This is a genomic window from Sporosarcina soli (assembly GCF_042655805.1).
GTDB classification, from domain to species: Bacteria; Bacillota; Bacilli; order Bacillales_A; family Planococcaceae; genus Sporosarcina; species Sporosarcina soli.
In genome coordinates, this window is sequence record NZ_JBHSNO010000007.1 from 288357 (window position 1) to 338731 (window position 50375).

The window sequence follows — 50375 nt, forward strand, 5'->3', positions numbered from 1 at the left end:
ACTGACCAAATCGATTACTTGACTGCGGATATCGAGGATAACTACGTTGTTGCGCAAGCGAATGCGTTGCTCGCAGAAGACGGTTCTTTCATTAACGAAGAAGTTGTCGGTCGTTTCCAAGGGGACAACACGGTATTTAAACGTGAACAGATTGACTATATGGACGTTTCACCTAAGCAAGTTGTTTCTGCCGCTACGGCTTGTATCCCGTTCCTTGAGAACGATGACTCGAACCGTGCGCTCATGGGAGCGAACATGCAACGGCAAGCCGTACCTCTTCTAAACCCGGAAGCGCCGTTTGTCGGTACGGGTATGGAGCACGTTTCTGCTCGTGACTCAGGAGCTGCTGTGCTTGCAAAGTTTGACGGGATCGTCGAACACGTCGAGGCGAAAGAAATCCGCGTTCGCCGTATTGAAACAATTGACGGTAAAGAAGTGAAAGGTGATCTTACGATTTACCGCCTAGAAAACTTCATCCGTTCGAACCAGGGGACATGTTATAACCAGCGCCCGATCGTTCGCGTTGGAGATCGTGTGAAGCCGCTTGATATTCTGGCGGATGGCCCTTCCATGGAGCAGGGAGAACTTGCACTTGGCCGTAACGTCTTGATGGCATTCATGACATGGGATGGTTATAACTATGAGGATGCCATCATCATGAGCGAACGTCTCGTGAAAGATGATGTATTCACTTCGGTTCATATCGAGGAATACGAATCTGAAGCACGGGATACGAAACTTGGACCTGAAGAGATTACACGCGACATTCCAAACGTTGGTGAAGATGCGCTTCGTAACCTTGACGACCGCGGAATCATCCGGATCGGGGCTGAGGTACGCGATGGCGATATCCTTGTTGGGAAAGTGACGCCAAAAGGTGTAACGGAACTGACGGCTGAAGAAAGGCTACTACATGCAATCTTCGGCGAAAAAGCACGGGAAGTCCGCGATACATCACTTCGTGTGCCACATGGTGCAGGTGGTATCGTTCTGGATGTTAAAGTGTTCAATCGCGAAGATGGCGATGAATTGCCACCAGGCGTAAACCAATTGGTCCGTGCCTATATCGTTCAAAAGCGTAAAATCTCCGTTGGGGATAAAATGGCCGGACGTCATGGTAACAAAGGGGTTATCTCCCGCATCTTGCCTGAGGCGGATATGCCGTATCTTCCGGACGGCACACCAATCGACTTGATGCTTAACCCGCTCGGTGTACCATCTCGTATGAACATCGGACAGGTTCTTGAAATGCACCTCGGTATGGCTGCGCGCAGTCTCGGCGTCCATATGGCGTCTCCTGTTTTTGACGGAGCGAACGAAGAGGATGTCTGGGAGACGATGGAAGAAGCTGGCATGGACCGCGATGGGAAGACAGTCCTATACGATGGCCGTTCCGGTGAAGCGTTTGACAACCGGGTATCTGTCGGTGTCATGTATTTGATCAAGCTCGCGCATATGGTCGATGATAAACTCCATGCCCGTTCGACAGGACCATACTCACTCGTTACGCAACAGCCACTCGGCGGTAAAGCCCAGTTCGGTGGACAGCGTTTTGGAGAGATGGAAGTGTGGGCGCTCGAGGCATATGGTGCCGCTTATACACTACAAGAAATCTTGACCGTGAAGTCGGATGACGTTGTCGGACGCGTGAAGACCTATGAAGCGATCGTCAAAGGGGATAGCGTACCTCAACCAGGCGTACCAGAATCGTTCAAAGTTCTTATTAAAGAGCTTCAGAGCCTTGGTCTGGATGTGAAGATGCTATCGCAAGATCTAGAAGAAATCGAACTTCGCGATCTTGATGAAGATGACGATATGCAGCCAACGGACGCGTTGAACTTGATTAAAGAAGATCAACCTGTTTGATAAAGTGATTGATAAAGTAATCGGGTGAGGGGGAAGTCGCACGCTCCCCCTCTTTATGCCCTCAATGTGCGTTTGCTCGGAAAAGCCAACTGCAGCGATAAGACTAAAGGGAGGTAGGCTCCTTGATAGATGTAAACAACTTTGAGTATATGAAAATCGGCCTTGCTTCACCGGATAAGATCCGTTCTTGGTCCTATGGTGAAGTGAAAAAGCCTGAAACAATCAACTATCGTACATTGAAGCCTGAGAAAGATGGCCTGTTTTGTGAACGTATTTTCGGGCCTACAAAAGATTGGGAATGTCATTGTGGAAAATATAAACGTGTGCGTTACAAAGGTGTCGTTTGTGACCGTTGTGGTGTAGAAGTGACGCGTCAAAAAGTACGCCGTGAACGCATGGGGCATATTGAACTTGCGGCACCTGTCACGCATATTTGGTATTTTAAAGGAATCCCGAGCCGAATGGGTCTTATCTTGGATATGACGCCACGTGCTTTGGAAGAAATCATCTATTTCGCATCCTATGTTGTCGTTGATCCGGCGGATACGCCGCTTGAAAGAAAGCAATTGCTTTCTGAAAGAGAGTACCGCATTTACAGAGAGAAATACGGTAATAAGTTCCAAGCACTAATGGGTGCTGAGGCAATCGAACGCCTTCTCATGGGGATCGACCTCGACAAGGAAATGGAGTTTTTGAAAGAAGAATTGAAGACTGTCCAAGGACAACGCCGTACACGTGCAATCAGACGTCTGGAAGTTGTTGAGTCATTCCGTAACTCTGGTAACAAACCGGAATGGATGGTATTGGAAGTATTACCGGTTATCCCACCGGAACTACGTCCGATGGTCCAACTTGATGGTGGACGCTTCGCTACTTCCGACTTGAATGACCTATATCGTCGTGTCATTAACCGGAACAACAGGCTGAAACGCTTACTTGATCTTGGAGCACCTGGCATCATCGTTCAGAATGAGAAGCGGATGTTGCAAGAAGCGGTGGACGCGCTTGTTGATAACGGCCGTCGCGGTCGTCCAGTAACAGGACCAGGTAACCGTCCGTTGAAATCCCTTTCCCATATGTTGAAAGGGAAGCAGGGACGTTTCCGTCAGAACTTGCTAGGGAAACGGGTTGACTATTCAGGTCGTTCTGTTATCGTCGTTGGGCCGAACTTGAAAATGTACCAATGCGGATTGCCGAAAGAGATGGCTATCGAACTATTTAAGCCGTTTGTGATGAAGGAACTTGTCGAACGTGGACTCGCTCATAATATTAAGAGTGCGAAGCGTAAGATCGAGCGTCTTCATTCAGAAGTGTGGGATGTGCTTGAAGAAGTAATCAAGGAGCATCCGGTCTTATTGAACCGGGCACCAACGCTTCACCGTCTAGGTATCCAAGCATTTGAACCGATTCTTGTAGAAGGTCGCGCTATCACGCTTCACCCACTTGTGTGTACAGCGTATAACGCCGACTTTGACGGTGACCAAATGGCTGTCCACGTTCCATTGTCAGCGGAAGCGCAAGCGGAAGCAAGACTACTGATGTTGGCGGCACAAAATATCTTGAACCCGAAAGATGGAAAACCAGTTGTTACACCGTCTCAAGACATGGTATTAGGAAACTATTACCTGACATTGGAACGGAAAGGGGCGACTGGAGAAGGGGCTGTATTCAGTAATGCGGATGAGGCGATCGTCGCTTATCAAAACGGACATGTCCATCTTCATTCACGGATCGCTATCCGGGCAGCATCACTGAATAATCCGACATTCACGGAAAAACAAAATAGCCAATTGCTATTGACGACCGTAGGGAAAATCATTTTCAACGAGATTCTGCCTGAGTCGTTCCCATACATTAACGAACCGACCAATTCCAACTTGGAAATTGAAACGCCTGATAAGTATTTCATCTCAGGGACTGCAAATGTGAAAGAGCATTTAGAGAATATGGAACTTGTTCAACCGTTCAAAAAGAAAATCCTCGGGAACATCATCGCGGAAATCTTTAAACGTTTCCACATTACCGAAACGTCCAAGATGCTTGACCGCATGAAAAACCTTGGATTCAAGTACTCTACACGGGCGGGGATTACAATCGGTATTTCCGATATCGTCGTTCTTCCGAACAAAGATGAAATCTTGCAAGAAGCACAAGGTAAAGTGGATAAAGTCATGCAGCAATTCCGTCGTGGTCTTATTACGGAGGAAGAGCGCTATGACCGCGTCATCTCTTACTGGAGCCATGCGAAGGATGTCATTCAGGATAAACTGATGGACTCCCTCGATAACTCGAACCCTATCTACATGATGAGTGACTCCGGTGCCCGGGGTAACGCATCGAACTTCACGCAGCTTGCGGGTATGCGTGGTCTGATGGCCAACCCGGCTGGTCGGATTATCGAACTTCCGATCAAATCATCATTCCGTGAAGGGCTAACCGTTCTCGAGTACTTCATCTCGACACACGGTGCGCGTAAAGGACTTGCGGATACGGCTCTGAAAACGGCCGACTCCGGTTACTTGACACGTCGACTTGTCGACGTAGCGCAAGATGTCATCGTCCGTGAAGATGATTGTGGAACGGATCGCGGCTTGGAAGTTGGCGCATTGACAGAAGGTACGGAAATCATCGAAGGTTTGGATGAACGTATCGAAGGACGCCATACGAAGAAAACGATCTATCACCCTGAAACAGGCGAGAAGATCCTTGAAAAAGATGCGCTCATTACTGCGGATGTCGCTCGTACGATCCTAGACGCAGGCATCGAAAAAGTCACAATCCGTTCAGCGTTCACATGTAATACCAAACACGGCGTATGTAAAAAATGTTACGGCATTAACTTGGCGACAGGTGAAAAAGTTGAAGTCGGAGAAGCGGTCGGTATTATCGCTGCTCAGTCAATCGGTGAGCCTGGAACACAGCTTACAATGCGTACATTCCATACAGGTGGAGTTGCTGGAGACGATATTACACAAGGTCTTCCGCGTATCCAGGAGATTTTCGAGGCACGGAATCCGAAAGGGCAAGCCGTCATTTCGGAAATCAAAGGTGAAATCATCGAAATCGATGAAATCCGCGAAGGTCAGAAAGAAATCACAATCCAAGGTAAAGTGGAAACACGCAAATACTTGGCGCCATACAATGCCCGTCTGAAAGTTCAAGTCGGAGACGAAATCGACCGAGGCGATGTCATTACAGAAGGTTCTATCGACCCGAAAGAATTGATCATCGTAAAAGACGTGGCAACTGTTCAAGAGTATCTCTTGAAAGAAGTTCAAAAAGTATACCGTATGCAAGGGGTTGAAATCGGCGATAAGCACGTTGAAGTAATGGTTCGCCAAATGCTTCGCAAAGTGCGTATCATCGAGGCAGGAGACACGGATCTCTTACCGGGCTCACTGCTCGACATCCATCAATTTGCGGATGCGAACGCAGAAGTGTTGAAAGTCGGAAAACTTCCGGCAACTTGCCGCCCTGTCATCCTCGGTATTACAAAAGCATCACTCGAAACGGAATCCTTCCTATCGGCGGCGTCATTCCAAGAGACGACTCGCGTCTTGACGGATGCAGCCATCAAAGGAAAAACCGACGAGCTTCTCGGCTTGAAAGAAAATGTCATTATCGGGAAACTTGTACCAGCTGGAACAGGTATGCAACGATACCGTCATATTCAGATGGATCAAACCGACGAAGAAGAGGCATTGAGAAAAGTAACAGCAGAGTAAATTTTAATTCAGGGGAACAAAAAAAGTTCCCCTGTCTATCTAATATCTGTTGACAGCTTTTTTAATAAGTGATAATATACAAAAGGTTGATAGTTGAATGTCTGTACTTTGGAGGATATGCCCATATGTCTTATGATAAAGTCGAGCAGGCAAAAAAGACAATCATCGGTACAAAGCAGACAGTGAAAGCGATCCGTGCAGGGATAGTGACGGAAGTCATCATCGCACAGGATGCGGAAGAAAAGGTTATCGCTCCAGTTCTGGAGGAAGCCGAAATTCATGGCATCCAAGTGACGCATGTCGAGTCAAGAGAAAAGCTTGGACATGCATGCGGCATTCAAGTCGGTGCAGCTGTGGTTGCGATTACTGGATAACAGTTTTTGTGTGGAAAACACAAAGACTTTGTTTTTACCCAAAAATGAACCACCTGGATGTGTGGTCTTACAAAAAAGTTATGTGAGAGGAGGAAAACCGATGCCTACAATTAACCAATTGGTCCGCAAACCACGTAAACCAAACGTGACAGGATCAAAATCTCCAGCGCTCGGGAAAAGCTATAACAGCTTCAAAAAGTCAATGACAAACGTGAATTCACCACAAAAACGGGGTGTTTGTACACGTGTTGGTACAATGACACCGAAGAAGCCGAACTCGGCACTTCGTAAATACGCACGTGTTCGTTTGACGAACTCTATGGAAGTAAACGCATATATTCCTGGTGAAGGCCACAACCTTCAAGAGCACAGCGTCGTTCTAATCCGCGGCGGCCGTGTAAAAGACTTACCGGGTGTTCGTTACCATATCGTACGTGGAGCGCTTGACACAGCTGGCGTTCAAGGTCGTATGCAAAGCCGTTCACAATACGGTGCGAAAAGACCGAAAGAAAAGAAATAAGAAGTACACTCATTTGAGTGATCAACGTTTTAAAAATCAAAGAGATTATGATAAAGGTTATGCGAGTATATACTGCTTGATAACCTTGAAAGGAGGAAAACAACATGCCTCGTAAAGGTCCTGTTGCAAAACGTGACGTACTTCCGGATCCGATTTACAATTCGAAGCTCGTTTCACGTCTCATCAACAAAATGATGGTTGATGGCAAAAAAGGTACATCCCAAAAAATCCTCTATGGTGCGTTCGAACTTGTTAAAGAACGTTCTGGAAAGGATCCAATTGAAGTATTCGAAGCTGCACTTAACAATGTAATGCCTGTACTTGAAGTACGTGCTCGCCGTGTTGGTGGAGCGAACTACCAAGTGCCGGTTGAAGTACGCCCTGAACGTCGTACGACGCTTGGTCTGCGTTACCTTGTGAACTACTCTCGCTCACGCGGTGAGAAAACAATGGAAGAACGTCTTGCGAATGAAATTCTAGACGCTTCTAACAACACAGGTGCTTCTGTTAAGAAACGCGAAGAAATGCACAAGATGGCAGAAGCGAACAAAGCATTCGCTCACTATCGTTGGTAAGATTGGACAGCTCGTTACAACTCTAATCCGAATCGGAAGGAGATATACAAAATGGCTAGAGAGTTCTCCTTAGAGAATACTCGTAATATCGGTATCATGGCTCACATCGACGCTGGTAAGACAACGACGACCGAGCGGATTCTTTATTACACAGGTAAAATTCACAAACTTGGTGAAACGCACGAAGGTGCATCGCAAATGGACTGGATGGAGCAGGAGCAAGAACGTGGAATCACAATCACATCTGCTGCGACAACAGCTCAATGGAAAGGCCACCGTGTTAACATCATCGATACTCCAGGACACGTAGACTTCACTGTTGAAGTTGAACGTTCCCTGCGTGTACTTGATGGTGCTGTAACGGTACTTGACGCACAATCGGGCGTTGAGCCGCAAACAGAAACAGTTTGGCGTCAAGCAACAACTTATGGCGTTCCACGTCTTGTTTTCATTAATAAAATGGACAAAACAGGAGCGGACTTCCTCTATTCAGTAGGAACACTTCATGACCGTCTACAAGCGAACGCACACCCGATCCAATTACCAATTGGTGCCGAGGATGAGTTTGAAGCAATCATCGACTTAGTTGAGATGAAAGCGACATTCTACGGTGACGACACAGGTATGAACGTAGAAGTACGTGATATCCCTGAAGAGCACGTTGCGAGAGCTGAAGAATACCGTGAGAAATTGATCGAAGCGATTGTCGACTTTGACGAAGACCTTATGGAAAAATACCTTGGCGGCGAAGAACTGACGATCCAAGAAATCAAAACGGCAATCCGTAAAGCTACGCTTGCTGTTGAATTCTACCCGGTCGTTTGTGGTACGGCGTTCAAGAACAAAGGTGTCCAATTGGTCCTAGACGCAGTTGTTGACTACCTTCCATCACCAGTTGACATTCCTCCTATGAAAGGGACGAATCCTGAAACTGATGAGGAAGTTGAACGTCACGCAGACGACAACGCGCCATTCTCGGCACTTGCATTCAAAGTCATGACAGACCCTTATGTAGGTAAATTGACGTTCTTCCGTGTGTATTCAGGTACACTTCAATCCGGTTCTTACGTCAAAAACTCTTCTAAAGGCAAACGTGAGCGTGTAGGTCGTATCCTGCAAATGCACGCGGATTCCCGTGAAGAGATCAGTGAAGTTCACTCAGGAGATATCGCTGCGGCGGTAGGTCTTAAAGATACAGGTACGGGCGACACACTCTGTGACGACAAAGCACCTGTTATCCTAGAGTCTATGGAATTCCCTGAGCCGGTTATTTCTCTATCTGTTGAGCCGAAAACAAAAGCCGACCAAGATAAAATGGGTATGGCTCTTGCGAAGCTTCAAGAAGAGGATCCAACATTCCGTGCACATACGGACCAAGAGACAGGCGAAGTTATCATCGCCGGTATGGGAGAGCTTCACCTTGATGTCCTTGTAGACCGTATGAGACGTGAATTCAAAGTTGAAGCAAACGTTGGTGCTCCACAAGTATCTTACCGTGAAACATTCCGTCAAGCTGCCGAAGTTGAAGGGAAATTTGTCCGTCAATCCGGTGGTCGCGGTCAGTTTGGTCACGTTTGGATCGAATTCTCTCCGAACGAAGAAGGAAAAGGATTCGAATTTGAAAACGCGATCGTCGGTGGTGTCGTACCACGTGAATACGTACCAGCTGTTGAAGCGGGTATCCGTGATTCACTAGATAACGGTGTACTTGCTGGCTATCCATTAATTGACATTAAAGCTCGTCTATTCGATGGTTCATACCACGATGTTGACTCCAATGAGATGGCGTTCAAAATCGCTGCTTCTATGGCGCTGAAAAACGCAGTATCAAAAGTTAACCCGGTCATTCTTGAACCGATAATGAAAGTCGAAGTTATCATTCCAGAAGAATACTTAGGTGACGTCATGGGTGATATCACTTCTCGCCGCGGACGCGTGGAGGGAATGGACGCCCGTGGTAACGCACAAGTCGTTCGTGCAATGGTACCTTTAGCAGAGATGTTCGGTTATGCGACGTCCCTACGTTCAAGCACACAAGGACGCGGTGTCTTCTCAATGGTGTTCGATCACTATGAAGAAGTGCCGAAGTCAATCTCTGAAGATATTATCAAGAAAAATAAAGGCGAATAATTGACTTCGACCTTGTTTCCAGTATAAATTACTTGTAAGATATGGGTAGTTGGAGGGTCTTCCTCCAGCACCTATAGCTATAAAAACTAAAAAACTTTTATATTCCGAGGAGGATTTCTAAAATGGGTAAAGAAAAATTCGATCGCTCCAAAACGCATGCTAACATTGGAACAATTGGTCACGTTGACCATGGTAAAACAACTCTTACAGCTGCAATTGCAACAGTTCTATCTAAAAAACTAGGCGGGGAAGCACGTTCTTACGCTGACGTTGATAACGCACCTGAAGAAAAAGAGCGTGGTATCACAATCAACACGTCTCACATCGAGTACGAAACTGAAACTCGTCACTATGCACACGTTGACTGCCCAGGTCACGCTGACTACGTTAAAAACATGATCACTGGTGCTGCTCAAATGGACGGCGGAATCCTAGTTGTTTCTGCAGCTGACGGCCCAATGCCACAAACTCGTGAGCACATCCTTCTTTCACGTCAAGTTGGTGTTCCTTACCTAGTAGTCTTCATGAACAAATGTGACATGGTTGACGACGAAGAACTTCTTGAACTAGTAGAAATGGAAATCCGTGACCTTCTTTCTGAGTACGATTTCCCTGGCGATGACATTCCTGTTATCAAAGGTTCTGCTCTTAAAGCACTTGAAGGTGAGCCAGAATGGGAAGAGAAAGTCGTTGAGCTTATGGCTGCAGTTGACGAGTACATCCCAACACCACCACGTGACACTGAAAAACCATTCATGATGCCAGTTGAGGACGTATTCTCAATCACTGGTCGTGGTACAGTTGCTACTGGACGTGTAGAGCGTGGAGTAGTTAAAGTAGGGGACGTTGTTGACATCATCGGTATCGTTGAAGAAGCAAAATCTACAACTGTTACAGGCGTAGAAATGTTCCGTAAACTTCTTGACTATGCAGAAGCTGGGGACAACATCGGTGCACTACTTCGTGGTGTAGCACGTGAAGACATCCAACGTGGACAAGTACTTGCGAAACCAGGTACAATCGTTCCACACACTAAATTTACATCTGAAGTTTATGTTCTTTCAAAAGAAGAGGGTGGACGTCATACTCCATTCTTCTCTAACTATCGTCCACAGTTCTACTTCCGTACAACGGACGTAACTGGCGTTATCGAACTTCCAGAAGGCGTAGAAATGGTTATGCCTGGAGATAACATCGAAATGACAGTAGAATTGATTGCTCCAATCGCTCTTGAAGAAGGTACGAAGTTCTCTATCCGTGAGGGTGGACGTACTGTAGGCGCTGGCGTTGTAGCTACAATCCAAGCTTAATTTTAAACCTTTAAAATCCCGTCCTTAGCGACGGGATTTTTTGTGTACACAGGAACATGTTGAAACTCACTAAGCTGCTCCATCGCGTTAAATCATGTATCAACAGGCATTCTGTATTTTTGTTCTTGCTTTAAAAGAAGGACATGAACACTGTGTTGAGCGTGTAGTCTTTCAGGAAAAGGGTAATCTATAGTTGACAGAGGAAATCGCCTCTGTTAAGTTAGCAATTGCGCTTTCTTTGTTTAGCGTATTGAAGTGAATGTTTTTAGGAGGACTACGAATTGAATGCAGTTGTAATTGCAGTAGTAGTGATGTTGATTTTAAGTTTAGCGCGCGTCAATGTTGTCTTGGCGCTTGTAGCAGGAGCGATCGTAGGAGGCCTTACAGGGGGCTTGTCGTTGAATGAGACCATTGTGTCATTCACGGGGGGACTTGGGGAAGGCGCCACGATTGCAATCAGCTATGCGCTACTAGGTGGTTTTGCTGTGGCAATCTCTAAAACAGGTATTCCGCAGTTGCTTGTTTCGGCAATGGTGAGATTTGTGCAGAAAGAGGGAGGCAGTGACCGTGCTGCACTTGGGAAAGTATTGCTCGTTTTCATCCTACTATTGATGGCTGCGTTTTCCCAAAACCTCATTCCGATTCATATTGCGTTCATCCCGCTACTTGTCCCGCCTATTTTACATATTTTAAACCTATTAAAAGTAGATCGACGCTTAATCGCGTCGGTATTGACGTTCGGCTTGACAGCACCGTATATTTTGCTGCCTTTTGGTTATGGGTTCATCTTCCATGAAATATTGGCGAAGCAAATGAACTTAGCAGGTCTGGCGATCGATATGGCGGACATTCCAAAAGCGATGGCATTCCCTGTCTTCGGGATGCTGGTCGGTCTTCTGGTCGCTATTTTCTTCAGCTATCGTAAACCGAGGGATTATGCAGACAGGTCGATCGGAGTTACAGAGGAAGTGATCGTAGTCCACAAACGGACGATTTTCTTTACCATTACAGCGCTTATTGGAACACTAGTGGTGCAGATTCCGACACAATCGATGATTGCAGGTGCCGTGACGGGCATCTTTATCCTCTATATTACAGGTGCATTAAAGTGGAAAGAAGCAGATGGGCTTATTAACGATGGCATGCGCATGATGGCATTTGTCGGCTTTGTTATGATCGCGGCGAATGGCTTTGCAGCAGTATTGCAGGATACAGGACACATTCTCACGCTTGTGGAGGCATCAAGCTCTGCACTAGGCGACCATAAAGGGATGGCGGCCTTTGCGATGTTATTTATAGGACTGATCGTCACCATGGGCATCGGATCATCATTTGCGACGATTCCGATCATCGCATCCATCTTCGTGCCGCTTAGCATGGCTTTCGGATTTAGCACAATGGCCATCATTGCACTTATGGGAACAGCCGCTGCATTAGGAGATGCTGGGTCTCCTGCGTCAGATTCGACACTCGGTCCTACAGCCGGGCTGAATGCGGATGGACAGCATAATCATATATGGGATAGTTGCGTCCCGACGTTTCTTCATTTTAACGTTCCGTTACTTGTTTTCGGATGGCTGGCAGTCATGTTCTTTAATTAAAAAAGAGTTCGGACTATTAGCCTAGGTGTTGCATTACAAGTCAAATCAAACTATAATAAAAAAACCGAGAAAAGAATTTCGCCATAACACTTGCGGGATTCTTTTTCTTTGTGTATAATGTTGAATGTTGGTCTTTGACTGCGATGAAGCGAGAGGTTGCCGACACACCCGGCCGCTTTGCCATGGCATGTGTGTGGGAAATTTTCGTGGAGAATGTCTATCACAAAATAGGCGAAAAGGAGGGAAAATAATGGCAAAACAAAAGATTCGTATTCGTTTGAAAGCATATGATCACAGAATTTTGGATCAGTCGGCTGAAAAAATCGTAGAAACAGCAAAACGTTCGGGTGCAAGTGTATCGGGTCCGATACCTCTTCCAACTGAAAGATCTGTATACACGATTCTTCGTGCGGTACATAAGTACAAAGATTCGCGCGAGCAGTTCGAAATGCGTACGCACAAACGTCTGATCGACATCGTTAACCCGACACCACAAACTGTCGATGCGTTGATGAAACTCGATCTACCATCCGGCGTAGACATCGAAATCAAACTCTAATTGATACAAAAATAAAAAACAAAACAATTCAGGAGGTGTGACAAATGACCAAAGGAATCTTAGGAAGAAAAGTCGGTATGACGCAAATCTTTGCTGAAAACGGCGATCTTATCCCCGTGACTGTGATTGAAGCTGCTCCAAACGTTGTTCTTCAAAAGAAGACAGCTGAAACAGACGGCTACACATCAATCCAGCTCGGATTTGAAGATAAACGAGAGAAGCTTGCAAACAAACCTGAAAAAGGCCACGTTGCAAAAGCTGAAACAGCACCTAAGCGCTTCATTCGCGAATTCCGCGAGTTGGACGTTAATGGGTACGAAGTTGGTCAGGAAGTCAAAGTCGATACATTCGTAGAAGGCGATATTGTCGATATTACAGGAACAACAAAAGGTAAAGGATTCCAAGGTGTTATTAAACGCCACGGTTTCTCACGCGGGCCTATGAGCCACGGTTCACGTTTCCACCGCGCACCAGGTTCTATCGGATCTGTTGACGGACAACGCGTATTCAAAGGGAAAAAACTCCCTGGTCGCACAGGCGGCAAAAAAGTAACGATTCAAAATCTAGAAATCGTACGAGTTGACGCTGAGCGCAACTTGCTACTAGTAAAAGGTAATGTTCCAGGAGCTCGCAAATCACTTCTTCAAGTGAAAAGTGCAATCAAAGGGAACTGAACACTAAAGGAAGGAGGAAACAAGAATGCCTAAAGTATCCGTACTAAATCAAACTGGCTCATCAGTCGGTGAAATTGAATTGAATGAAGCGATCTTCGGAATTGAGCCGAACGAAGCTGTTCTATTCGAAGCGTTGGTCCAACAGCGTGCATCATTACGCCAAGGTAACCACAAAGTTAAAACTCGCGCAGAAGTCGCTGGCGGCGGACGCAAACCATGGCGTCAAAAAGGAACTGGTCGTGCTCGTCAAGGGTCAATCCGTTCACCACAATGGCGTGGAGGCGGTACCGTATTCGGACCAACTCCAAGAAGCTACAGCTACAAATTGCCGAAGAAAGTCCGCAGATTGGCTCTTCTATCAGCTCTTTCTACGAAAGTTCGTGATGAAGAGATCATCGTAGTAGAAGGACTTACTTTCGATGCACCAAAAACAAAAGAATTCGTAAAAGTATTATCAAACCTTTCGGTTGACAAGAAAGCTTTGATCGTTACTGCAGACCTAGATGAAACGGTGGCATTGTCCGCACGTAACATCCCAGGTGTGAGCGTCGTTACAGCGAATGGCATCAATGTTCTTGACATTGTTGCACATGACAAACTTGTCATTACGAAAGCAGCAGTTGAAAAAGTAGAGGAGGTGCTTGGTTAATGGAAGCACGTGATATTCTAAAACGTCCGGTCATTACCGAGCGTTCTTCTGAACAAATGGAACTTAGAAAATACACATTCGAAGTCGATACGCGCGCAAACAAAACACATGTGAAGCAAGCTATCGAAGAAATCTTCGATGTGAAAGTCGAAAAAGTCAACGTACAGAACTACAAAGGTAAGTTCAAACGTATGGGTAAACACGCAGGCTACACAAACAAACGCCGCAAAGCGATTGTTACATTGACTGCTGACTCAAAAGACATCGAACTATTCGAAATCTAATCATAGATAGTCAACTAAACGAAGGAGGGAACACCAATGGCGATTAAGAAATACAAACCTACCTCCAACGGACGTCGTAACATGACTTCTTCGGACTTCTCCGAGATCACAACGGACAAACCGGAAAAATCATTGCTTACACCGCTCAAACGGAAAGGCGGCCGTAACAACACTGGTAGGACTACTGTTCGTCACCAAGGTGGAGGCCACAAACGCCAATACCGTGTCATCGATTTCCAACGCCGGAAAGATGGCATTCCAGGACGCGTTGCTACGATCGAATACGATCCGAACCGTTCTGCAAACATTGCACTTATCAACTACGTAGATGGAGAGAAACGTTACATCCTTGCTCCGAAAGGTTTGGAAGTGGGCATGACAGTGATGTCTGGTCCAGATGCAGACATCAGAGTAGGTAACACTCTACCATTAGAAAACATTCCAATGGGTTCAACAATCCATAATATTGAATTGAAACCAGGAAAAGGCGGCCAGTTGGTACGTTCTGCAGGTACATCTGCACAACTACTTGGTCGTGAAGACAAATACGTCATCGTACGTCTTCAATCTGGCGAAGTTCGCATGATTCTTGCAACATGCCGCGCGACAATCGGTCAAGTCGGTAATGAACAGCACGAATTGATCAACATCGGTAAAGCAGGACGTTCACGTTGGTTGGGTAAACGCCCTACAGTACGTGGTTCTGTCATGAACCCTAACGATCACCCACACGGTGGTGGTGAAGGACGTACAGGTATCGGTATGAAATCACCAGTTACGCCTTGGGGTAAACCGACACTCGGTCTCAAAACACGCAAGAAGAGCAACAAATCTAGCAAGTTTATTATTCGTAGCCGTAAAAAATAATGTGAGTGGACTGCGGTTCAATGACTGGACCGTAGTACAAACACGGAGGGAGGTTCCGACATGGGCCGCAGCTTGAAAAAAGGACCTTTTGTAGATGATCACCTTATGAATAAGGTTGAAGCACAAAAGGATTCTCAGAAGAAACAGGTAATCAAAACTTGGTCACGCCGTTCAACAATCTTCCCGTCATTTATCGGATTGACGATTGCTGTTTACGACGGACGCAAACACGTACCTGTCTATGTGACTGAAGATATGGTAGGTCACAAACTAGGTGAATTCGCACCGACGCGCACATACAAAGGTCATGGCGCTGACGATAAGAAAACAAGACGCTAATTGAGAGGAGGTTATTCTGATGCAACAAGCAAAAGCTACTGCCCGCACAGTCCGTATTGCTCCTCGCAAAGTCCGTTTGGTCGTTGATCTTATCCGGGGCAAGAAAATCGGTGAAGCTGTCGCGATTCTACGCCTGACGCCAAAAGCGGCATCTCCGGTTGTAGAAAAACTATTGAATTCAGCGATTGCAAATGCTGAACACAACTATGAAATGAACATCGAAAACCTAGTCGTAAACGAAGTGTTCGTTGACGAAGGTCCGACAATGAAACGTTTCCGTCCACGTGCACAAGGACGTGCAAGTGCAATCAACAAACGCACAAGCCACATCACGATCGTGGTATCAGAAAAGAAGGAGGGATAATTCGTGGGTCAAAAAGTACATCCTAACGGTTTGCGGGTTGGTATCATCCGCGACTGGGAGTCAAAATGGTATGCTGAAAAAGACTATGCGACTCTTTTACATGAGGACTTAAAAATCCGTGATTTCATCGAAAAACGTCTTGTAGATGCTTCTGTTTCTAAAGTAGAAATTGAACGTGCTGCAAAGCGTGTCAATATCACTATTCACACTGCGAAGCCAGGTATGGTTATCGGTAAAGGTGGTTCCGAGGTCGAAGTACTTCGTAAACAACTGAACGATATCACAGGCAAGCGTGTACACATCAACATCATCGAAATCAAGCGTGCAGATCTTGACGCGAAACTAGTCGCAGAATCTATCGCACGTCAACTAGAAAGCCGTGTATCATTCCGTCGTGCACAGAAACAAGCGATTCAACGTACAATTCGTTCTGGCGCGAAAGGGATCAAAACACAAGTATCCGGACGTCTTGGCGGTGCAGACATCGCTCGTGCGGAACATTACAGTGAAGGAACTGTCCCTCTCCATACATTGCGTGCAGACATCGACTATGCACACGCTGAAGCCGACACAACTTATGGTAAGCTTGGCGTCAAAGTATGGATTTATCGTGGAGAAGTCCTTCCAGTGAAGAAGAAGAACTCTGAGGAAGGAGGCAACTAATTATGTTAATGCCTAAACGCGTTAAACATCGCCGTGTATTCCGTGGTAAAATGCGTGGAACTACAAAAGGCGGAGCAACTGTTCAGTTCGGTGAATTCGGTCTACAAGCTACTGAATCTTCATGGATCACGAATCGTCAAATCGAATCTGCACGTATCGCTATGACACGTTACATGAAACGTGGCGGTAAAGTATGGATCAACATTTTCCCGCACAAACCATATACGAAAAAGCCTCTTGAAGTCCGGATGGGTTCCGGTAAAGGTGCTGTAGAAGGCTGGGTAGCTGTCGTTAAACCTGGTAGAGTCATGTTTGAAATCGCAGGTGTGTCAGAAGAAGTTGCACGTGAAGCACTTCGCCTCGCATCTCACAAACTTCCCCTCAAGAGCAAGTTTGTAAAACGTGAAGAAATTGGTGGTGAATCTAATGAAAGCTAAAGAAATCCGTGACTTAACAACTGCAGAGATTGAGCAAAAAGTGAAATCACTGAAAGAAGAGCTTTTCAACCTTCGCTTCCAATTAGCGACAGGACAATTAGAAAACACTGCACGCATCCGTGAAGTTCGTAAATCGATTGCGCGCATGAAAACTGTTATACGTCAAAGAGAAATCAGTGCAAATAACTGATGAAGGAGGTTGCAGCCATGACTGAGCGTAACCAGCGCAAAGTGTATACAGGCCGTGTCGTATCCGACAAAATGGATAAAACGATCACTGTATTGGTAGAAACACATAAGAAGCACGGTTTATATGGTAAACGTGTAAAATATTCTAAAAAATACAAGGCCCACGATGAACTGAATGAAGCGAAAATCGGTGATGTTGTCCGTATCATGGAAACTCGTCCATTGTCGGCAACAAAACGTTTCCGTCTACTTGAAATCGTCGAAAAAGCGGTCATCATTTAATAACGTTCGGAGATATAAATCCGGGAGGAGGTAGCCTCAATGATCCAACAGGAAAGTCGTATGAAAGTCGCCGACAACTCAGGCGCGCGTGAAGTTCTTACAATCAAAGTACTAGGTGGCACAGGCCGTAAGGTTGCTAATATCGGTGATGTAGTCGTTTGTACAGTGAAGAAAGCAACACCAGGTGGCGTTGTCAAAAAAGGTGACGTTGTCAAGGCTGTTATCGTTCGCACGAAAAGCGGCGTACGTCGTAAAGATGGTTCTTACATCACATTCGATGAAAACGCATGTGTTATCATCCGTGACGACAAGAGCCCACGTGGAACACGTATTTTCGGACCAGTTGCCCGCGAACTACGCGACAGCAACTTCATGAAAATCATTTCCCTAGCTCCAGAAGTTCTTTAATCCACATGACAGTGCCAATCAAGGAGGTGCGACAGAATGCATGTAAAAAAAGGCGATAAAGTTATGGTAATCACAGGTAAAGACAAAGGTAAAACTGGCGTGATCCTAACTGCTTACCCTAAAAAGGACCGTGTGCTTGTTGAAGGTGTCAACATCGTCAAGAAACATACGAAACCAAATCAGGATAATCCCCAAGGCGGTATCGTTAGCCAAGAGGCATCTATCCATGTATCAAATGTCATGGTGATCGATCCTAAGACAGGCGAGCCGACTCGTGTAGGATACAAGATCGAAGATGGCAAAAAAATTCGTGTTGCTAAAAAATCCGGTGAAAACCTGGACAAATAAGTGACGAATGAAAGGAGGTCCACTAGATGAGCCGTTTAAAAGAAAAGTTCAATAATGAAATCACACCTGCTCTCATGGGCAAGTTTGAATATACATCTGTAATGCAAGTCCCTAAAGTGGAGAAAATCGTCATCAACATGGGTGTTGGCGATGCTGTCCAAAACACGAAAGCACTCGATGCGGCAGTGGAAGATCTATCAATCATTTCTGGTCAAAAACCGGTTATTACAAAAGCGAAAAAATCAATCGCAGGATTCCGTCTCCGTGAAGGTATGCCTATCGGAACGAAAGTTACACTACGCGGCGAGCGTATGTATGAATTCCTTGATAAACTAATCTCGGTTTCATTACCTCGTGTACGTGACTTCCGTGGTGTTTCTAAAAAAGCATTCGATGGTCGCGGTAACTACACACTTGGTGTGAAGGAACAACTTATTTTCCCTGAAATCGACTACGATAAAGTTTCTAAAATTCGCGGTATGGATATCGTCATCGTTACGACTGCAAACTCTGATGAAGAAGCACGTGAGTTACTAACGCAGTTCGGCATGCCGTTCCAAAAGTAAATAAGAGGGAGGCGAAAACGTGGCTAAAAAATCAATGATCGCTAAACAACAACGTACGCCAAAGTTTAAAGTGCAGGAGTACACACGCTGCGAGCGTTGTGGACGTCCGCATTCCGTATATCGTAAATTCAAGCTTTGCCGTATTTGTTTCCGTGAACTAGCATACAAGGGACAAATTCCTGGCGTTAAAAAAGCCAGCTGGTAATCCCCTAAATTTGGGAAGGAGGTAAATGGAATGACAATGAGTGATCCGATTGCAGATATGCTTACACGCATCCGTAACGCGAACATGGTTCGTCACGAGAAGCTTGAAGTACCTGCTTCAAACATGAAAAAACAAATCGCAGAAATCTTGAAACGTGAAGGTTTCGTCCGCGATGTTGAATACGTGGAAGATAACAAACAAGGTATCATCCGTATTTTCCTTAAATATGGTCAAGACAACGAACGTGTTATCACAGGTCTTAAACGTATTTCAAAACCAGGTCTTCGCGTTTATGCTAAAACGAACGAAGTGCCTAAAGTTTTGAACGGTCTTGGCATAGCCCTCGTTTCCACATCAAACGGTGTTTTGACTGACAAGGAAGCACGCGCTAAACAAGTAGGCGGAGAAGTAGTCGCATACGTCTGGTAATTTGTAACAAATGAATGGAGGTGCAATTGAATGTCCCGTATTGGCAAAAAGCCGATTGAGGTACCTGAAAACGTGACGGTAACAGTTTCTGATGACAACTTCGTCACTGTAAAAGGGCCGAAAGGCGAACTTACAAACACATTTAACTCGGATATTAAAATCGAGCAGGAGGGCAATGTGATCACTTTGATCCGTCCTTCTGAATCCAAAGAACACCGTTCCATTCATGGAACAACACGTTCACTTCTCGATAATATGGTAACAGGCGTTTCAAAAGGTTTCGAAAAAACGCTTGAACTTGTAGGGGTAGGTTACCGTGCGCAGCTTCAAGGTAAGAAACTTGTATTGAACGTAGGTTATTCTCACCCGGTCGAATTCACTCCAGAAGAAGGAGTGGAAGTTGAAGTACCTGCGAACACAAAAGTGATCGTGCGTGGTATCAACAAAGAACGTGTAGGTGCACTTGCATCGAACATCCGACAAGTACGCCCACCAGAGCCGTATAAAGGCAAAGGGATTCGCTACGAAGGCGAACAAGTACGTCGTAAAGAAGGTAAAACAGGTAAATAATGCCGCTTAAGGCATCCCGGAAGGAGTGACCACGATGATCACGAAACAAGATAAGAACGCTACTCGTAAAAAACGCCATGCGCGTGTACGTACGAAAATTAGCGGAACTGCAGCTCGTCCACGTCTTAACGTATTCCGTTCAAACAAGCATATCTATGCACAATTGATCGACGATGCGAATGCCGTAACGATTGTAAGTGCTTCTACTATGGATAAAGACTTCAACGCTGATTCCAAAGCAGACACTGCAGCAGCAGCAAAAGTCGGCGAGATGATCGCGAAAAAAGCTGTTGAAAAGGACGTTAAGTCGGTTGTATTCGACCGTGGCGGTTACCTATTTCACGGCCGTGTGAAAGCTCTTGCGGACGCAGCACGTGAAAACGGTCTGGAATTTTAATTAAGAAGGAGGGACATATTTCATGCGTCGTAATGATCAAAATAAAAGTGAATTCGAAGAGCGCGTAGTAACGATCAATCGCGTAGCGAAAGTTGTGAAAGGTGGACGTCGTTTCCGCTTCACTGCTCTCGTCGTTGTCGGAGACAAAAACGGTCGTGTCGGTTTCGGTACTGGGAAAGCACAAGAAGTTCCAGATGCGATCCGTAAAGCAATCGAAGATGCGAAGAAGAATTTGATCGTTGTACCAATGGTCAAAGGAACGACTCCACACGAAGTACTTGGACGTTTTGGTGCAGGTCAAATCCTTATCAAACCAGCAGCGCCTGGTACTGGAGTTATTGCGGGAGGACCAGTTCGTGCGGTACTTGAACTTGCAGGTATCACGGATATCCTTTCTAAATCCCTCGGATCAAGCACACCAATCAACATGGTTCGTGCAACAATCGAAGGATTGAAGAGTTTGAAACGCGCTGAAGATGTAGCTAAATTGCGCGGTAAATCCGTAGAAGAACTGCTAGGTTAAGGGGGGAAACACAATGGCGAACAAACTGGAAATCACCCTTACTAAAAGTGTGATCGGCTCTAAGCCGGCACAACGTAAAACAGTTGAAGCACTTGGACTACGTAAATTGAATCAGACAGTTGAACACCAAGATAATGTTGCAATCCGTGGCATGATCAACAAAGTGAGCCATCTGGTTACAGTTAACGAACAATAATAGCAATTTTTGAATAAGGAGGTGCCAATGAGATGAAATTACACACAATGAAACCAGCAGAAGGTGCTCGTAAACAACGCAAACGTGTTGGACGCGGAACTGGTTCTGGCCATGGTAAAACTTCCGGTAGAGGTCATGATGGTCAAAACTCACGTTCTGGCGGCGGTGTACGTCTTGGATTCGAGGGTGGTCAAATTCCACTTTTCCAACGACTTCCTAAACGTGGATTTACGAACATTAACCGCAAGGAGTATGCAATCGTAAACCTTGATACACTGAACCGTTTTGACGAAGGTACTGAAGTGACACCTGAATTGCTAATTGAAACTGGTATCGTGAGCAACGCTAAATCCGGAATTAAGATTCTTGGTAACGGAACTCTTGAGAAAAAGATTACTGTCAAAGCTCACAAATTCTCCGCTTCTGCGAAGGAAGCAATTGAGAAAGCGGGCGGGCAAACCGAGGTGGTTTAATGTTTCAGACGATCTCCAACTTTATGCGCGTTCGAGATATAAGGTCTAAAATTTTCTTCACTTTGCTTGTGCTCATCGTTTTTCGCATAGGGACATTCGTTCCGGTACCGAACGTTGATGCTACTGCACTCCAGCAAACCGATAATAATCTTATTGGCTTACTGAATGTATTTGGCGGCGGTGCGCTTTCCAACTTCTCGATTTTGGCGATGGGCATCATGCCTTATATCACTGCCTCCATCATCGTGCAATTATTGCAGATGGATGTCGTTCCTAAATTTACCGAATGGGCAAAACAAGGGGATGTCGGAAGACGGAAACTTGCTCAGTTCACAAGGTATTTCACAATAATCCTAGCGTTTATCCAAGCGATCGCCATGTCATTTGGTTTCAACCGGATGTATGATGGTCAACTGATAAAGAGCGAAGGTGTTTCGACATATGTGGTTATCGCGATCGTATTGACGGCAGGAACTGCATTTCTTCTGTGGCTCGGTGAACAGATCACGGCTAAAGGTGTGGGGAATGGTATCTCCATCATTATTTTTGCCGGTATCGTCGCAGCGATCCCGAATGCGGTCAACCAACTTTACGCAACTCAGATCCAAGGCGCGGGAGACGCATTGTTTATTAAACTTGCGATTATGCTCTTATTGCTTCTTGTGATCATTGCGGTTACTGTCGGAGTGATCTATGTGCAAGAAGCACTGCGGAAAATTCCGATCCAATATGCGAAACGTGTCACAGGCCGTGGTCAATCGACTGGCGGACAACAGACACATCTACCATTGAAACTTAATGCTGCAGGGGTTATTCCGGTAATCTTTGCTTCAGCATTTTTCATTACACCGCAATCGATAGCGACCTTTTTCGGAACGAACAGTGTGACAGCGACCATTACAAAGGTTTTCGACTATACGCAACCCGTTGGAATGGCCTTCTACTTGGCACTGATCATCGCATTCACGTATTTCTATGCATTCATTCAAGTGAATCCAGAGAACATCGCGGATAACCTGAAAAAACAAGGCGCATATATCCCGGGCATCCGCCCAGGGGCGAATACACAAAGCTATTTGACGAGCACTTTATATAGACTGACATTTGTAGGGGCGATCTTCCTCGCTACAGTGGCAGTCATGCCGATTTTCTTCATCAATTTCGCCAATCTACCACAGTCGCTGCAAATTGGCGGAACGAGCTTGATCATCGTTGTCGGGGTTGCTCTGGAAACGATGAAACAACTTGAAGCACAATTGGTGAAAAGGCATTATAAAGGCTTTATGAAGTAAGAATCGCGACTTGTCGTGATTCGAATAAGAATATAGGGAGGGCAAAACGTATGAATATCGTATTAATGGGTTTGCCAGGTGCCGGTAAAGGTACGCAGGCAGACAGAATTGTCGAGAAGTACGAAATCCCTCATATTTCTACAGGCGATATGTTCCGTGCCGCTATCCAAGAAGGTACGGAACTTGGAGTCAAAGCAAAATCGTTCATGGATCAAGGTGCACTTGTTCCTGATGAAGTTACAATCGGCATCGTCCGTGAACGGTTAAGCAAATCCGATTGCGAAAAAGGTTTTTTACTCGATGGATTTCCACGTACAGTACCACAGGCTGAAGCACTTGATGCACTGTTGGCTGAGATGGGGAGAAAAATTGAGCATGTGCTTAACATCCAAGTCGAGAAAGACGAACTAGTCGCAAGGCTGACAGGCCGCCGCATCTGTAAAGTATGCGGAACATCCTACCATTTGCAGTTCAACCCGCCAAAGGTTGAAGGCAAATGTGATAAGGATGGCGGAGAACTTTATCAGCGAGCGGATGACAATCCGGAAACTGTCACAAACCGTCTGGAAGTAAATATGAACCAAACAGCACCATTATTGGCGTTTTACGATGCTAAAGGTGTGTTGGCAAATATCGATGGTCAACAAGACATCGAAGACGTTTTTAAGGAACTGGACGTTATCCTGAAGGAAAGCGGTCAGTAAGCCTTTTCGGGCATAGATAATATTTGCCTTTTTTGGGTAGTATAGTATTGCTGCACGGAAAGAACGTTTCAACGAGCTGCAAAAGCATATGATGCCCGGTATAGGAACTGATCGGAGTTCAGCGGGCGTAAAGTTCCAATTCTTATGAAATGCATACTTCTCTATTTGCTGATAGTATGTATTTTGTAGAAGGAACTGGATAACGCAACTGGGAACTCATCCACGGCAATCTGGACAGTCGTATCCATTCCGGCGCGATTTTCCGCAACAAGTAGTCGGGGACTGACTAAAGGGAAACGAAATGTGACAGACGTCTTTCAAACATCACTCATGCAATCCGGACATATGTTGAAGGAAGCTTTAACGGCGACAGCTGCCGCTCGATGGTGAGAACCTTTATTGGATATAGAAGGGAGACAGGATTGATGGCGAAAGACGATGTAATTGAAGTTGAAGGAACTGTAGTCGAAACGTTGCCAAACGCGATGTTCAAAGTAGAGCTGGAGAACGGCCATACGATTCTTGCGCATGTATCTGGCAAAATTCGTATGCACTTTATCCGCATCCTGCCTGGCGACAAAGTGACAATGGAACTTTCACCTTACGATTTGACGCGTGGTCGTATCACATACCGTTTTAAATAAACTTTTGCACTCCGGAATATTGAAGGAGGTTGGGTAAGATGAAAGTAAGACCATCTGTAAAACCGATCTGCGAAAAATGTAAAATTATTCGCAGACGCGGCCGTGTAATGGTAATCTGTGAAAATCCAAAACATAAACAAAGACAAGGCTAATTCTGAAGGAGGTGCACAATCTATATGGCACGTATTGCTGGTGTAGACGTTCCGCGCGATAAGCGCGTTGTAATTTCTCTAACTTACATTTTCGGTATCGGAAAAACAACTGCTCAAAAAGTGTTAACTGCAGCTGGAGTATCTGAAGAAACTCGCGTTCGTGATCTTACGGATGTTGAACTTGACAAAATCCGTGAAGAGATTGACGGATTGAAAGTCGAAGGGGATCTTCGTCGTGAAACTTCACTAAACATCAAACGTTTGATGGAAATCGGAAGCTTCCGTGGTATCCGTCACCGTCGTGGCTTGCCTGTTCGTGGTCAAAACACGAAAAACAATGCCCGTACTCGTAAAGGTCCTAAACGGACAGTCGCGAACAAGAAAAAATAATAGGTAAAGGAGGTATCTTCTTAACATGGCACGTAAACAACAAACTCGTAAACGTCGTGTGAAAAAGAATATTGAATCCGGTGTTGCACATATCCGTTCGACGTTCAACAACACAATTGTAACAATCACTGACATGCAGGGGAATGCATTATCATGGTCAAGTGCAGGTGCACTTGGTTTCAGAGGTTCTCGTAAATCGACTCCATTTGCTGCACAAATGGCGGCTGAAACAGCTGCAAAAGCATCTATGGAACACGGTTTGAAAACGTTGGAAGTTACTGTTAAAGGTCCAGGTGCTGGACGTGAAGCAGCGATTCGTTCGCTACAAGCAGCAGGTCTTGAGGTCACTGCAATCAGAGACGTTACTCCGGTTCCGCATAACGGATGCCGCCCGCCGAAACGCCGTCGTGTATAATGGCTTGTACTCCATTTGATTGAGAAACACAATTTTTGTCAAAAATGAATTGTGCGATTGCAATTTGCCGTCTGTAACAAATCGATTTCAATATGGAACGGCCAAACCATTCGACGTTTTGAAGGAGGGTAAGTAAATGATCGAGATTGAGAAACCGAAGATTGAAACAGTTATGATCAGCGAAGATTCCAAGTTCGGTAAGTTTATCATCGAACCACTTGAGCGTGGATATGGAAACACATTAGGGAATTCCTTACGCCGCATTCTTCTATCTTCATTGCCTGGAGCAGCTGTAACATCTATTCAAATTGATGGAGTACTTCATGAGTTTTCAACAATTGAAGGCGTCGTTGAAGACGTTGCGACAATTATTTTGAACGTGAAGCAACTGGCTCTCAAAATCTATTCAGATGAAGAAAAAGTAATTGAGATAGACGTGAAAGGCGAAGGGACAGTAACGGCTGCGGATATTACACATGATAGTGACGTAGAAGTATTGAATCCGGAACTACCTATTGCCACCCTTGGTAAAAACGGACACTTACGCATGCGTATGTATGCAGTACGTGGTCGAGGTTATGCACCTTCTGATCAGAACAAACGTGAGGATCTTGCGATTGGTGTTATTCCGATTGACTCTATTTACACTCCAGTTACACGCGTTAACTTCCAAGTGGAAAACACTCGTGTTGGTCAATTAACAAATTTTGATAAGTTAACACTTGATATTGGGACAGATGGTAGTATCGGTCCAAAAGAAGCTGTTTCACTCGGGGCGAAAATCCTGACGGAACACTTGAACATTTTTGTCGGCATGACAGACGAAGCACAAACTGCAGAAATCATGGTGGAAAAAGAGGAAGACCAAAAAGAGAAAGTCCTTGAGATGACGATTGAGGAACTAGACCTTTCGGTTCGTTCTTATAACTGCTTGAAACGTGCAGGCATCAATACCGTACTCGAACTTGCAAACAAGTCTGAGGAAGAAATGATGAAAGTGCGAAATCTTGGCCGCAAATCACTTGAAGAAGTGAAAGCGAAGTTGGACGAGCTTAACTTAGAGTTACGCACGGAAGATTGAGCTAATTTTTAAGATTGAAGGAGGGAAACTTCTATGGGATACAGAAAACTTGGACGTACAAGTTCACAACGTAAAGCGATGCTTCGCGACCTAGCGACTGACCTTATCGTACATGAGCGTATTCAAACAACAGAAGCGCGTGCGAAAGAATTGCGTTCAGTTGTTGAGAAGATGATCACGCTTGGAAAGCGCGGGGACTTGCATGCACGTCGTCAAGTGGCACAATTCATCCGTCGTGAACTCGTTACGACTACGGACGAAGAAGGCAACGAGAAAGAAATCTTTGCAATCCAAAAATTGTTTGATAACGTTGCTCCACGCTACGCTGAGCGTCAAGGTGGATACACACGTATCATGAAAATGGGACCTCGTCGCGGTGACGGTGCACCTGTCGTCGTAATTGAACTTGTTTAATTTTATGTAGCAGGGGACGAACCCCCTGCTACATAAAATTAAGGTCTCCGGTAGTTGATTCACAATTTGAATCTAGACCGAGGCATAATTGCTTTCTTCAAGGGGTGCGGTTATGGCACCCCTTTTGTACTATGATTTATACGACAACTTGAAAAGCTGAGTGTGATGATCGGCGGTGTTCCCGTCAGGTCTAGCTCTACGTACCTCATCCGCTGTGCCGGATTGAGCACCCGGCATCAGATATAGATATGAGCGCATTTCTTTGGATGAGGTGCGCGCTTTTTTTATTTTCATTCAGCGGGAGAAACGCCCGCTGAATGAAAATAAAGCCTACGGCGGATGTCACAGATTTTTAGATGAGCTTTTCGAACAAGCTCGAAAAAAATGTGGATGCAATTACGCCGAGGCGTAATTTTAAAATTCAATTGAATGAAGATAAAGGATTCCTTGCTATTATGCAAGGGATCTTTCGTAGTATACATATCCCTTATATAGCCGGAGGTGGTAGGCATGAAAGAAATCCTGTCGTTGGATGGTGTATCTTATTCTTATCAGTTGGATGGCGGTGAATCGAAAAAGGCTGTGGACGATGTGTCCTTCACCGTGCACGAAGGTGAATGGATTGCGATTGTTGGCCATAACGGTTCGGGTAAGTCGACACTGGCGAAATTGATGATCGGTTTATTGTTTCCGGAACAAGGGAATATCAATCTATTCCTTGAAAGGCTTACACAAGAGAATTTGTGGGAGCTTCGTTCGCGGCTGGGGATTGTGTTTCAAAACCCGGATAATCAGTTTGTCGGTTCAACTGTCCAGGATGATGTCGCTTTTTCATTGGAAAACAACGGCGTACCTTTTGAGGAAATGGTGACCCGTGTCCATAATGCGCTTGCGCAAGTTAAAATGAGTGACTTCCTCGATCAGGAGCCTCACCACCTCTCAGGTGGACAGAAGCAGCGCGTCGCCATTGCGGGTGCACTGGCATTACAGCCACAATTGCTGATCTTGGATGAAGCGACTTCCATGCTCGATCCACAAGGACGAGATGAGGTCATCCAGGTCGTTGCGGACTTGAAACGTAAGACGGGTTTGACGGTCATTTCCATTACCCATGATCTTGAAGAGGTTTTGTTGGCCGATCGCATCATTGTGATGAATCAAGGAAAGGTGCTTACCATTGGCACCCCGACGCAAGTTTTTGCTCGGGGCAAGGAATTGGAAGCTATTGGTCTTGATTTGCCGTTTGCCTTGAAAGTATCCGGGTTGTTACGGGAATATGGGATGGCATTTGACGGGGAGCATATGACAGAAGAAGAGTTGGTGAATGAGCTATGGACATCTCACTTCAGCAAGTAGGGTACTTATACGGAAAAGATACGCCTTTTGAGAAAAGGGCATTGCAAGGTGTCGATGCCACGATCCGTTCGGGCTCCTATGCCGCGATCATCGGTCACACCGGTTCAGGGAAGTCAACCTTACTGATGCATTTGAATGGCTTATTGAAGCCTTCAGAAGGCAAGATTCGAATTGGTGATACGGTGATTTCTGCCGATACGAAAGCGAAAGGCTTGAAAGACGTCCGTCGTCATGTCGGTATCGTCTTCCAGTTTCCTGAACATCAGCTATTCGAGGAGACAGTGGAAAAGGATATTATGTTCGGACCGATGAACTTCGGAGTGCCTGAGGAAGAAGCGAGACGTCGTGCGCATGAATTGATTGAGCTGTTAGGGTTGCCGCCAGAAGTCGCACAGAAGTCGCCATTCGATCTTTCAGGCGGGCAAATGCGGCGCGTTGCCATTGCGGGTGTCCTGGCGTTCAAGCCGTCTGTCCTCGTCTTGGACGAACCGACTGCCGGATTGGATCCGCGAGGACGGCAAGAGATTATGGAGCTCTTCCATCGTTTGCATGTGGAAGAGGGGCTGACGACCATTCTTGTGACGCATAGCATGGAGGATGCCGCCCGGTATGCGGAACATATCATCGTGATGCATGGCGGTCGCTCTGTCATGTCTGGGACGCCTCAGGATGTGTTTGGGGATGAGGACAAGCTTTCCACTTACAGACTTGGTTTGCCGCGTTCTGTGAAGTTCCAGCGTGATATAGAGAAGCTGATCGGACGTCCGCTCCCAGGATTGGCGTTGACGGAAGAGCAACTTGCACAAGCGATCGTACAGGCTGCCTCGGAAGGGGAGGGCCACTAATGTTAGAAAAAATGATATTCGGTCGTTTCATACCGGGAAACTCGTTTGTCCATCAGCTTGACCCGCGTTCGAAGTTATCCTTCGTTTTTCTATTTATTATTGCAGTCTTTCTGGCGAATAATACAGTGACGTATGCGATTCTTTTAGGGTTTACGTTGCTTGTCATTTACAGTTCCCGTATCCGTCTGTACTTTCTGATCAACGGATTGAAACCGATCTTATTTTTAATCGCCTTTACATTTTTGATGCACATCTTTTTCACGAAAGAAGGAGCACTTTTACTTGATTGGAAGTTCATCAAAATTTACGAGGAAGGGTTAAAGCAAGGGATCTTCATTTCCATCCGCTTTCTCGTATTGGTGCTGATGACGTCCGTGCTGACACTGACGACATCGCCGATCGCTATCACGGATGGGATTGAGGATCTGTTGGGGCCGTTCAAACGCTTTAAATTGCCCGTCCATGAACTGGCGTTGATGATGTCGATTTCTCTTCGTTTCATCCCGACGTTGATGGATGAAACCGATAAGATTTTGAAGGCGCAATTGGCAAGGGGGTCGGATATTAGCACCGGCTCCATCAAACAGCGGATACGTGCAGTCATCCCGCTGCTCGTCCCCCTCTTTGTCAGTGCCTTCAAGCGTGCGGAAGATTTGGCTGTCGCCATGGAAGTCCGCGGCTATCGAGGCGGCGAAGGAAGAACGAGGTACCGGCAATTGAAGTGGCATTGGCGCGACACGGTGACGATGGGCCTCTTCGTTGTTCTCGCCGCTATTCTCGTCCTGTTTAGGGGATAGGAGGAATTGGAATTGAAGCGTGTCAAAGCGACCGTTGCTTATGACGGTACGAATTTTGCGGGATACCAATTTCAGCCAGGTATACGCACCGTCCAGTCCGAAATCGATAAAGCATTGGTGAAAGTCCATAAGGATAAAAGCATCTATTCGGTAGCGAGCGGCCGCACAGATGCCGGCGTTCACGCGAATGGGCAGGTCATTCACTTTGATACGCCTCTGTCATTGCCGGCGGATCGCTGGATCATGGCCCTCAATGTGTTATTGCCAAAAGATATTCGGGTCGTCGGTGCGGAGTACGTCGATGAGTCGTTCCATGCTCGCTACTCTGCTACAGGAAAAACGTATATCTTTAAATGGTCGTACAGTGAAGTGCAAAGCCCGTTCGAGCGTAATTACGCGGTTCATCTCGGCAGGTGGCGTCCGGATGTCCAATTGATGAGGGAGGCAGCTGAGCAGATTATCGGAACGCATGATTTCACGAGTTTCTGTTCATCGAAGACTGCCACGTCCAACAAAGTGAGGACAGTGAGGCAGCTGACGCTGGAAAAACAAGGTCACTTGCTCATCATGACGATCGAAGGCGACGGGTTTTTATACAACATGGTCCGGACGATTGCCGGCATGTTGCTAGCTGTCGGAATCGGGTGGAACACCCCGGCCGATATTCAAAAAATACTCGAATCCTGCGACCGTAAAAAAGCCGGTAAAACCGCGCCAGCACACGGTTTGTACCTAGATAGCGTCACCTATGACTGACGTGGCAACTTTTCCTGGTGTTTTTGCGGATTTCACTTGACTTATTGTGGAATTCACTATAAGATGAATAATGGTATTTCAATAACCCCACAAATAAGCCCCGGAAGGTTAATTGTGTTTAGGGATAGAGAAAACGGAACAGATTTGATATTCATTTAGGAGGATAAAAAACATGCGTACAACATTCATGGCTAAAGGTCACGAAGTAGAGCGTAAATGGCTCGTTGTCGACGCTGAAGGACAGACGCTTGGTCGTCTTGCTTCTGAAGTTGCAGCACTTTTACGCGGCAAACATAAACCGACGTTTACACCACACGTTGACACAGGTGATCACGTGATCATCATCAACGCTGAAAAAATCGAGCTTACAGGTAACAAATTGAAAGACAAAATCTACTACCGTCACTCAGGTTACACTGGCGGCATCAAACAACGTACAGCGCTAGAAATGCGTACAAACTACCCAACTAAAATGCTTGAACTTGCGGTTAAAGGAATGCTTCCAAAAGGTCCTTTAGGTCGTCAAACATTCAAGAAACTTCACGTATACGCTGGAGCGGAACATCCGCATGCGGCACAAAAACCGGAAGCATACGCGCTTCGCGGATAATTAAGAGGAGGAAACACCTTTGGCACAAGTACAATATCTCGGCACTGGCCGTCGTAAAAGTTCAGTAGCTCGTGTACGTCTCGTTCCTGGAGAAGGCAAAATTGTCATCAACAACCGTGACGTAGAAGACTACGTACCATTTGAAACACTTCGCGAAGTGATCAAACAACCACTCGTTGCAACAGAAACTCTTGGAAGCTACGACATCCACGTAAACGTCCACGGTGGCGGTTACACTGGACAAGCAGGCGCAATCCGTCACGGCGTTGCACGTGCACTTCTTAACGTAGACCCAGATTTCCGTCCAACATTGAAATCTGCAGGACTACTTACACGTGACGCTCGTATGAAAGAACGTAAAAAATACGGTCTTAAAGGCGCTCGTCGTGCACCACAATTCTCAAAACGTTAATATTTTCATATCAACGTTTACAGCCTCTTCCCGAAAGAATCGGGAAGGGGTTTTTTGATGTCGAAAACTGAATTGACTACCCTTTGCTTAAAATTGAATATAATCATGAAGCAACTTAGTTGTTTTTTCTTTCACAGATTCTGAAACATGTGTAGACGTTCCTGTTGTTTGAATGTCTTTATGTCCTAATTGTGCTTGCACAGTTTTAATTGGGGCTCCTACTTCTAATAAAAGTAAAGCAAGAGTATGCCTAAAGCTGTGAACTGTAATCTTAGAAAAGTTAAGATATTTTATTTTTCTTCCTCAGTATCGAAACGGGTGAATACAGATTCTTTTGCTGTCTGATAATTTAGTTCTATTTTTGCGTAATCTTTTTTGAGGTTCTTGCAATTCTAGTAAGATGGACAAAGTCCTGTCGTCTATGTCGATTATCCCCTTTTGGCCGTGCGGAGCCGGACAATTTTTATTGAGGATCAAAAATACAAACGCTTGACAATTACCCAAATGGGGATGGATTGTCAGGCGTTTGTATCGTTTTGAAGAGTCGATATGTCTATTTATAAAGTCCTCCAGTATACAAGTCAGTGATCGTTTCCGCAATATCGTTAATGTCATCGGTAATTGCGTTGAGTACCAGATCCCACATTAGTTGTTCATTCATATAAAACCAGCCTTTCGCTATTAGGACTGTATTTACTTTTTTTCTTGCCAAGCCGCTCTGTTGCACCTGTGTGATATCTTTCGTTATTGCAGTAATGAAGCGTAAGCGTATTTGATTCCACTTTTCACGGACAATTTCTGAGACCCCAGTTGCTTCATTAATTGCTTGCATCATTTCTTTTTCTTCCAAAGCCAATTGTAAAAAAAGACGCGTTTGTTCCTTAATTTGTGCATAGGCTTCTTGCTTTGTTTGAGGTTGAAAAGGGCGGTCTGCCACCTCATACATCTTCTTCATAATATTTTCCATTAACGCAGTGAATAACTCATCTTTATTGCGGAAATATAAATAGGCTGTGCCATAGCCTGTTTTTGCAAGCTCATTAATTTGTGTCATGGTTGCTTTTTGGAATCCTTTTTCTAAGAATATGATGCGGCCAGCGTTCAAAAGATTTTCTCTTGTTTGTAATGCTTGAAGTTGCCGTTTTGAAAGGTGTTCCGTCTTATTCACTTTTATTCATCCTTTCAGTGTTTCTATGATGTTGAATGAAAAAATCTTTCTCAACAATCCTTGTTGCTTGGAAGTTAGATGCAAACCATATGATCGATGTACTTTATTTAGCAAATCTTTTTGTACTGGAAGCGAAGTGTCAGATACAGATGACTCCCATCTCTATAGGTGGCGAGATAAATGCGTTTTTATTTCTTGTTTAGCAGGTGTTCAACTGCCCGCTGAACAAAGATAAAGCTTCCAGTGGATGTCACGGATTTCATTATCGTATAGTTTATCTTATAAAAATAATTCCGGCAATTACCCATTCGCTGACATTGTGTCATTGACTATTAGTCATATATCCTGCTATAGTATCAATATACTGAAAATTCGGCGGCGAAGGGGTGGTCAAAAGTGGTAGTACAAGAACAGTTAACAAAAGAGTATGCACAAAAACTTGATCAACAAAACGAGTTGAAAATGTATCGCGATGAATTTTATATTCAACCGGGTGTTATTTATTTTGATGGGAACTCCCTAGGATTGCTATCCAAACGGGCAGAATCAACACTGTTGCAACTAGTGGATTCCTGGAAAAAGTATGGGATTGACGGATGGACAAATGGAGATCATCCTTGGTTTTACTTATCCGAGAAATTAGGCAAAGGGAATGCTCCACTTATCGGAGCAGAGCCAGAAGAGACGATTGTGACAGGTTCTACGACGATAAACTTACATCAGCTAGTGGCTACTTTTTACAAGCCTGAAGGCAAGAAAACGAAAATATTAGCAGATGAGTTAAATTTCCCAACGGATATATATGCGCTGAAAAGCCAATTGCAATTACATGGCTATGCCCCAGAAGAGCATCTTGTTCAAGTGAAAAGCCGAGATGGCAATACTCTCCAAGAAGAGGATATTATCGAGGCAATGACAGATGATATTGCGTTAATTGTCTTACCAAGTGTGTTATATCGTAGCGGACAGCTTTTAGATATGAAACGATTGACAGCAGAAGCACATAACCGTGGCATTCTAATCGGCTTTGACTTATGTCATTCTGTGGGCTCAATTCCTCATTCGCTAAGCGATTGGGATGTGGATTTCGCGTTCTGGTGTACATATAAACACTTAAATGGCGGACCTGGCTCTGTTGGTGGCTTATATGTTAATAAGAGGCATTTTGGAACATGCCCAGGACTTGCTGGCTGGTTCAGTTCAAAAAAGGATAAGCAGTTTGATATGGAGCATACGTTAAAGGCGGCGCCGGATGCGGGGGCTTATCAAATGGGAACACCTCATGTACTTAGCTTAGCTCCACTTCTAGGCTCATTAGACCTTTTCAATGAGGTAGGTATAGAGAAGATTCGCAAACAGTCACTACAATTGACGAATTATTTAATGACATTGATCGATGCCGAATTAAGTGAATATGAATTTATTGTTGCAAATCCACGGGAAGATGCAGCAAGAGGTGGACATATTTACCTTGAACATAAAGAAGCAGCTAGAATTTGTAAGGCGTTGAAGGAAAACAATGTTATTCCTGATTTCCGTACACCTAACGGAATTCGTCTAGCTCCTGTAGCTCTTTACAATACGTTTGAAGAAGTATGGGAGACGGTTCAAATCTTGAGAAAGATTATGAAAGAAGAGCAATACAAGAAATTTGAAAATAAACGCGACGTTGTAGCATAAAGTGAAACTTCAATCAGTGGGGGTTTTCCCCATCCCCCACTGATTGAGGGGAACACAAGCTAAAAGCGTCACGTCCTGTGACAACGCTTGTGTGACCAACATCGTGTTGGCCCGAACCAATCGGGCTTTTATCTTCCTTTAACGGATGTCCAAACTATTCGCTGAAGGAAGGCAACTTAAGTTGACGGCGTTCTGTAAGTGCCTTAATTTCTGCAAAGAGCGCAGAAATACGGCCAATCGAACCCTTCGCTGTTCGATTGGCAGTTGATCTCCCACCTATCCTTATCGTTTTACTTAAGTCTTGAGGTGGGAGTCATACTGCCCGTTAATGCGGGATAAATTAGAAGGGATCTGGGCTAGTCTCGGACTTATTTTGATGCTAGCCTTGGATTGCTTTGTTCGGTATGATTGGAAAATGCAATTCGTTAATATTGAAAGCGCTTCCAGTATTTCTCAAAGTAAAAAAATTATTTGACAAGAATTGTGTATTTTACATTTTGAAGGAGGAAACAACATGTCAAAATCAATAGCAGATCTTCATAAGAAGCTTGAAGCAGAAAAAAATATCCACACAGATTTTAAGGATAATATGACCTATGGCGAGTATTTAAGCTTGGATAGTATTCTATCTAGTCAGAATAGACTTTCAGGCCATCATGATGAAATGTTGTTTATCGTCATTCACCAAGTGAGTGAGCTGTGGATGAAACTGACACTACATGAGATGACAGCAGCCATTAAAGCGATTAACGAAGGACAAATGCAGTCTGCCTTTAAAATGCTGGCGCGTGTTACGAAGATTCAGTCGCAAATTATTCAAGCATGGGATGTGTTATCAACGATGACACCTGCCGAGTATTTAGAGTTCCGCGATGATTTAGGGAAAGCATCTGGTTTCCAATCGTATCAATACCGACTGATTGAATTTGCTTTAGGTTATAAGACGGCACATATTCTTAAAATTTACGAAAAAGATCCCGCTGTTCATGAAATGCTAGAAAAAGCTTACCATGCACCGAGTATTTATGATGTTGCAATACAAGCACTTTCGCGTGCAGGATTTGCGATTAATCCGGACTTACTAACCCGTGATTATTCACAAACGTATGCGGGTGATCCGACGGTTGCTGCTGCATGGGAAGAAGTTTATCGCAATGTAGATAAGTACTGGGAACTGTATCAGCTCGCTGAAAAGCTAGTGGATGTAGAAGATTGGTTACAACAATGGCGCTTCCGTCATATGAAAACGGTCGAACGGATTATTGGTTTCAAAGTAGGAACTGGTGGTTCTTCGGGCGTTAATTATTTGAAACAAGTATTGGATCACCGATTCTTCCCTGAACTCTGGGATTTACGGACAAAATTATAAGACTGTGTCGCCAGATTTTGGGGGATTCTGGCGACCAAAAATAGCGGTGAAATGGGGGAAATGTGATGAATGAAAGAAAAGATCAATGGTCATCGAAGCTAGGTTTTATCTTATCTTCGGCAGGGGCAGCTATCGGACTAGGGGCAATATGGAAGTTTCCATATGTCACTGGAATGAGTGGTGGGGGAGCATTTTTCCTTATCTTTGTTGCGTTTACGATATTAATCGGACTTCCGATGCTCATTTCTGAGTTTATTATTGGAAGAGGAGCGGGAAAAGAAGCGATTAGCGCTTATAAAAAACTCGCGCCGGATAGTTTATGGGTGTGGGTAGGCAGACTAGGCGTCGTTGGTTGTTTCTTGTTATTATCTTTTTATAGTGTTGTAGGTGGATGGGTTCTTATATATAGTGGTTTGTCGATCCCCGGTAAACTTATTAGTGAGGGAGCCAATTATCCAGAATTATTTGGAGCAATTACAGGTTCTCCCTGGATAACATTATTGGGATTATTAATTTTTACACTTGCGAATGTGCTCGTTATTTCTTCGGGAGTGCAAAATGGGATTGAAAAAGCGAATAAATATATGATGCCGCTTTTGTTCATCTTCTTTATCATTCTAGTTGTCCGTTCGTTGACACTTGAAGGCGCAATGGAAGGAGTTAAGTTTTTCCTAGCTCCTGACTTTTCGAATATAACGGGACAATCAATCTTATATGCATTAGGACAGTCGTTCTTCTCGTTAGCGGTTGGATTTTCTTGTATGGTTACATATAGTTCGTATTTAAAGAAAGATGTCAGTTTAACATCTTCGGCTACTACAGTTGTCAGTTTAAATATTTTCGTATCATTATTGGCAGGACTTGCAATTTTCCCGGTAGTCTTTGCATTTGGTTTTGAACCGGCAGAAGGGCCAGGCTTGTTATTTATGGTTCTACCTTCCGTTTTTGGACAGTTGCCATTTGGCGGTTTGTTCCTATGTCTATTCTTATTGTTATTCCTTTTTGCAACGTTAACATCGTCGTTCAGTCTATACGAAATTATTGTTGCGGCACTAACGGCTAATGGGAAGTGGTCACGTAAATCGGCTACTTGGTTAACAGGTTTAGTGATCTTTATCGCAGCGATTCCAGCAGCACTTTCTTCAAGTAATCTTGCAGGAGTAGAACTATTCGGTAAAAGTATATTTGATGCAACGGATTATCTAGTGAGTAACATGATGTTGCCATTCGGTAGTTTGTTAATTGCAATATTCATTATGCGTAAAATGGATCAAGTGATTGTCAAAGAAGAGTTCCACCTTAGTAGTAAAGTATCGCCTGCTTTGTTTTCAGCATGGTCGTTTTTAATGAAGTGGGTTGTACCACTTACAATTGGTCTGGTGTTCTTGAATACGCTTGGCATTTTGGAATACCTTTGGAATATGATTGTTGGATAGGGGATGACAGTAGATGCAGGAACGGAAATGGATTGATATTTCGCAACCGTTGACGAATACGATTGCTACTTGGGCAGGAGACACCCCCTTTTCTTATGAAGTAACTTATTCGAAAGAGCAGACGGGCTCTGTCAATATTGGCAAAATCACGACAAGTCTGCATACAGGAACGCATGTGGATGCCCCCTTTCATTTTGATAATGCTGGCAAAAAGATTCATGAATTAGATGTCAATATCTATGTAGGGCCTGCGCGTATCATTGATGTGACTGGTTATGAAAGTGTGGGAAGACAGGAGTTGGAACAGTTTCAGTTGAAGGGCATTACGCGGTTACTGCTGCGTACGATGACTGAAGTAGATCCGAGCGTATTTCCGGAAAACTTCACTTATTTGCGAGAGGATATCGGTCCATTTTTACAAGAAAAAGGGATTCGGTTGCTTGGCGTAGATGTTCCGTCGGTAGACCCAGCAGAGTGTAAAGTGGTAAGTGCGCATCATTCGCTTCACAGAAGTGATGTCCATATTTTAGAAAACGTGATGCTTGGGCATGTTGAACCTGGTAATTATGAGCTAATTGCATTGCCACTCGCGATCGAAGGGGCAGATGGGAGCCCCGTGCGTGCAGTCGTTCGACCATTAGATTGAAAAAAGTGATGTAGACACCTTATCTGAGGTGTCTCTTTTTTATAGGGTCAGAAAGTATAAGTTTTTTAACCAGAAAAATTGTCCCGTGAACGTTGTCAATGCTCATGCAATTGTTGTTAATTTCTCAACTGACAAGGAGATGAACAATGCGGAGAATGAAACAACTGGGACGGCGCAAACCGAAACGTATATTGTCTTATCGCTTAGATAATGGCGGCATTGACCAAGCCACTGTGGATGAAGCACTTAGTCAATTTCCAGCTGATATCCCGGAACGAGTGATCAAGACATCTGTAACGTTAACAGAGATGTTACATTTACTCAAAATAACTCCTACTGGCGTACCTACCTCTACCAAACCGACTCCAGTAGACTTTGGGTGAATATGCAACCTGATCTTGAAGAGGCGATGAAAGCATTGTCTGAGGAACCGTGGCATATTGGTGTTGACTCACGAATGGGGCTATCAACACCGCTAGAAGCAATCGGAAGACTGATGTATTATACAGGTGTTCATGCGGGTCAAATTTCTTTTATTCAGAAACATGGACAACATTCTACAGAATAATAGAACGTAAAAAATACGGTCTTAAAGGCGCTAGTCGTTCACCACAATTCTCGAAACGTTAATTTTTCGTATCAAACCCTTTTCCATTTTGGAAGAGGGTTTTTGTTGTGGAAAATGGAGCAGCGATGATAAGTATGTCTGAAGTGTAGGACAGTTTGCCGGGAATGTTGAGAACTCTGTGGAGAGTGTTGTGAAATTGGATGAATGTTGATTAGTTTGGTCGAAACGTTGATAAGTTCTTTGAAGGTATTGTTTAGTTTGCTGAAAGTGTTGAGAACTCTGTGGAGAAAGTAACGATCTACTTTTTGGGGAAGCAGATCGTAAAAATAATAATTTGAATATAACATTTAAATTTATTTGTTTCGATTGGTTATTTGAGAAAACACTGATTGATACAGTGTTTGAACACTTTCGGGACTTTGGGAGTGTTACTAATCTCGTGTTTTTTGTTATTGATTTGTAATCAACTGATTATCCGCGTGTAATAATTTCTCTTTATACTAAGATACCTAATTAGTCAGCAAGGGAGAGAGCAAAATGAAAAATAGATTGTTTCAATACTAATTGATAACTAAATGCATGAGAGAGGTCAGGGATTGTTTAGGATGAAAAAACGAATTGGTTCAATTTTTTTAACAGCATTAATATTTATGTCTGCGTTAGGTAATTCCGCTAATGCAATGGACAGTAAAACAGAAGGAATAAAACCTTGGATGAACACTCAGCTTTCTGCTGAGGAACGTACCGAGCTGCTTCTCGATGAAATGACGATGGAACAGAAGATCCAGCAAATCGCTATTTCGCGCTTCAATGAGAATGACAAAGGTGAGACGGTTGTCATCAAAAGAGGCGGTACTAGCAAGTATATGAACGGCGAATTCGCGCCTCAGGGTACCCTGCCTGGATGTGAGTGGCAGGATACCGGCCGACAAATTCGTGGGATTGAGGACCTGGGCATCCCTACAATTCGTATGACAAACGGTGGTACGGGCGTGAAGGGCGGTTCATGTGGAAATGATCCGGAAGCGACAGGCCTACCGTCCACTTTGGCTATGGCTGCGACTTTCAATCGTGAATTGAACTATGAGGCTGGTCGAATCCTTGGTGAAGAGACACGGGCCTTTGCGCATCACGTGTTGCTAGGACCGGGCATGAACCTTGTGCGCCATCCATATAATGGTCGGAACTATGAGTACTTCAGTGAGGACCCGTACTTAACGGGTACACTGGCGACTGAGCAAGTCAAGGGAATTCAGGACCAAGGCGTACAAGCCCAGCTTAAGCACTTGGCTGGTAATGAGCAGGAAACTGAGCGTTGGACGATGGGCGTACAAGTTCCGTCACAGGCAATGAACGAGCTGTATATGTTGCCATTCGAGATGACTGTCAAGGATGCTGACCCAGCCTCTGTGATGTGCTCGTTCCCGGATGTCAACGGAACCTATGCATGTGACAGTTCTGAACTGCTCCAACATGCCCTGCGCGACAAATGGGGCTTTAACGGTTACGTCATGAGTGACCGTCGCGCGATTCACGACACAGTATCTGCCATCAAGGCGGGCACGAATGTCGAGCTAGACTGGGCACCACAGTATTACACTCAAGAGAAGATCCAAGAGGCCCTAGACTCAGGTCAGGTGACTGAGGACGACATCGACAATCTACTTCGTCCGCGGTACATCAAAATGATCGAGTTTGGCCACATGGATGAACCTTTCGACAAGTTCATGCCGGAAATCGTTGATCCGATGGCTAACGGCGCAAGCGCACGGAAAATGGCCGAGGAAGGCTCCGTGCTGTTGAAGAACGATAACGGCTTCCTGCCACTGAACGGCGAGCCGAAATCAATCGCGCTAATCGGTGTTGAATGGTTCGCTGGCGAGGCCAAGATGTCCCCACGTTCCATTCGGGACAACAACGAGAACGTCGTGACTCCTTACACGGTTACACCACAGAAGGGTCTAGAGAACGTCATCAAGGAGCTAGGATACAACACAAAAGTGACGTACAACGATGGCCGTGACCCGGAGGCTGCTGCCAAGCTGGCCGCTGAGTCCGACGTCGTACTTCTCATGATCGGCGACAACCCGCATGAGACAGTGGACCGCAAGACTCTTGGCTTCCCAGCCATCGACCTCGACACGAACCCGGAACGAAAGGACTGGGTGAAGCAAGAGCCGCTGATCGATGCGGTCCTGGAGGCCAACGCGGAGAACACCGCTGTGGTATTGAAGACATCCGGTATGGTACTCATGCCATGGCTGGATAGAGTCCCTGCAGTCCTCGAGGCGTGGTTCCCGGGCATGGAGGATGGCAATGCAGTCGCTAACTTGCTCTACGGTAAGGTCAATCCTTCCGGTAAGTTACCAATGACATTCGGTGCTACCGAGCGTGAGGCGGCCTACGCGACCGAGGAGCAGTACCCTGGAACTCGTCAAGACACTGGCAAGATAGGTGGTCCAGGCGCGTATGGCGACGGTTCCGATCAGCTAATTGCTCAGTACAAAGAGGGCCTCGCGATGGGCTACCGCTGGTACGAGGCAAACAACGTGAAGCCGGTCTTCCCATTCGGATATGGCCTGTCGTACACGACTTTCGAGTATGGCGATCTTAAAGTCAAGAAAGTCCGTGGTGAAGGCAAAGGTAACAACGGCTCGTTGTCTGGCATGGACGTGTCCTTCACGATCACGAACACAGGTGATGTTGCGGGGAAAGAAGCGGCACAAGTCTATCTGACCCTACCAAACGAGGCGGGGCAGCCGGCTAAGCGACTTGTCAACTTCGAGAAGGTTTACCTTGAGCCTGGTGAGAGCAAGCGAGTGACTGTGCGTATTAACCATGCAGACTCTAACCACCCGTTCTCCTATTTCATTCCGGAAGACCCAGACAACCTGGCGAACTGGGCTGGCGGCGAGTGGGCAACTGCTGACGGTAAGTACCGCGTGCATGTCGGTGGTTCCTCAGCAGACACTCCGCTTGAAAAGGATGTCCCGATGAACTTTAAAATTAGCAAGGACAAGAATAACAAAGGCAATAAAGGCAACAACAATGGCAAAAGCCAATGATAATACCAATGGCAAGGGGAATTCTAACCCCCCTTACCATGGGATGATGTCGGCGACCTGTTAAGGGAGCGCCGAGGCATTCCAAAGGCGGTGAGCGAGTGGGCTCACCGCTTTTCTTGTCGTCTTCATGTGCGACGAGTTACGAAATAAATCAAGGAAGGACGTGAGAAGTTTGATAAAAGGATTCGTTCGGAACAGCCGGAGAGGTCCGGCGCACTTGTGGTGGATGGCTCTTGGCTTGGTGATTCTCTTGAGCGCATGCACCGATAAGGGATCCGAAGAGCCGGTCGAGAATGATGAAGCCGTGGGACCTGCTCCGACTGAACACGGCGACTGGCAGGTTCCTGGCTTGGTGGATCGGTCCGGATCGCCGATCGAGGTGCCGACGCCAGATTCGGCAACAGGCAGGACCCTTTACGTCACGGACTTCGGGGCAGATCCGGATCCGGACTCACACGACGACGCGGCAGCCATCCGGGCGGCGATGGAAGCGGCCGAACCGGGTGACGAGGTCGTGCTACCGGCAGGCACGTATGATTTGCGCTCCACTGACCCCGACGATGAATCGGCGAACATCGTGTTGCGCAGCGGCGTGGACCTGCGAGGCGAGGGACAGGAGAGCACCGTGCTGCTGTCCTCCTTCGACGGCGAGGATGACAGCCGGGTGATCCGTGGCTCTGGCGTCCACGACGTCATTGTCGCTGACTTCACTATCACCTCCCGTTATGAGGGTCCACTCGGCACCGATCCTAACGACGGCGAAGCGGGTGGCGGCCCGATGTATGGGATCTACCTCGGAGCCCACAAAGGACAGGCCAGCTCCCGTGTCTTGGTGGAGAATGTGGGCATCCGTAAGTTCGAGCGCCACGGCATCTCCGTCAAGGCTAGCCGTGAAGTGACCCTCTCAGGAAACTATATCAGTGAGGCAACTGCCGTCGGTCCTGGCGGACAGGGCTACGGCATCGCTATCGAGGGCTCAAGGAATCAGCGTGACCCGGATGCCGCCAACGATTCCCGGCACAATGTCGTCATCGGCAATACTTTCGATGGCAAACATCTGCGGCACGCCATTCTGCTGCAATTCCCTACACATAACAATCTCGTGGCGGAGAACACTATCGTCGGTAGCCATCTTGACGCCATCGACCTGCACGGCGAGGGTGAATACCTGAACGAAATTCGGGACAACACGGTCGTTGATGGTCAGCGGGCGGGCATAGCACTGGGCAATTCCGGGGGTTCCAAGAACAAGCACGATGCCTCGGGACCTGGAAATTGGATACACTCCAATCACCTGATTGGAAACCGCCAAGGAATCCTTGTTATACTAGGAACTCCTAACACCCTTATCGAGGACAACTGGATCAACGCCGGGGAGCATTCGAAGGCCGGCATCGAGATCCGCAATGCGCCGGGCACAGAGTTGCATGGTAACTACATCACCGGAGGGACCGATGACTTCTGGGCCATCCAGCTAAGTGAGGACCGTGGTACTGACGGGCGGGGCAAAGGAATCCCCTCTGGATTGAAGATTGAGCGCAACGCCATTCGACAGGCTACCAACGGCATAAGAATCGATGCCGGAAAGGATCTTAGCGTGGTCGGAAATGTCCTCGACGGCATCGACGGAGCTGAGCTGAGGGTGGCCGACGGGATTGAGGTGGGTCGGTAAGCCTAGCGGTCCACCTCAACTAGGGCACCGGGGGCATCGATGTGCCAGCCCTGCGGTGAAGGCATTATTACGGATTACCTCTGAACATCCAGTGAAAAACTAAAATTATATTGTTGTATTGAGAAATGAGGATCTCCTATTTTGGAGGAGTCTGGGAGTTGAATCTAAACTGTGTAAGTAGGAGAACGTATGGCTCCTAGTTATTAGTTTAGATTTTTTTATTGTTAAGGAAACTATAAAATCTTGAACTATAGTTAAGTTTTATCCGAGTGAATTCACGTTTAGCCTCCGGGTGCCAGCCACTCAGAGGCTTACAGGAAGTGGGGAACTTTGTATGGCAACTTTGAAAGTCAAGCCGACTCTGTGGCAATGAACGCCACAGAGTCGGCTTGACTTATGCCTGTCGTATCTAAGCAGGCACCCTGTGCTTTTTTTCTTAAACTCAAAATATGAAACACAGTTATTCTTCAGTTTCAAGTTGTAAGAAACGACCAACCTGCCGGGCATAGTCAGCTGTTGGATAGGAATTATACAAATCGCTTGCCAATCGAATCGGATCTCCAAAAAAATAGCGCTCATATTGCGTTTGCCTTGTTCCGAATGCGCTCATTGTTAGATCCCAAGCCAATCGAAATATTTTGACGCGCTCCTCTGCCGGCTTGCTAGCACCTTGCAAATATTGATGTAAGTCATCGGCAATAGTAGAATGAAATGCATTTTCAGTCGGCAAAGAGATCATGCCACTAGCTCCGATTAACTGGATAATTTCGGTGAAACGCGGATATATCTTAGGGAAAAGGGTTCCAGCCACTTTTAGGGGTGCAATGTCAGGGCGCATATAGCCCCACTCATCTATTGTTGCGTTATTCTCCGATCTTTCAAGCAACGCCTTCATCGTCTCAAGTCCAATAATGATCTCTGACATTTTTTCTTGAATATGCTGATACCCGCGAATGTTAATCGTTTCTACGATGAGCTCAGCAATCCCCAAAAGAAATTCCGTTTTAACAATTTGCCGGGTTACCACTTGGTGTTTGGCGAAATGATGAAAAGAACTTCTCGAAATAAAATCTTCAGCTACTTCTTGGTTGTTATAATAAAAGACTCGATTCCACGGAACGAGCACATTGTCAAAAACTACAATGGAGTCCATCTCATCGTACCGCGAGCTTAATGGATGGTTAAAAGAAGAATCCCCACCGACAAAAGTATCTCGACAAATAAATTTTAATCCTCTCGTATTAGAAGGGATTGAAAATGCAAAAGCCTCATCTTCATTTAAAAGAATTTTTCCGACGCTAAATACTAAAACTTCGTCTGTTAACCCTCCCTGAGTAGCGAGAAGCCGCGCCCCTTTAACGACAATTCCTATTTCGTTTGTCGCTATAACTTTAGCTGTGATGGGTTCTTTGTTCCTCTCAAAGTAAACTTGGGAGCGATTGACTTGTGGTGAAATAAATGTATGTGTAAAAGAAAGGTCATTTTCCATAGCGTATTCGTAAAATGCCTGCAAGTGGTCGGGAAAACAGTTTTCTTTTCCTTTTAAAAAAGGGACCGACGAAGCGAAGCTCATTAATACGGTGTTCAAATAATCGGGGCTTCTGCCCATGATTCCGCCAGTATATCTTGCCCAATGCTCTATCATCTTTCGCCTTTTGATTAAATCTTCCTTCGTTTTTGGCTGCATGTAAGAAAGGCCAACAGGTTGCCCGCTTTTGTGCGATAAAAAAGTCATCATATTTTTTAAGTCATGATTCTGTTGCATATCATAAAGTGCCGCTTTTGTCTGAAGCAACCCTTTGAAGGCGGGGTGTTCAGAAATTTTCCCATCAATCTTTTCCCCGTCAAACCAAATTTCTGCGCCTATCTGATTGATCCGGTTAATAAAGCCTTTTCCGTCTATTGCCCCCATATAATCACTCCGATAATACAAAGTAGTTATGACTAACTTATGCGCAAAACAGCTAGCATGAACAGTAGGACCGGCATTTTCTTTTTGCCAAATCTGTTGAAATTTTGTTTTATTCGAATTCGAGAAGAGTGGGAAGGGCTGAACAATTAAGAGAGAACAACATCTTGGCATTCAGTAACCTGCAGAGAACACAGATAACCGATAAGGCATGCTTGAAGGAGGAAGTGGTGAATCCCACAGGGGACTTCGGGATGGTGGAGCAGGACTGGCATAAGAAGAATCGTTGTTCACGGAAAGAGGCGTAACACACGTTGATGGAGCGAATACTGTCACGTGAAAACCTGCTGCCTGCCTTGAAACGGATGGAACGATAAAGGAAGTCGCGGTGTGGATGAAATACCCGTACAAAACCTACGGAAGTATATCATGATACCCGAATCACTCCCTGCTACTCGATTGTAAGAAAATGGGTGGGCGTTGTTCAGTTTGGGTGGGACGTTGATAAGTTTCGCGGAAGGGTTGTCTAGTTTGCCGTGAGTGTTAAGAACTTAGTGGAGAGCGTTGTGAAGTTGTAGGAATGTTGATTAGTTTAGTTGAAACGTTGATAAGTTTCATGGAAGGGTTGTTTAGTTGTTCAGAAGTGTTGAAAAGTTTGTGAGTAACGTTATGTAGTTGTGCGTATGTTGATTAGTTTGGTTGAAATGTTGGCAAGTTTCGTGGGAATGTTGTGTAGTTATTCGAAAACGTTGAGAACTTTGTGGAGAATGTTGAGAAGTGGTGTATGCGTTGCGAATTTTAGTCGAAACGTTGATAAGTTTTTTTGAAGACATTGTTTAGTTTGTCAAAAGTGTTGAGAAGTCTGTGGAAAACGTTGCGCAGTGAGGAATCTGGTTGGAACGTATAAGTCCCCAACTTTTGGGGACGGGGGCTTATTGCGACTGGAAAATCATTGCCCCCAATTTCCCCACTCCCGTTTACGATAAACGTGACGATGGAATATGATCGAGCATTGTGATCAATTGCTTAGCAGCTGGGGAGAGCAGTGTTCCTCGGTGATAGACATAGCGGATGCCCCTTAGAAATTTTACGCCTTGAATGGGGACTTCGACGAGTGTTCCATTTTCAATTTCCTGATTAATCGCAAGGCTAGAAACAATAGAGATGCCAAGACCATGAATGACACTCTGTTTAATGGCCTCTAGGTTACTGATTTCCATGTATTTGGGAGAGCTGAAACCGTATTTTTTAAATTCCCCTTCTAAATAATTTCGGGTAGCGGACTTATTCGGTTTCAAAATCCAAGTTTCATCGATTAAATCGGCTAATGTACACGAAGCCTTTTGACTAAGCCAGTGTTGGGGGCTGACGATGAGGACAAGCTCGTCTTCATAAAAACGATTGAATTGAAAACGTTCCTCATCGATCGCTATTCGGTCGGAGAGCACTAAAAACTCCACTTTTTTCGTCTCCAGCATATCAATCAAATGGCTGGAAGAGATGATATTCATGTTTATTTTGATACCGGGAAATTCTTTATTGAAGGTACTGAGTATGGCCGGGAGAAGGTAGATGCCGACAAAGTTGCTCGCGCCAAAGGACAATGTGCCAAAAGCTAAGTCGTCCAGTTGCTTAATATGCTCTTTGGAAGAATGAAATAAATTAATGATTTGTTCGGCATATGGTTTGAAATGTTCCCCTTGTTTTGTCAAATATAGTTTTTTTCCAATGCGGTCAAAAAGTTGGAAGCCCAAATCTCTCTCAAGACTTTGAATTTGCATACTGACGGACGGTTGTGAGCAAAAAAGTTTTTCTGCTGCCACGGTAAAGTTTAGACACTCTGATAAGGTGATGAAGGTTTGTAGTTTCGATAGATTCAAATCTAGCCATCCTTTCCAACTGCTATATGATGTATGCGCGATCAGTAAACAAGCTTATTTTATCATAGAACTATAAGGAATCGTTATGATTATTAGAAATAAATCAAATTGTATTATAATAATAGGCGTCCTATAATGAAAGCGAATACATGAAAAAGCGAGGAGGAAGGAAGATGGGTGAATCCCAAAAGAAAGTGGGAATGGGTGACAATGAGCCGCAAAAAAAGAAAAAGGGCGGTTTTGAGACCGGGATGAAAAAGTGGGGGATTCCCGTTGCCATAATTGCTGTTTTAGTATTGATGTTCATGCCTGCTCAAGAAGGATTAGACCCTGCTGCTCAAAAATCGCTAGCCGTCTTTATGGGGGCTTTGATTCTTTGGGTGACGACTCCTATTCCGATCTATTTAACATCGCTCATTGCAATTCTGTTACTTCCAATTGTGGGGGCAGTTGAAAGTGAGAAAGAGGTATTTGGGACGTTAGGGTATGATGTTATCTGGCTAATGGTTTCTGCCTTTATCTTAACTTCTGCTATGATTAAGTCGAATTTAGGGAGAAGGTTTTCCCTTTGGATGATCACGAAATTTGGACGAACGCCGAAGATGACGTTAATCGTCTTGATTATTATCAATTTTATTTTGGCGTTTTTCGTTCCTTCGACAACAGCAAGAGCGACGCTGATGGTACCGATTTGTATGATCTTGTTGGAAGTCTATAAAGCGATTCCGGGCAAAAGTAATCTTGGGAAAGTGATGATGCTACAAGGTCTTCAAGCGGATGCCTTGGCAACATCCGGGATTATGACAGCGACTGCAGGGAACATCATTGCAGTCGGTTTCATCAATGAGCAGGCTGGTGGGAATATTGGCTATATGACATGGCTTATGGCTTCGATGCCTGCTGCAATCATTACGATGGCGCTGACGTTTATGATCGGGTTGAAATTATTCTCTTTTAAAGAAGAAACTGGATTTGAAAATGCAAGGGATCAGTTAAAAGGTGAATTGAAGAAGCTGGGGCCTTTCTCGCTTGATGAGAAGAAGGCGACAGTCATTTTCCTGCTGACGGTGTTCTTATGGGCTACAGGTGACTATCACGAAGCTTGGTTCGGTTTTGAAATTAGCACGGCACAGGTTGCCGTTCTTGCAGGGCTCCTTTGCTTGCTTCCAAGAGTAGGATTACTTACTTGGAATGATGCAAACATCAAATGGGATTTGATGCTTTTTGCTGCCGGTGCATATGCGGTGGGGAATGCGTTGGATAAATCCGGCGGAGCCGTATGGATTATTGAAAAAGTGGTGTATGGTTTAGGGATTGAAAAAATGAGTCATGGAATGGTTGCTGTAGTTGTCATCTTCATAGCGATGTATAGCCACCTGATCTTCACAAGTAAAACAGTGCGTGTGACGATATTGATTCCGGCTTTCATTGCACTAGCTAAGTCGTTAGGGATGGATCCTGTACCACTCGCATTAGCGGCTGCGATGACGACGACTTTTACAATTACACTTCCACCGCATTCGAAAGTCAATACGATTTATTTCGGGACGGGTTATTTTTCAATCTTGGATCAAGTCAAATACGCGATTGTGACTTGTTTTCTTGGTGCCACGGTTATCAGCATATTCTACTTCACTTGGTTTAAAGTGATTGGAATATAAGAATAGTAGGAGGACAACAGGATGTACAGAAAAATGATTGTGGCCATTGCAGATGGACTGGGGGATCGTCCCCATACATTATTAGGCGAACAAACCCCATTGGAATATGCGCGGACGCCCAATTTGGACCGCCTTGCTTCAGAAGGGATCACGGGAATGATGGACCTGATTGCTCCGGGCATTCCCGTCGGTACAGATATGGGGCATATCATCTTATTCGGTTATGAGCCTCATCATTATCCGGGACGCGGACCGATTGAGGCGCTTGGCATTGGGATGGATGTGAAGCCTGGTGACATCGTGTTCCGCTGTAATTTTGCCACGGTAGATGAAACCGGTATTGTTGTCGACAGACGCGCGGGGAGAATCCGTGAGGGAACCGCCGAAATTGCTCACGCCATTGAAGGCATGGAGTTGGATGATGGTGTATTGGCACATTTTAAACCGGCTACAGAACATCGGGCGGTACTGATCCTCAGGGGTGCCGGTTTAAGCGACCAAATTAGCGATTCTGACCCGAAAGCGCCAAATGACGGGAAACCTTATCACCAGGTTGTCCCTATGGAGGCATCTGAGGAAGCCAATAGAACGGCCGCCATTGTCAATCAATTCCTTCAAAAGGCGCATGAACGTTTAGTCGACCACCCTGTGAATGTACAGCGCATAGCGGAAGGGAAGTTACCTGCAAACTTTATCCTAACAAGAGGAGCAGGGAAAATGGTCAATCTTGAGCCTATTAGTCAAGCGATGAAGATAAAAGGGAGTTGCATTGCTGGGGAAAGTACGGTGTTGGGGGTAGCTCAATTAGCGGGCTTTAAAACCATCACGGACCCTAGTATGACGGGCAACATCGATTCAAATATGGAGTTAAAAGCGAGATTGGCCATTGAGGAAATTGCAGACAATGATATCGTCTATGTTCATGTCAAAGCACCAGACGTGAAAGGGCATGATAATGAACCGCACGAGAAAGCGAGAGCCATCGAATTGTTCGATCAGATGGTAGGGCTGATTCGTCAACAACTACCGGATAATGTCTATTTGGCGTTAGCTGCCGATCATTCTACCCCTTGTGAAATCGGGGAGCATACTGGTGATCCAGTTCCTGTCCTTATTTCTGGTCCAAGCATTCGGAGGGATCGGGTCTTGCAATACAATGAAATGGATTGTGCTTATGGTGGGTTAGGGCATTTAACCGGTAATGACTTTGTAAGAACGCTGCATGGATTAATGGGATTCGTGAAAAAACAAGGTAATTAGGCGATTTTTCTTATAAAAACTCTTTTCCATTCAAGGAAAAGGGTTTTTATCGTGTTTAGGGAAGGAAACGCAGTAGCTTAATAAAAAGTCAACTAGCGCAATGGATCTCGGGTTTACTAGTTCTATCATGGCTTATTTGCCCTCCCAAACAAATCACCTTTCTCCCAAAGGCAAAGCGCCCGATGGTGGTTTAGTCATATAGAGCATCTACCAATTGCTTAGGATCCACCATCGACATCCCTTTTTCTTCTCTTAAAAATTTTATTGTTTTAATAGTACCAAGCGTTTTCAACTTCTTATTTGCCACAGCCATCAATTCATCATTCTTTTCATTAGGGAGTGATTTTTTGTTCTCTTCCCTCAAAACGTTAATTTTATTGGATTGAACGAAAATTATCATTAAGAATACGAGATTTAAAATGAGGGATGTAATTAAACCCCAGTTCATATTCAAGACCTCCTATTTTACTTCTAACTCTAACATTCACAACAGTCGTATTGAGAACTCTATGGAGAAAGTTGTTGCCAGTGGGATATTGATATGTACGTGGTGTGGGATATGGTCATTTTCGAACCGTGGTTTTTAATTGAGGGCATTTTATGATCTGACCCAATAAAGTTAGACAAATATTTTAGGCAGCTTCTAAGATCTGAGTTCGGTATTCTACCG

59 protein-coding genes (1 of these 59 only partly in view) are annotated in these 50375 nt (G+C 45.2%); 54 read left to right on the plus strand and 5 right to left on the minus strand.

Annotated elements, in window-relative coordinates; translation table 11 throughout:
* From rpoB to rpsI, 43 genes are all read left to right on the plus strand, one after another.
* On the plus strand, positions 1-1866 hold the 3' portion of the coding sequence (gene rpoB / locus ACFPRA_RS15045) for a DNA-directed RNA polymerase subunit beta (RefSeq protein ID WP_381436306.1). 1677 nt of this gene lie to the left of the window's left edge; only the last 1866 of its 3543 coding nucleotides appear in the window; its start codon lies beyond the left edge, outside the window; its stop codon occupies positions 1864-1866.
* Positions 1867-1988: 122 nt separating this feature from the next.
* Positions 1989-5591 (plus strand): DNA-directed RNA polymerase subunit beta', encoded by a 3603-nt coding sequence (gene rpoC / locus ACFPRA_RS15050; protein ID WP_381436308.1) that lies wholly within the window; start codon positions 1989-1991, stop codon positions 5589-5591.
* 125 nt (positions 5592-5716) lie between these two features.
* Complete coding sequence (locus ACFPRA_RS15055; RefSeq protein WP_381436311.1) at positions 5717-5965, plus strand: ribosomal L7Ae/L30e/S12e/Gadd45 family protein; 249 nt, start codon at positions 5717-5719, stop codon at positions 5963-5965.
* A 100-nt stretch (positions 5966-6065) separates the two neighbouring features.
* Entirely contained in the window at positions 6066-6485 is a 420-nt protein-coding gene (rpsL, locus tag ACFPRA_RS15060) for a 30S ribosomal protein S12 (RefSeq protein WP_239390220.1), read from the plus strand.
* Positions 6486-6589: 104 nt separating this feature from the next.
* A complete protein-coding gene (gene rpsG, locus ACFPRA_RS15065; protein WP_239390221.1) occupies positions 6590-7060 on the plus strand; it encodes a 30S ribosomal protein S7 in 471 nt (156 codons plus the stop codon).
* Positions 7061-7111: 51 nt separating this feature from the next.
* Entirely contained in the window at positions 7112-9190 is a 2079-nt protein-coding gene (gene fusA, locus ACFPRA_RS15070) for an elongation factor G (RefSeq protein ID WP_381436314.1), read from the plus strand.
* 122 nt (positions 9191-9312) lie between these two features.
* Positions 9313-10500 (plus strand): elongation factor Tu, encoded by a 1188-nt coding sequence (tuf, locus tag ACFPRA_RS15075; RefSeq protein WP_381436317.1) that lies wholly within the window; start codon positions 9313-9315, stop codon positions 10498-10500.
* A gap of 281 nt (positions 10501-10781) precedes the next feature.
* Positions 10782-12101 carry a Na+/H+ antiporter family protein gene (locus ACFPRA_RS15080; RefSeq protein WP_381436319.1) on the plus strand — a complete coding sequence of 440 codons (1320 nt, stop codon included), beginning with the start codon at positions 10782-10784 and terminating at the stop codon, positions 12099-12101.
* A 250-nt stretch (positions 12102-12351) separates the two neighbouring features.
* The gene (rpsJ, locus tag ACFPRA_RS15085; RefSeq protein WP_042478628.1) at positions 12352-12660 is read left to right on the plus strand and encodes a 30S ribosomal protein S10; all 309 of its coding nucleotides are present in this window, start codon (positions 12352-12354) and stop codon (positions 12658-12660) included.
* A gap of 44 nt (positions 12661-12704) precedes the next feature.
* On the plus strand, positions 12705-13334 hold the full coding sequence (rplC, locus tag ACFPRA_RS15090) for a 50S ribosomal protein L3 (protein ID WP_381436322.1): 630 nt from the start codon (positions 12705-12707) through the stop codon (positions 13332-13334).
* A gap of 25 nt (positions 13335-13359) precedes the next feature.
* On the plus strand, positions 13360-13983 hold the full coding sequence (gene rplD / locus ACFPRA_RS15095; protein WP_239390226.1) for a 50S ribosomal protein L4: 624 nt from the start codon (positions 13360-13362) through the stop codon (positions 13981-13983).
* A complete protein-coding gene (gene rplW, locus ACFPRA_RS15100) occupies positions 13983-14267 on the plus strand; it encodes a 50S ribosomal protein L23 (RefSeq protein WP_381436326.1) in 285 nt (94 codons plus the stop codon). Before rplD ends, rplW begins: the two co-directional genes overlap by 1 nt.
* A gap of 36 nt (positions 14268-14303) precedes the next feature.
* Complete coding sequence (gene rplB / locus ACFPRA_RS15105) at positions 14304-15134, plus strand: 50S ribosomal protein L2 (protein ID WP_381436329.1); 831 nt, start codon at positions 14304-14306, stop codon at positions 15132-15134.
* A 60-nt stretch (positions 15135-15194) separates the two neighbouring features.
* Entirely contained in the window at positions 15195-15473 is a 279-nt protein-coding gene (gene rpsS, locus ACFPRA_RS15110; RefSeq protein ID WP_381436332.1) for a 30S ribosomal protein S19, read from the plus strand.
* Between the two features lie 19 nt (positions 15474-15492).
* Positions 15493-15837 carry a 50S ribosomal protein L22 gene (gene rplV, locus ACFPRA_RS15115; RefSeq protein WP_381436334.1) on the plus strand — a complete coding sequence of 115 codons (345 nt, stop codon included), beginning with the start codon at positions 15493-15495 and terminating at the stop codon, positions 15835-15837.
* 3 nt (positions 15838-15840) lie between these two features.
* A complete protein-coding gene (rpsC, locus tag ACFPRA_RS15120) occupies positions 15841-16500 on the plus strand; it encodes a 30S ribosomal protein S3 (RefSeq protein ID WP_381436337.1) in 660 nt (219 codons plus the stop codon).
* A gap of 2 nt (positions 16501-16502) precedes the next feature.
* A complete protein-coding gene (rplP, locus tag ACFPRA_RS15125; RefSeq protein WP_239390232.1) occupies positions 16503-16937 on the plus strand; it encodes a 50S ribosomal protein L16 in 435 nt (144 codons plus the stop codon).
* Positions 16927-17127 carry a 50S ribosomal protein L29 gene (gene rpmC, locus ACFPRA_RS15130; protein ID WP_009499049.1) on the plus strand — a complete coding sequence of 67 codons (201 nt, stop codon included), beginning with the start codon at positions 16927-16929 and terminating at the stop codon, positions 17125-17127. Before rplP ends, rpmC begins: the two co-directional genes overlap by 11 nt.
* 17 nt (positions 17128-17144) lie before the next feature.
* Positions 17145-17408: a 30S ribosomal protein S17 gene (gene rpsQ / locus ACFPRA_RS15135; RefSeq protein WP_239390233.1), complete on the plus strand. Its 264-nt coding sequence runs from the start codon at positions 17145-17147 to the stop codon at positions 17406-17408.
* 39 nt (positions 17409-17447) lie between these two features.
* On the plus strand, positions 17448-17816 hold the full coding sequence (rplN, locus tag ACFPRA_RS15140) for a 50S ribosomal protein L14 (RefSeq protein ID WP_067407719.1): 369 nt from the start codon (positions 17448-17450) through the stop codon (positions 17814-17816).
* Between the two features lie 36 nt (positions 17817-17852).
* Positions 17853-18164, plus strand: coding sequence for a 50S ribosomal protein L24 (gene rplX, locus ACFPRA_RS15145; RefSeq protein WP_239390234.1), 312 nt, complete (start codon positions 17853-17855; stop codon positions 18162-18164).
* A gap of 26 nt (positions 18165-18190) precedes the next feature.
* Positions 18191-18730: a 50S ribosomal protein L5 gene (gene rplE, locus ACFPRA_RS15150; protein ID WP_381436341.1), complete on the plus strand. Its 540-nt coding sequence runs from the start codon at positions 18191-18193 to the stop codon at positions 18728-18730.
* A 19-nt stretch (positions 18731-18749) separates the two neighbouring features.
* Positions 18750-18935 carry a 30S ribosomal protein S14 gene (gene rpsN / locus ACFPRA_RS15155; RefSeq protein WP_007085277.1) on the plus strand — a complete coding sequence of 62 codons (186 nt, stop codon included), beginning with the start codon at positions 18750-18752 and terminating at the stop codon, positions 18933-18935.
* A gap of 30 nt (positions 18936-18965) precedes the next feature.
* On the plus strand, positions 18966-19364 hold the full coding sequence (gene rpsH, locus ACFPRA_RS15160) for a 30S ribosomal protein S8 (protein ID WP_239390236.1): 399 nt from the start codon (positions 18966-18968) through the stop codon (positions 19362-19364).
* Positions 19365-19394: 30 nt separating this feature from the next.
* On the plus strand, positions 19395-19934 hold the full coding sequence (gene rplF / locus ACFPRA_RS15165; RefSeq protein WP_381436347.1) for a 50S ribosomal protein L6: 540 nt from the start codon (positions 19395-19397) through the stop codon (positions 19932-19934).
* A gap of 34 nt (positions 19935-19968) precedes the next feature.
* Positions 19969-20331: a 50S ribosomal protein L18 gene (gene rplR, locus ACFPRA_RS15170; RefSeq protein ID WP_381436350.1), complete on the plus strand. Its 363-nt coding sequence runs from the start codon at positions 19969-19971 to the stop codon at positions 20329-20331.
* A gap of 22 nt (positions 20332-20353) precedes the next feature.
* Positions 20354-20854 carry a 30S ribosomal protein S5 gene (rpsE, locus tag ACFPRA_RS15175; protein ID WP_381436354.1) on the plus strand — a complete coding sequence of 167 codons (501 nt, stop codon included), beginning with the start codon at positions 20354-20356 and terminating at the stop codon, positions 20852-20854.
* 13 nt (positions 20855-20867) lie between these two features.
* A complete protein-coding gene (gene rpmD / locus ACFPRA_RS15180; protein WP_381436357.1) occupies positions 20868-21050 on the plus strand; it encodes a 50S ribosomal protein L30 in 183 nt (60 codons plus the stop codon).
* Positions 21051-21082: 32 nt separating this feature from the next.
* Positions 21083-21523, plus strand: coding sequence for a 50S ribosomal protein L15 (gene rplO, locus ACFPRA_RS15185; protein WP_381436360.1), 441 nt, complete (start codon positions 21083-21085; stop codon positions 21521-21523).
* Positions 21523-22815 carry a preprotein translocase subunit SecY gene (gene secY / locus ACFPRA_RS15190; protein WP_381436362.1) on the plus strand — a complete coding sequence of 431 codons (1293 nt, stop codon included), beginning with the start codon at positions 21523-21525 and terminating at the stop codon, positions 22813-22815. Before rplO ends, secY begins: the two co-directional genes overlap by 1 nt.
* A gap of 50 nt (positions 22816-22865) precedes the next feature.
* Positions 22866-23519, plus strand: coding sequence for an adenylate kinase (locus tag ACFPRA_RS15195; protein WP_239390243.1), 654 nt, complete (start codon positions 22866-22868; stop codon positions 23517-23519).
* Between the two features lie 425 nt (positions 23520-23944).
* Positions 23945-24163, plus strand: coding sequence for a translation initiation factor IF-1 (infA, locus tag ACFPRA_RS15200; RefSeq protein ID WP_060203457.1), 219 nt, complete (start codon positions 23945-23947; stop codon positions 24161-24163).
* Between the two features lie 38 nt (positions 24164-24201).
* Positions 24202-24315: a 50S ribosomal protein L36 gene (gene rpmJ, locus ACFPRA_RS15205; RefSeq protein WP_084212378.1), complete on the plus strand. Its 114-nt coding sequence runs from the start codon at positions 24202-24204 to the stop codon at positions 24313-24315.
* 24 nt (positions 24316-24339) lie between these two features.
* Positions 24340-24705 carry a 30S ribosomal protein S13 gene (gene rpsM, locus ACFPRA_RS15210; protein ID WP_381436366.1) on the plus strand — a complete coding sequence of 122 codons (366 nt, stop codon included), beginning with the start codon at positions 24340-24342 and terminating at the stop codon, positions 24703-24705.
* A gap of 25 nt (positions 24706-24730) precedes the next feature.
* Positions 24731-25120 (plus strand): 30S ribosomal protein S11, encoded by a 390-nt coding sequence (gene rpsK / locus ACFPRA_RS15215; protein ID WP_239390245.1) that lies wholly within the window; start codon positions 24731-24733, stop codon positions 25118-25120.
* 136 nt (positions 25121-25256) lie between these two features.
* Positions 25257-26201, plus strand: coding sequence for a DNA-directed RNA polymerase subunit alpha (locus ACFPRA_RS15220; RefSeq protein WP_381436369.1), 945 nt, complete (start codon positions 25257-25259; stop codon positions 26199-26201).
* A gap of 33 nt (positions 26202-26234) precedes the next feature.
* On the plus strand, positions 26235-26615 hold the full coding sequence (rplQ, locus tag ACFPRA_RS15225; protein WP_239390247.1) for a 50S ribosomal protein L17: 381 nt from the start codon (positions 26235-26237) through the stop codon (positions 26613-26615).
* A gap of 510 nt (positions 26616-27125) precedes the next feature.
* Positions 27126-27971: an energy-coupling factor ABC transporter ATP-binding protein gene (locus tag ACFPRA_RS15230; protein WP_381436373.1), complete on the plus strand. Its 846-nt coding sequence runs from the start codon at positions 27126-27128 to the stop codon at positions 27969-27971.
* A complete protein-coding gene (locus ACFPRA_RS15235) occupies positions 27947-28816 on the plus strand; it encodes an energy-coupling factor ABC transporter ATP-binding protein (protein WP_381436376.1) in 870 nt (289 codons plus the stop codon). Before ACFPRA_RS15230 ends, ACFPRA_RS15235 begins: the two co-directional genes overlap by 25 nt.
* Positions 28816-29613: an energy-coupling factor transporter transmembrane component T family protein gene (locus ACFPRA_RS15240; protein WP_381436380.1), complete on the plus strand. Its 798-nt coding sequence runs from the start codon at positions 28816-28818 to the stop codon at positions 29611-29613. Before ACFPRA_RS15235 ends, ACFPRA_RS15240 begins: the two co-directional genes overlap by 1 nt.
* Positions 29614-29625: 12 nt before the next feature.
* A complete protein-coding gene (gene truA / locus ACFPRA_RS15245; RefSeq protein ID WP_381436383.1) occupies positions 29626-30369 on the plus strand; it encodes a tRNA pseudouridine(38-40) synthase TruA in 744 nt (247 codons plus the stop codon).
* A gap of 172 nt (positions 30370-30541) precedes the next feature.
* A complete protein-coding gene (gene rplM / locus ACFPRA_RS15250) occupies positions 30542-30979 on the plus strand; it encodes a 50S ribosomal protein L13 (RefSeq protein ID WP_381436386.1) in 438 nt (145 codons plus the stop codon).
* A gap of 19 nt (positions 30980-30998) precedes the next feature.
* Positions 30999-31391, plus strand: coding sequence for a 30S ribosomal protein S9 (gene rpsI, locus ACFPRA_RS15255; RefSeq protein WP_239390253.1), 393 nt, complete (start codon positions 30999-31001; stop codon positions 31389-31391).
* An 87-nt stretch (positions 31392-31478) separates the two neighbouring features.
* Here rpsI and ACFPRA_RS15260 read toward each other — a convergent pair whose 3' ends face one another.
* Positions 31479-31685: a tyrosine-type recombinase/integrase gene (locus ACFPRA_RS15260; RefSeq protein WP_381436470.1), complete on the minus strand. Its 207-nt coding sequence runs from the start codon at positions 31683-31685 to the stop codon at positions 31479-31481.
* Between the two features lie 259 nt (positions 31686-31944).
* On the minus strand, positions 31945-32559 hold the full coding sequence (locus ACFPRA_RS15265; RefSeq protein WP_381436390.1) for a TetR/AcrR family transcriptional regulator: 615 nt from the start codon (positions 32557-32559) through the stop codon (positions 31945-31947).
* A gap of 396 nt (positions 32560-32955) precedes the next feature.
* Here ACFPRA_RS15265 and kynU point away from each other — a divergent pair, with 396 nt between their 5' ends.
* From kynU to ACFPRA_RS15310, 9 genes are all read left to right on the plus strand, one after another.
* Positions 32956-34239 carry a kynureninase gene (kynU, locus tag ACFPRA_RS15270; RefSeq protein WP_381436392.1) on the plus strand — a complete coding sequence of 428 codons (1284 nt, stop codon included), beginning with the start codon at positions 32956-32958 and terminating at the stop codon, positions 34237-34239.
* A gap of 514 nt (positions 34240-34753) precedes the next feature.
* Positions 34754-35608: a tryptophan 2,3-dioxygenase gene (gene kynA, locus ACFPRA_RS15275; RefSeq protein WP_381436395.1), complete on the plus strand. Its 855-nt coding sequence runs from the start codon at positions 34754-34756 to the stop codon at positions 35606-35608.
* A 65-nt stretch (positions 35609-35673) separates the two neighbouring features.
* Positions 35674-37044: a sodium-dependent transporter gene (locus tag ACFPRA_RS15280; RefSeq protein WP_381436397.1), complete on the plus strand. Its 1371-nt coding sequence runs from the start codon at positions 35674-35676 to the stop codon at positions 37042-37044.
* A 13-nt stretch (positions 37045-37057) separates the two neighbouring features.
* Positions 37058-37690, plus strand: a complete 633-nt coding sequence (gene kynB / locus ACFPRA_RS15285) for an arylformamidase (RefSeq protein WP_381436400.1) — start codon at positions 37058-37060, stop codon at positions 37688-37690.
* A gap of 146 nt (positions 37691-37836) precedes the next feature.
* The gene (locus ACFPRA_RS15290; RefSeq protein WP_381436403.1) at positions 37837-38073 is read left to right on the plus strand and encodes a hypothetical protein; all 237 of its coding nucleotides are present in this window, start codon (positions 37837-37839) and stop codon (positions 38071-38073) included.
* The gene (locus ACFPRA_RS15295; RefSeq protein ID WP_381436406.1) at positions 38070-38258 is read left to right on the plus strand and encodes a hypothetical protein; all 189 of its coding nucleotides are present in this window, start codon (positions 38070-38072) and stop codon (positions 38256-38258) included. Before ACFPRA_RS15290 ends, ACFPRA_RS15295 begins: the two co-directional genes overlap by 4 nt.
* Positions 38258-38320 (plus strand): hypothetical protein, encoded by a 63-nt coding sequence (locus ACFPRA_RS15300; RefSeq protein ID WP_381436473.1) that lies wholly within the window; start codon positions 38258-38260, stop codon positions 38318-38320. The genes ACFPRA_RS15295 and ACFPRA_RS15300 overlap by 1 nt, the downstream gene beginning before the upstream one ends.
* Before the next feature lie 543 nt (positions 38321-38863).
* The gene (locus ACFPRA_RS15305; RefSeq protein ID WP_381436408.1) at positions 38864-41323 is read left to right on the plus strand and encodes a beta-glucosidase; all 2460 of its coding nucleotides are present in this window, start codon (positions 38864-38866) and stop codon (positions 41321-41323) included.
* A gap of 226 nt (positions 41324-41549) precedes the next feature.
* A complete protein-coding gene (locus tag ACFPRA_RS15310) occupies positions 41550-42995 on the plus strand; it encodes a right-handed parallel beta-helix repeat-containing protein (protein WP_381436477.1) in 1446 nt (481 codons plus the stop codon).
* Positions 42996-43455: 460 nt separating this feature from the next.
* Here the strand turns inward: ACFPRA_RS15310 and hpaB are convergent, their stop codons facing one another.
* Both hpaB and ACFPRA_RS15320 read right to left on the minus strand, forming a co-directional pair.
* Positions 43456-44907 carry a 4-hydroxyphenylacetate 3-monooxygenase, oxygenase component gene (hpaB, locus tag ACFPRA_RS15315; protein WP_381436411.1) on the minus strand — a complete coding sequence of 484 codons (1452 nt, stop codon included), beginning with the start codon at positions 44905-44907 and terminating at the stop codon, positions 43456-43458.
* A gap of 974 nt (positions 44908-45881) precedes the next feature.
* A complete protein-coding gene (locus tag ACFPRA_RS15320) occupies positions 45882-46784 on the minus strand; it encodes a LysR family transcriptional regulator (protein WP_381436414.1) in 903 nt (300 codons plus the stop codon).
* 173 nt (positions 46785-46957) lie between these two features.
* Here ACFPRA_RS15320 and ACFPRA_RS15325 point away from each other — a divergent pair, with 173 nt between their 5' ends.
* Complete coding sequence (locus ACFPRA_RS15325; RefSeq protein WP_381436417.1) at positions 46958-48445, plus strand: SLC13 family permease; 1488 nt, start codon at positions 46958-46960, stop codon at positions 48443-48445.
* A 21-nt stretch (positions 48446-48466) separates the two neighbouring features.
* Entirely contained in the window at positions 48467-49705 is a 1239-nt protein-coding gene (locus ACFPRA_RS15330; RefSeq protein ID WP_381436420.1) for a 2,3-bisphosphoglycerate-independent phosphoglycerate mutase, read from the plus strand.
* A gap of 190 nt (positions 49706-49895) precedes the next feature.
* On the opposite strand, the gene ACFPRA_RS15335 is transcribed toward ACFPRA_RS15330, so the two are convergent.
* Complete coding sequence (locus ACFPRA_RS15335) at positions 49896-50153, minus strand: hypothetical protein (protein WP_381436423.1); 258 nt, start codon at positions 50151-50153, stop codon at positions 49896-49898.
* Positions 50154-50375 lie beyond the last annotated feature (222 nt).

Excerpts from the sequence above, each read along its gene's own strand:
- ACFPRA_RS15325 (WP_381436417.1), top strand. The coding sequence starts at position 46,958 with ATGGGTGAATCCCAAAAGAAAGTGGGAATGGGTGACAATGAGCCGCAA.
- rpmJ (WP_084212378.1), top strand. The coding sequence starts at position 24,202 with ATGAAAGTAAGACCATCTGTAAAACCGATCTGCGAAAAATGTAAAATT.
- ACFPRA_RS15335 (WP_381436423.1), bottom strand. The coding sequence starts at position 50,153 with ATGAACTGGGGTTTAATTACATCCCTCATTTTAAATCTCGTATTCTTA.
- rplQ (WP_239390247.1), top strand. The coding sequence starts at position 26,235 with ATGGGATACAGAAAACTTGGACGTACAAGTTCACAACGTAAAGCGATG.
- rplP (WP_239390232.1), top strand. The coding sequence starts at position 16,503 with ATGTTAATGCCTAAACGCGTTAAACATCGCCGTGTATTCCGTGGTAAA.
- ACFPRA_RS15280 (WP_381436397.1), top strand. The coding sequence starts at position 35,674 with ATGAATGAAAGAAAAGATCAATGGTCATCGAAGCTAGGTTTTATCTTA.
- rpsM (WP_381436366.1), top strand. The coding sequence starts at position 24,340 with ATGGCACGTATTGCTGGTGTAGACGTTCCGCGCGATAAGCGCGTTGTA.
- rpsL (WP_239390220.1), top strand. The coding sequence starts at position 6,066 with ATGCCTACAATTAACCAATTGGTCCGCAAACCACGTAAACCAAACGTG.
- rplC (WP_381436322.1), top strand. The coding sequence starts at position 12,705 with ATGACCAAAGGAATCTTAGGAAGAAAAGTCGGTATGACGCAAATCTTT.
- rplF (WP_381436347.1), top strand. The coding sequence starts at position 19,395 with ATGTCCCGTATTGGCAAAAAGCCGATTGAGGTACCTGAAAACGTGACG.
- rplX (WP_239390234.1), top strand. The coding sequence starts at position 17,853 with ATGCATGTAAAAAAAGGCGATAAAGTTATGGTAATCACAGGTAAAGAC.
- rplM (WP_381436386.1), top strand. The coding sequence starts at position 30,542 with ATGCGTACAACATTCATGGCTAAAGGTCACGAAGTAGAGCGTAAATGG.
- ACFPRA_RS15220 (WP_381436369.1), top strand. The coding sequence starts at position 25,257 with ATGATCGAGATTGAGAAACCGAAGATTGAAACAGTTATGATCAGCGAA.
- rplD (WP_239390226.1), top strand. The coding sequence starts at position 13,360 with ATGCCTAAAGTATCCGTACTAAATCAAACTGGCTCATCAGTCGGTGAA.
- kynB (WP_381436400.1), top strand. The coding sequence starts at position 37,058 with ATGCAGGAACGGAAATGGATTGATATTTCGCAACCGTTGACGAATACG.
- ACFPRA_RS15305 (WP_381436408.1), top strand. The coding sequence starts at position 38,864 with ATGAAAAAACGAATTGGTTCAATTTTTTTAACAGCATTAATATTTATG.
- rpmC (WP_009499049.1), top strand. The coding sequence starts at position 16,927 with ATGAAAGCTAAAGAAATCCGTGACTTAACAACTGCAGAGATTGAGCAA.
- secY (WP_381436362.1), top strand. The coding sequence starts at position 21,523 with ATGTTTCAGACGATCTCCAACTTTATGCGCGTTCGAGATATAAGGTCT.
- infA (WP_060203457.1), top strand. The coding sequence starts at position 23,945 with ATGGCGAAAGACGATGTAATTGAAGTTGAAGGAACTGTAGTCGAAACG.
- rplO (WP_381436360.1), top strand. The coding sequence starts at position 21,083 with ATGAAATTACACACAATGAAACCAGCAGAAGGTGCTCGTAAACAACGC.
- rpsK (WP_239390245.1), top strand. The coding sequence starts at position 24,731 with ATGGCACGTAAACAACAAACTCGTAAACGTCGTGTGAAAAAGAATATT.
- ACFPRA_RS15290 (WP_381436403.1), top strand. The coding sequence starts at position 37,837 with ATGCGGAGAATGAAACAACTGGGACGGCGCAAACCGAAACGTATATTG.
- rpmD (WP_381436357.1), top strand. The coding sequence starts at position 20,868 with ATGGCGAACAAACTGGAAATCACCCTTACTAAAAGTGTGATCGGCTCT.
- rplB (WP_381436329.1), top strand. The coding sequence starts at position 14,304 with ATGGCGATTAAGAAATACAAACCTACCTCCAACGGACGTCGTAACATG.
- rpsJ (WP_042478628.1), top strand. The coding sequence starts at position 12,352 with ATGGCAAAACAAAAGATTCGTATTCGTTTGAAAGCATATGATCACAGA.
- rplE (WP_381436341.1), top strand. The coding sequence starts at position 18,191 with ATGAGCCGTTTAAAAGAAAAGTTCAATAATGAAATCACACCTGCTCTC.
- ACFPRA_RS15235 (WP_381436376.1), top strand. The coding sequence starts at position 27,947 with ATGGACATCTCACTTCAGCAAGTAGGGTACTTATACGGAAAAGATACG.
- ACFPRA_RS15330 (WP_381436420.1), top strand. The coding sequence starts at position 48,467 with ATGTACAGAAAAATGATTGTGGCCATTGCAGATGGACTGGGGGATCGT.
- hpaB (WP_381436411.1), bottom strand. The coding sequence starts at position 44,907 with ATGGGGGCAATAGACGGAAAAGGCTTTATTAACCGGATCAATCAGATA.
- rpsQ (WP_239390233.1), top strand. The coding sequence starts at position 17,145 with ATGACTGAGCGTAACCAGCGCAAAGTGTATACAGGCCGTGTCGTATCC.
- rpsE (WP_381436354.1), top strand. The coding sequence starts at position 20,354 with ATGCGTCGTAATGATCAAAATAAAAGTGAATTCGAAGAGCGCGTAGTA.
- ACFPRA_RS15195 (WP_239390243.1), top strand. The coding sequence starts at position 22,866 with ATGAATATCGTATTAATGGGTTTGCCAGGTGCCGGTAAAGGTACGCAG.
- kynA (WP_381436395.1), top strand. The coding sequence starts at position 34,754 with ATGTCAAAATCAATAGCAGATCTTCATAAGAAGCTTGAAGCAGAAAAA.
- tuf (WP_381436317.1), top strand. The coding sequence starts at position 9,313 with ATGGGTAAAGAAAAATTCGATCGCTCCAAAACGCATGCTAACATTGGA.
- ACFPRA_RS15310 (WP_381436477.1), top strand. The coding sequence starts at position 41,550 with ATGGCTCTTGGCTTGGTGATTCTCTTGAGCGCATGCACCGATAAGGGA.
- fusA (WP_381436314.1), top strand. The coding sequence starts at position 7,112 with ATGGCTAGAGAGTTCTCCTTAGAGAATACTCGTAATATCGGTATCATG.
- rplW (WP_381436326.1), top strand. The coding sequence starts at position 13,983 with ATGGAAGCACGTGATATTCTAAAACGTCCGGTCATTACCGAGCGTTCT.
- ACFPRA_RS15230 (WP_381436373.1), top strand. The coding sequence starts at position 27,126 with ATGAAAGAAATCCTGTCGTTGGATGGTGTATCTTATTCTTATCAGTTG.
- rplN (WP_067407719.1), top strand. The coding sequence starts at position 17,448 with ATGATCCAACAGGAAAGTCGTATGAAAGTCGCCGACAACTCAGGCGCG.
- ACFPRA_RS15055 (WP_381436311.1), top strand. The coding sequence starts at position 5,717 with ATGTCTTATGATAAAGTCGAGCAGGCAAAAAAGACAATCATCGGTACA.
- rplV (WP_381436334.1), top strand. The coding sequence starts at position 15,493 with ATGCAACAAGCAAAAGCTACTGCCCGCACAGTCCGTATTGCTCCTCGC.
- rpsS (WP_381436332.1), top strand. The coding sequence starts at position 15,195 with ATGGGCCGCAGCTTGAAAAAAGGACCTTTTGTAGATGATCACCTTATG.
- ACFPRA_RS15240 (WP_381436380.1), top strand. The coding sequence starts at position 28,816 with ATGTTAGAAAAAATGATATTCGGTCGTTTCATACCGGGAAACTCGTTT.
- rpsH (WP_239390236.1), top strand. The coding sequence starts at position 18,966 with ATGACAATGAGTGATCCGATTGCAGATATGCTTACACGCATCCGTAAC.
- rplR (WP_381436350.1), top strand. The coding sequence starts at position 19,969 with ATGATCACGAAACAAGATAAGAACGCTACTCGTAAAAAACGCCATGCG.
- rpsG (WP_239390221.1), top strand. The coding sequence starts at position 6,590 with ATGCCTCGTAAAGGTCCTGTTGCAAAACGTGACGTACTTCCGGATCCG.